This is a genomic window from Chitinophaga sp. CF418 (genome assembly GCF_900142925.1).
In the GTDB taxonomy this organism is placed as follows: domain Bacteria; phylum Bacteroidota; class Bacteroidia; order Chitinophagales; family Chitinophagaceae; genus Chitinophaga.
Map to the genome: position 1 here is coordinate 1 of NZ_FRCN01000016.1, position 57671 is coordinate 57671.

General features: G+C 41.9%; 34 protein-coding genes, 1 tRNA gene and 3 pseudogenes (1 of these 38 running past the window's edge). 25 read left to right on the forward strand and 13 right to left on the reverse strand.

Features of this window, described 5'->3' with window-relative positions; all coding sequences use genetic code 11:
- The first annotated feature begins 109 nt into the window (after positions 1–109).
- From F3I09_RS34500 to F3I09_RS29030, 3 genes are all read left to right on the forward strand, one after another.
- Complete coding sequence (locus tag F3I09_RS34500; protein ID WP_223233128.1) at positions 110–454, forward strand: ribbon-helix-helix domain-containing protein; 345 nt, start codon at positions 110–112, stop codon at positions 452–454.
- Positions 455–585: 131 nt separating this feature from the next.
- Complete coding sequence (locus F3I09_RS29025) at positions 586–2223, forward strand: recombinase family protein (RefSeq protein WP_149698562.1); 1638 nt, start codon at positions 586–588, stop codon at positions 2221–2223.
- Entirely contained in the window at positions 2162–2857 is a 696-nt protein-coding gene (locus tag F3I09_RS29030) for a reverse transcriptase domain-containing protein (RefSeq protein ID WP_149698563.1), read from the forward strand. Before F3I09_RS29025 ends, F3I09_RS29030 begins: the two co-directional genes overlap by 62 nt.
- Before the next feature lie 179 nt (positions 2858–3036).
- Here F3I09_RS29030 and F3I09_RS29035 read toward each other — a convergent pair whose 3' ends face one another.
- Entirely contained in the window at positions 3037–3957 is a 921-nt protein-coding gene (locus F3I09_RS29035; protein ID WP_149698564.1) for a zinc-binding dehydrogenase, read from the reverse strand.
- A 112-nt stretch (positions 3958–4069) separates the two neighbouring features.
- Between F3I09_RS29035 and F3I09_RS29040 the strand changes: the two genes are divergently transcribed.
- The 3 genes from F3I09_RS29040 (at position 4070) to F3I09_RS29050 (ending at position 13442) form a co-directional block, all read left to right on the forward strand.
- Positions 4070–4504: a helix-turn-helix domain-containing protein gene (locus F3I09_RS29040; protein WP_149698565.1), complete on the forward strand. Its 435-nt coding sequence runs from the start codon at positions 4070–4072 to the stop codon at positions 4502–4504.
- 1183 nt (positions 4505–5687) lie between these two features.
- Complete coding sequence (locus tag F3I09_RS29045; RefSeq protein WP_149698566.1) at positions 5688–9008, forward strand: RHS repeat domain-containing protein; 3321 nt, start codon at positions 5688–5690, stop codon at positions 9006–9008.
- Between the two features lie 21 nt (positions 9009–9029).
- Positions 9030–13442: a DUF6443 domain-containing protein gene (locus tag F3I09_RS29050; RefSeq protein WP_149698567.1), complete on the forward strand. Its 4413-nt coding sequence runs from the start codon at positions 9030–9032 to the stop codon at positions 13440–13442.
- An 879-nt stretch (positions 13443–14321) separates the two neighbouring features.
- Here the strand turns inward: F3I09_RS29050 and F3I09_RS29055 are convergent.
- Complete coding sequence (locus F3I09_RS29055) at positions 14322–15203, reverse strand: NmrA family NAD(P)-binding protein (protein ID WP_149698568.1); 882 nt, start codon at positions 15201–15203, stop codon at positions 14322–14324.
- Positions 15204–15747: 544 nt separating this feature from the next.
- On the reverse strand, positions 15748–16629 hold the full coding sequence (locus F3I09_RS29060; protein WP_149698569.1) for a hypothetical protein: 882 nt from the start codon (positions 16627–16629) through the stop codon (positions 15748–15750).
- A 772-nt stretch (positions 16630–17401) separates the two neighbouring features.
- Here F3I09_RS29060 and F3I09_RS34505 point away from each other — a divergent pair.
- From F3I09_RS34505 to F3I09_RS29075, 3 genes and pseudogenes are all read left to right on the forward strand, one after another.
- A pseudogene (locus tag F3I09_RS34505) lies at positions 17402–17620 on the forward strand (hypothetical protein); the annotation flags it as partial.
- Positions 17621–17745: 125 nt separating this feature from the next.
- Positions 17746–17916: pseudogene (locus F3I09_RS29070) on the forward strand (transposase); the annotation flags it as partial.
- Between the two features lie 586 nt (positions 17917–18502).
- Positions 18503–20443 carry an ATP-binding protein gene (locus tag F3I09_RS29075; RefSeq protein WP_149698570.1) on the forward strand — a complete coding sequence of 647 codons (1941 nt, stop codon included), beginning with the start codon at positions 18503–18505 and terminating at the stop codon, positions 20441–20443.
- A 191-nt stretch (positions 20444–20634) separates the two neighbouring features.
- Here the strand turns inward: F3I09_RS29075 and F3I09_RS29080 are convergent, their stop codons facing one another.
- Entirely contained in the window at positions 20635–20982 is a 348-nt protein-coding gene (locus tag F3I09_RS29080) for a hypothetical protein (RefSeq protein ID WP_149698571.1), read from the reverse strand.
- Positions 20983–21266: 284 nt separating this feature from the next.
- The gene (locus tag F3I09_RS29085; RefSeq protein ID WP_149698572.1) at positions 21267–22028 is read right to left on the reverse strand and encodes a hypothetical protein; all 762 of its coding nucleotides are present in this window, start codon (positions 22026–22028) and stop codon (positions 21267–21269) included.
- 727 nt (positions 22029–22755) lie between these two features.
- On the opposite strand from F3I09_RS29085, the gene F3I09_RS29090 reads away from it, so the two are divergent.
- The 4 genes from F3I09_RS29090 to F3I09_RS29105 all read left to right on the forward strand — a co-directional run bounded on the left by F3I09_RS29090 (position 22756) and on the right by F3I09_RS29105 (position 27405).
- Positions 22756–23946, forward strand: coding sequence for an AAA family ATPase (locus F3I09_RS29090; protein ID WP_149698573.1), 1191 nt, complete (start codon positions 22756–22758; stop codon positions 23944–23946).
- Positions 23947–23951: 5 nt separating this feature from the next.
- Positions 23952–25007, forward strand: coding sequence for a DUF4435 domain-containing protein (locus F3I09_RS29095; RefSeq protein WP_149698574.1), 1056 nt, complete (start codon positions 23952–23954; stop codon positions 25005–25007).
- On the forward strand, positions 24994–26871 hold the full coding sequence (locus F3I09_RS29100; protein WP_149698575.1) for a DUF262 domain-containing protein: 1878 nt from the start codon (positions 24994–24996) through the stop codon (positions 26869–26871). Before F3I09_RS29095 ends, F3I09_RS29100 begins: the two co-directional genes overlap by 14 nt.
- A gap of 123 nt (positions 26872–26994) precedes the next feature.
- Positions 26995–27405 (forward strand): transposase, encoded by a 411-nt coding sequence (locus tag F3I09_RS29105; protein WP_223233428.1) that lies wholly within the window; start codon positions 26995–26997, stop codon positions 27403–27405.
- A 58-nt stretch (positions 27406–27463) separates the two neighbouring features.
- Here F3I09_RS29105 and F3I09_RS29110 read toward each other — a convergent pair whose 3' ends face one another.
- The 3 genes from F3I09_RS29110 to F3I09_RS29120 form a co-directional block, all read right to left on the reverse strand.
- Positions 27464–28399: a hypothetical protein gene (locus F3I09_RS29110; RefSeq protein ID WP_149698576.1), complete on the reverse strand. Its 936-nt coding sequence runs from the start codon at positions 28397–28399 to the stop codon at positions 27464–27466.
- Positions 28400–28475: 76 nt separating this feature from the next.
- Positions 28476–33530, reverse strand: coding sequence for an ATP-binding protein (locus tag F3I09_RS29115; protein ID WP_149698577.1), 5055 nt, complete (start codon positions 33528–33530; stop codon positions 28476–28478).
- A gap of 313 nt (positions 33531–33843) precedes the next feature.
- Positions 33844–34251 carry a hypothetical protein gene (locus tag F3I09_RS29120; protein WP_149698578.1) on the reverse strand — a complete coding sequence of 136 codons (408 nt, stop codon included), beginning with the start codon at positions 34249–34251 and terminating at the stop codon, positions 33844–33846.
- Between the two features lie 726 nt (positions 34252–34977).
- Between F3I09_RS29120 and F3I09_RS29125 the strand changes: the two genes are divergently transcribed.
- The 5 genes and pseudogenes from F3I09_RS29125 to F3I09_RS34510 all read left to right on the forward strand — a co-directional run.
- The gene (locus F3I09_RS29125) at positions 34978–35937 is read left to right on the forward strand and encodes a HAMP domain-containing sensor histidine kinase (protein ID WP_188133997.1); all 960 of its coding nucleotides are present in this window, start codon (positions 34978–34980) and stop codon (positions 35935–35937) included.
- A gap of 135 nt (positions 35938–36072) precedes the next feature.
- A complete protein-coding gene (locus F3I09_RS29130) occupies positions 36073–36354 on the forward strand; it encodes a hypothetical protein (protein WP_149698580.1) in 282 nt (93 codons plus the stop codon).
- 249 nt (positions 36355–36603) lie between these two features.
- On the forward strand, positions 36604–37932 hold the full coding sequence (locus F3I09_RS29135) for an McrB family protein (protein WP_149698581.1): 1329 nt from the start codon (positions 36604–36606) through the stop codon (positions 37930–37932).
- Positions 37933–38266: 334 nt separating this feature from the next.
- Positions 38267–38533 carry a hypothetical protein gene (locus F3I09_RS29140; RefSeq protein WP_149698582.1) on the forward strand — a complete coding sequence of 89 codons (267 nt, stop codon included), beginning with the start codon at positions 38267–38269 and terminating at the stop codon, positions 38531–38533.
- Positions 38475–39473, forward strand: a pseudogene (locus tag F3I09_RS34510) (recombinase family protein); the annotation flags it as partial. The gene F3I09_RS29140 and the pseudogene F3I09_RS34510, both read left to right, overlap by 59 nt.
- A 529-nt stretch (positions 39474–40002) precedes the next feature.
- Here the strand turns inward: F3I09_RS34510 and F3I09_RS29150 are convergent.
- The 3 genes from F3I09_RS29150 to treZ all read right to left on the reverse strand — a co-directional run bounded on the left by F3I09_RS29150 (position 40003) and on the right by treZ (position 44736).
- Positions 40003–40086, reverse strand: a tRNA-Leu gene (locus F3I09_RS29150).
- 62 nt (positions 40087–40148) lie between these two features.
- Positions 40149–42785 (reverse strand): malto-oligosyltrehalose synthase, encoded by a 2637-nt coding sequence (gene treY, locus F3I09_RS29155; protein ID WP_188133998.1) that lies wholly within the window; start codon positions 42783–42785, stop codon positions 40149–40151.
- Positions 42772–44736 (reverse strand): malto-oligosyltrehalose trehalohydrolase, encoded by a 1965-nt coding sequence (gene treZ, locus F3I09_RS29160; RefSeq protein ID WP_223233429.1) that lies wholly within the window; start codon positions 44734–44736, stop codon positions 42772–42774. Before treZ ends, treY begins: the two co-directional genes overlap by 14 nt.
- Before the next feature lie 72 nt (positions 44737–44808).
- Here treZ and F3I09_RS29165 point away from each other — a divergent pair, with 72 nt between their 5' ends.
- A complete protein-coding gene (locus F3I09_RS29165) occupies positions 44809–46626 on the forward strand; it encodes an alpha-glucosidase (protein WP_149698584.1) in 1818 nt (605 codons plus the stop codon).
- Between the two features lie 78 nt (positions 46627–46704).
- Positions 46705–48837 (forward strand): glycogen debranching protein GlgX, encoded by a 2133-nt coding sequence (gene glgX / locus F3I09_RS29170; protein WP_149698585.1) that lies wholly within the window; start codon positions 46705–46707, stop codon positions 48835–48837.
- Between the two features lie 8 nt (positions 48838–48845).
- On the opposite strand, the gene F3I09_RS29175 is transcribed toward glgX, so the two are convergent.
- On the reverse strand, positions 48846–49349 hold the full coding sequence (locus F3I09_RS29175) for a GNAT family N-acetyltransferase (RefSeq protein WP_149698586.1): 504 nt from the start codon (positions 49347–49349) through the stop codon (positions 48846–48848).
- Positions 49350–49412: 63 nt separating this feature from the next.
- On the opposite strand from F3I09_RS29175, the gene F3I09_RS29180 reads away from it, so the two are divergent.
- On the forward strand, positions 49413–49919 hold the full coding sequence (locus F3I09_RS29180) for a YdeI/OmpD-associated family protein (RefSeq protein WP_149698587.1): 507 nt from the start codon (positions 49413–49415) through the stop codon (positions 49917–49919).
- Positions 49920–49949: 30 nt separating this feature from the next.
- Positions 49950–50783 (forward strand): S1 RNA-binding domain-containing protein, encoded by an 834-nt coding sequence (locus tag F3I09_RS29185; RefSeq protein WP_149698588.1) that lies wholly within the window; start codon positions 49950–49952, stop codon positions 50781–50783.
- Here F3I09_RS29185 and F3I09_RS34230 read toward each other — a convergent pair.
- Positions 50780–50944 carry a hypothetical protein gene (locus tag F3I09_RS34230; protein WP_188133999.1) on the reverse strand — a complete coding sequence of 55 codons (165 nt, stop codon included), beginning with the start codon at positions 50942–50944 and terminating at the stop codon, positions 50780–50782. The genes F3I09_RS29185 and F3I09_RS34230 overlap by 4 nt on opposite strands.
- Positions 50945–51113: 169 nt before the next feature.
- On the opposite strand from F3I09_RS34230, the gene F3I09_RS34235 reads away from it, so the two are divergent.
- The 3 genes from F3I09_RS34235 to F3I09_RS29205 all read left to right on the forward strand — a co-directional run.
- Positions 51114–54479 (forward strand): glycosyl hydrolase family 18 protein, encoded by a 3366-nt coding sequence (locus F3I09_RS34235; RefSeq protein WP_188134000.1) that lies wholly within the window; start codon positions 51114–51116, stop codon positions 54477–54479.
- Between the two features lie 84 nt (positions 54480–54563).
- Positions 54564–56405 (forward strand): T9SS type A sorting domain-containing protein, encoded by a 1842-nt coding sequence (locus tag F3I09_RS29200; RefSeq protein ID WP_149698589.1) that lies wholly within the window; start codon positions 54564–54566, stop codon positions 56403–56405.
- A gap of 70 nt (positions 56406–56475) precedes the next feature.
- On the forward strand, positions 56476–57671 hold the 5' portion of the coding sequence (locus tag F3I09_RS29205) for a T9SS type A sorting domain-containing protein (RefSeq protein WP_149698590.1). Its footprint extends 226 nt past the window's final position; the window shows 1196 of its 1422 coding nt (coding positions 1–1196); the start codon lies at positions 56476–56478; the stop codon falls past the right edge of the window.

A 57671-nucleotide genomic window follows, 5' to 3' on the forward strand; every position in this document is an offset into this window, starting at 1 on the left:
TTAGCTCCACGTACACACCCACAAACATTGAGTTTTTAAGGAGAATACCTATTAAAAGGGGGAAGTTTTAAGTTTATGTATATCATAAAAAGTATTACATTTATGATAAATGGAAAGATCGCAGAATTCCGAGTTGGTCAAACGCATCAACCAGGCATTTTCTTTGCTTCAGAAGAACAAACCTCAGCCACATATAGTGGAGCTGTTGATGAAGAAATATGGAGTGTCCCAAATTCAGGCATATCGTTATATTCAATTAGCCAGAGAGATCAACGAGAAGATGGCCATACCGGAGAGTTCCGTAGTATTTACGGTCAAATTGCCACCGACACTGATCAGACGAATAAAGAAGCTATCCGAATCCAAAGGTTTGTCGATCAGCAGAGTGGTCCATACTGCGCTGGAAGAATTTTTAGCAAAGAAGGAGCATGTCAAAGAAGGAGAGACAAGTTAAGGAATCATTTAACTATGATCGGTTGTGGGAGCAAAAGCTCTCACAGGTATATCATCTCCTTGTTCCGGCAGGTAGGCCGGTTGTTTTCAGTGAACAAAATCCTGATGAATTAACTGAACAAACTTCAGTATATGAAAACAGCAGCGATTTATACGAGAGTATCGTCCGATCAGCAAAAGGATAAAAAGACGATAGGTAGCCAGGTGGATGAATTATTGCATTTTGCCCAGGAACAGGGCTATCTTGTACCAGAGGAATATATATTTAGAGATGAAGGGTACAGCGGAGCCATATTGGTTCGCCCCGGTCTTGAAAGAGTAAGAGATCTAAGTGCTGAGGGGCAGATACAGGCAGTATTAATATACAGTCCAGACAGATTAAGCCGTAATTATGCATACCAGGTAGTACTCATGGATGAATTTGCGTCATGCGGTACAGAAGTATTATTTATCAACTCACCGAAAGCAGATACCCCAGAGGAAGCCTTATTGTTGCAATTCCAGGGCATGATAGCCGAATACGAACGGGCTATTATTAAAGAGCGATCACGCAGGGGGAAACGATTTAAAGCAAAATCGGGTGTGGTGAGTGTATTGTGCGGAGCGCCGTATGGCTATAATTATATCAAGAAGACAGATGATACATCCGCATACTATGAAATTAATGAGCAGGAAGCTTCGGTTGTAAGAGAAATGTTTCGGATGTATACAGAAGATTTTTGTGGTATAGGTACAGTTGCAAGAAAATTTACTTCGGAGAAAATACCAACAAGGAAGAATATAGGCAAATGGGAACGGTCCGTTATCTGGGCAATGTTACGAAATCCGGCTTACTGTGGAAAGGCATGCTATGGTAAAACAGAACATGCTGAACGGCAGCGGATCACCAAACCATTGAGGGCCCAAGGAGGTTTTGTGGCTCAAAGTGGTTGTAACAGAGAGAAACCGAGGGAAGAATGGATTGAGATAGCTGTCCCTGCGATAATCAGCCAGGAGACGTTTGATATTGCGCAGGAAAGACTAAAGAATAATAAGCTTCATTCCCAGCGGAACACAAAAGTGGAAACATTGCTTCAGGGAATGATGGTGTGCAGCGAATGTGGTTATTCTTTATACAGGACGCATACAACCACATCAGCAAAAAAGAAGATATACTATTATCGGTGCTTTGGTTCAGATGCTTACCGTTTTGAAGGAGTGCGTAAGTGCAATTGCAAACCAATTAGGCAGGATTACCTGGACAATATTGTATGGCAACAACTAGTGGCGTTGCTGGAAGAACCAAAGCTGATCCAAAGAGAAGTGGAAAAACGTGTAGAGGAGACCAAAAAAGCGAGTCCTGTAATAAAACAAAAGGAAATCATAGTGAAGCAGCGTACCAAATTATTGCAGTCGATGGATAAGTTGTTGGATGCCTACCAGGAAGGTCTTATTACAATTGTTCAGCTGCGAAAAAGGATGCCTGATTTACAAAAGCGGATAAATACGATAGATAAGGAGCTGGAGAGCCTAAAAAATCATGAACTGGCATTGGATCAGCGGCTTCAATTGCTGGATGCGGAAAGTTTTACCAGTCAGTTAGGATTGAATGTAAAACAATTGGACATAAAGGAGAAAAAGAAGATTCTAAGACTACTGGTAAAGGAAGTTGTGGTTGGCGATGATATTATAGATATCAAGCACTCCATACCTTTAAAAGAGGCTAAGAATGAGAAGAATAGTAAAAGTTACCAATTGTGTACGAGGAGTAATATCTCCGTTACTAAGTAACATTTACCTGCACTATGTACTGGATACCTGGTTCAAAGATCAAATCCAGCGATTACTGAAGGATGACAGCTTTATGATCCGTTTTGCAGATGACTTTTTGTTGGGATTTACCAACAAGGAAGATGCATTACGAGTGATGGAAGTTTTACCCAAACGATTAAGTAAATACGGGCTGACCCTACATCCGGACAAGACTAGATTAATAGACCTGAACGATGATGGAGAAGGCCATCCCCGAACCACGTTTGACTTCTTAGGTTTTACTCACTATATAAGTAAAAGCCGAAATGGAAAACGTATTCTTAAGCGTAGAACAAGCAGTAAGAAACTGAATGCAGCTTTGAAACGGCTGAGTGACTGGATCAAGTTCTATAGACACAAGCTACCCATAGCTGAACTTGTAGCATCACTAAACCAGAAGCTACGCGGCCACTATGCCTATTATGGTATAACATTCAATATCAGGAAGCTGCATACGTATTATAACCGGACTAAATGCTTGCTCTATAAATGGCTAAACCATCGCGGAGGTAAGCATGTCTGGACATGGGAAAAGATAAGAAAGCTCACGATGGAATGGATACCCCTTGTAAGACCGAAGGTCTATCACAGCTACCGATTAGCGAAACCGTAAATAGAGGAACCGTATGCGGGAAATCCGCTCGTACGGGTCTGTGGGGGAGCGGGGAGGTAACGATCCGCTCTACCCGGAACCAATTCGTTTTGATTGTAAAGGAATTACATCTTCATCAAAAATGATTCACATCGCCTTCACTGGCTTGTACTTAGGATTCACCATCTGAGTCCTTTCTATTAAACCTTCAAAATCACCTTCCCAAATACCGCCCCAGATTCTAATCGTTTGTGAGCCTCCGCGACTTCAGCCAAAGCATAAACTTTATCAATCACTGGCGTAACCTTCTTCTCCATCGCCAACCTGAAAATATCCTCCATAGCTGTCACAATATCTTCTTTACCAATAGAATTCAAACTCAGAAATGAAATCCCTAACGACCGTTGATACCCCTGCAATAAACTCATCCCAAATTCTACTGGTGGAAACCCTCCGGCTATTCCATTTATTACATACCTGCCATTCGCCTTTAACCGTCCAATGAAACCAGCGATGGTTTCCCCCGCCACCGGATCAATAATGCCATCCACCTCTTGCAGATTATTATCAAACTCCAATACGCCGATCTTCGCCAGTTTCCGTCGCTTATCCTCTGATCTGCTCGATGCAATAACTCTAAGACCACTTACCAGGGACAATTGTATCGCCGTCACACCAATGCCACCACCGGCACCCCTTACCAACACAACATCTCCTGGGTTTAAATGCCCCTGCCGCAAAGAAAAATAACCTACCAACGCGTTGATGCCCAATGCTACCGCCTCCTCAGCAGACAATCCTTCTGGTATCTCACAGATATCTTTAACATGAGCCACTATCTGCTCTGCGTAACACCCACCATCATTCGCCTTCACAAACACCCGTTTGCCTATCCAATAAGCCGGCCCGGCTATAACCCTTCCCGCCGCCTCAATCCCCAACAAATGCTCCGCCGGTACCAGCCCCGGATACTGCCCACTTCTAATAATCACATCCACTAATCCTACCCCACATGCCTCCACAGCTACTAACACCTGATCTACTCCGGCTCTCAACTCCGGCCCATCTGCAACTATCAATACCTCCGGTCCTCCAAATCTTTCCATACGAATTGTGCGCATACTTTTTTTATCTGCAAAACTATTCCCTTAAATCCTCCTCAGTACTATCACTTACCTCCAGGAAACTGGTTCCTCACAGGTAACTAATCTAAACAATAACTACCTTTGTAACATGAAGCGGAAAGATAATATCCCACCAATCACAGCGTGCGCGTATAATCACCTTGCCATCAAAGACGCCGTATCCATGCTATCCGGAAAATGGACAATCCACGTTCTCTGTATACTCCTGCAACGTGGCAGCTTATGCTTCCTCGATATCGTACGACATGTACATGGCATTTCCGCCAAAACCCTAACCAAAGAACTTCGTGAAATGGAACTGAATGATCTTATTACGCGCACCGTCCAAAACACCCGCCCTATAACCGTCTTATATACACTGACTGACCATGGCAAGACCCTGGAAAATGTCATCTTCACATTACTCTCATGGGGACTCGACCATCGCAAACACCTAACTGGGAAAAACATTCTGGGCGAAAAGAACATTGTTAGCTACATCTCAGAAATGAAACAGGAATGGCCCGTAAATCAAATAAAATAAAAAGCAAGACTGACATCCAGTCAAAATATTCATATAGATATCATTAAGGACTACAGTGTTACCATTGATAATAAGTAAGTTATATGCAAAATGACGTAGATCCTCCTGTAAAATGTTACCTTTTGATATGTTAAGTAACCAATAATCAGATTATAAGCCTATACAAATGGATTCGTTACCTAAATATTGGAAAGTTGTATGCTCTCTCAGGGTGACTTATTTGATTAGTATATACTATATCCACATGAAGGCTTTTATAATATTTGTATCTTTATTGTTTTTCATTTCATGCAATCAAACCCTGTTTGTGCCGAAAGGGAATATAATACATAATCAGCGGGGATACCTTGTCTTTTATTATTCTAAGAATGAGGCCTTGTTTTTTCCTTCTGCCAGTACCGTTAATGTTGAATTTGTAACCCGTAATCATTTGAACGGGTATAGCTTGGAAATTGGGAAAAGGGTTTTAATTATCTGATGGCAATAGCGGATAGCATAACAGTATTGCAAAGTGTGAAGCGGGACAATGAAACGCCGACTGTGGAAAATGTAGTGAGGTTGTTGCCCGTAAACATTATGTATTATTGGGGAGATAACTACAGATCAAAAAAGCCGGCATCTGATGATGAGAGGATCACCATCAGATATTTTTGGGGTGATAAGAATTTCAAATTGCTTTATCGCCTATATGACAGCCGAACTATTATGTCCATTACACCGGTAAGAAAATAGGAAAGGACAAGTTGACAAAGATGTTCAATTCGATTGATCCTGAGCGATAATATTTTTTTCATGCGGGGTCTCTGAATGCTATTTCATTACGATAGCATTAAAGATCCTGCTTTATTAGTTGCAGCAGCCTGGTCCTTCCGACGTAGATACAATGCGTTTTTAGTTACGTTCTTTGTATGGAAAGTGGGATTAGTAATAGCATAATTGTACAACGAATGTGGTATGTGATTTTTAATGTTGTTTTTTAACCTTTGAAGTAGTTAAAGTTTTATGTTGCCCAATAGCCGTTGTGGTTACCTATACTTTGTTCGTACGAAATTGCAATTCCGGTTTAGATCTTAGCCTTATACATATAGATAGTTGGATTATCATAGCTCTGTTTATGGTAATCGACATAGTCTTGCCAGGGTTAGGAGAAAGAAATTTTTAAGAGTAGATATATTAGTTTGATATGAAGAAGATCCTAATACCGTGTATCCTGACTGCTTTTGTCATGAATTCGTTTGGTCAGGTAAACAATAATCTTAATCCGGGATTTGACAGCCCGGTGCCACCATCTCCCAATGCAGCAGCGCTTACTAAATTTGGCAATGTACCAGTAGGACCGGCAACCGGGATCCCGCAGTTAACGATTCCTATATACCAATATGCAAGCAAGAGCAACGGTTTGTCTTTACCTGTTTCCCTAGATTATCATGCAGGTGGAGTAAGGGTGGAAGAAGTCGCGTCGAATGTCGGTCTTGGGTGGGCGCTCAATGCAGGAGGCGTTGTGTCCAGGGTGGTGAAAGGCACACCTGATGAAGATCAGGACGGGTTTTTAAATACGCCATGGTTTGATGGTGCTACGGGGAATAGTCCGGCAACCGCTCCATCATTTAAACCTTTTGTGAAGGCCTATAACAGGACATTGGATATTGAGGCAGACCTTTTCACCTTTAATTTTAATGGACGGTCCGGAAGGTTTGTTTATGGAAGAAACGGCGATATCTTAATGATAGATGCGCAAAAGGTGAAGATAGAAAAAGAGACAACCACCTATACTGGTGGTGAGATCAGAATTACAAAGTTTACAATCACGGATGAAAATGGTGTGAAATACATTTTCGATGCCACTGAAACAACATCGCTTTCAGGAGTTGGACTCCATGCTCAGTTTAATTCTTCCTGGTATCTGACAGCCATTCAGGCTTCGTCTGGTCAGGATAATATTACCTTGGAGTATGACGATGTTCACATTAACGACTATACAACCTCTGTTACAGAAACAGAGGTTGCCGATCTTTATCCCAGCGGATCCTATTCTGGTCAGACGGTACTGGGCTCGACATCCATTCACCGCCAGCAGGTTTTTGGAAAGAAGCTGAAGAAAATTTCTTTCCCTGATGGGCTTAATATTCAGATGGTTTACAATACCACTCCAAGAACTGACCTGCCAAATGATTATCTGCTTTCACGAATATTAATCCAGGACCCTAATAAGCAGTTGGGAAGAGGGTATATGCTTGAGCAGGATTATTCCCTTGGCAACAGGGCAACTCTTTTAAAGGTAATACCGTTCGCAGGGCTTAATGCGGAAGTACAGGATGCTCCTTATCAATTTTTTTATAAACCCAATTTACCAGCACGATTGGATAATCACCAGGATCATTGGGGCTATCCAACTACCTGGTCGGTTTCGGGCAATGGTAGAATACCACATGAGATTTTTGCGCAAAATGTTGGCGGATTGTTCGAACTACCGGGTGTTAACCGGGATACGGACCCTACTGGTTGCCTGGCAGGTTCTTTATATAAAATTACTTACCCTACGGGCGGCTGGACGGAATTTCAATTAGAGCCTAATGAGGCTTATGACGGTTGGTTAAGTCAAAACTTTTCAGTAGTGGTGGAAGGCCCCGCTTACATTGACAAAGGGCAATCCTATAATTTATATACCAGCAATGGCACGCCTGATTATCAGGACACCTATTTTACTTTTGACGGTGCACCGGATGCCAATGAATTTACTTTAACCCTGCAACCAACCAGCTTTGGACAAAATTGCAGCGGACTCTGTGTGGTAAGAGTCGAGATTTTTCCGCCTACGGGTAGTGCAATGATATCAAGGGATTTTACCTCCCCTTTGACACAATCGTCCCTTACCTTTAACCTGCCGGACCTTGTAAAGGGTACTCAATACCGGACAAGGTTCTACTACAGTATGCTCAGCGTCAGCACTTATAGTGCAATCGCCCAGTTGAAATGGAGAGAGAAGCAGTCGGAAACGTCACATACAGTCACCTATAGCCACGTACAACCATATGTTGGCGGTTTACGGGCAAAGAAAATTGCCGATTACGACGGAATTTCCGCAGTTCCGGCTACAGCAAGAGAGTACGGATATAAGGCGGAAGATGGCTTATCCTCTGGCGCCTTGTTGACATACCCCACCTACACTTACACAACTCGTTACGAGGGATTATTAAATGTGTCGATAGGGAATGGAATTAACTATGAGGGAGGCCAGCCACTGATACGCCTTCGTCAAAGTTCTTCTGCTCATGATATTTTATATACAGCCGGGAGCCCTGTTGCCTACAAGCGCACGGTCGAATATTTAAAGAATAATGGTAAGAGTAATGGTAAAATTGAACGGTTCTTTAGCTCTGCAAGCACAGGTTCAGCTGGAACGTTTCCTTTCGTACCATCTACAAACGCCACCTGGTTCTGGGGAGCTTTAACGAAAGAAGTTGTTTATGATGCGAATGATAATATTGTTAAAACAACAGAAAATGGATATACGAATAAATTGAACCCTGATTACTCCAATGCCGCCGTGTTGCGCAACTTTACTTCTTATTCCATTGCACCGGTGTCATATAACATACCTGATAATTATAATGAAAGATTTACGTCAGTTAAAGTATCCGGTTATCCGGCTGTGTCATTTTTGTATAATGATTATCTGCCTTTGGCCGGAAGAACAGATATTGAAAGTACTGTTGTTACCGAAAGGGACCCTTCAACAGGGCAAACCATTACAACTATCAGCGGTTATGAATATGACCCGAATTACTACTACGTAAAGAAAAAGAAGTTTGTCAACAGTAAGAATCAGGATGTAGCGGAAGTGTATACTTATCCGGTGGATAAAGTAACTGCTGGTCAGACAGATCCTTACCAGGATATGGTGAGCCGTAACATGATTGCTCCTGTTATCGAGACGGAGCAGCAGGTGAACCAGATGAGGCAGAAGAAGTTATCTACGAATTACAAGAAAAACTGGCCGGATAATGCCATTTCCATTTTGCCACAAACGGTTCAGACGCAAACACAAAACAGCCCCGCGGAAATTAGGTTAAGATACTATGCTTATGATAATAAGGGAAATCCTAAAGCTGTGGGTCCTGAGAATGGAATGGTGACATGTTATGTATGGGGCTATAATAAGCAATATCCTATAGCAGAGATCAAAAATGCTGATTACGCTACTGTAGAAAGCATACTTGGAGGGGCAACGACGGTTTCTAACTTCGGCGCCCAGGTGAGTCCTACAGATGCTGCAATAAACAGTTTTCTTGCGCCACTTCGTTCTGATGCGAGACTTAAGAATGCCCTTATCAATACGTATACCTATTCTCCATTGTATGGAGTAACTACTGTTTCTGATCCGAACAGCAGAACAAATACCTATGAGTATGATGGTTTTGGCAGGTTGAAACTGATCAGGGATCAGAATGGCAAGATCGTAAAGCAATATGATTATCAATACCAAAAGCCTATCACCCAGTAGTTAATTCTCTAAACTATGAACATGCAAAAATTTATATCACCTATACTAAAAACAGGCGCAGGTTTGATACTGCTGGGAGGAAGCCAGTTTGTATCTGCACAAAATGCTCCCAATAGCAGTGGCCGTCCTGCAGCTACTGCAACAACGGTACCTTCGTCTTATACTAACACTACGATCAACTACGTTCGTACCTGGGAGCCCAGCATGCCTTCTTCTGATCCTGCAGCGGTAAGTGCATCTACAGATATAAATGCGGTAACGCAAACTACTCAGTATTTTGATGGTTTGGGAAGGCCGTTGCAAACAGTCTCCAAAGGTATTACCCCCGGGGGTAAAGACCTGGTCGCACCAGTTAAATATGATGATTTTGGCCGCGAGCAATATCAGTATTTGCCCTATGTTCCTAAATCAGGCAATACTAATGATGGCAAGTTTAAAGTTGATCCATTCAATGGGCAAAAAGCTTTTTACCAAGATGCTACTCTCGCCCCTGGCGCTACCGGGGAAAGTATTTACTATGGGCAAACGGAATACGAAACGTCGCCTCTGGGTCGTGTATTGAAAACCTATGCGCCGGGCAATAGCTGGGCAAAAGAAGGCGGTAATCGTCCGATAACGATGCAATATGAAGTAAATACAGCTAATGATGGTGTAAGGATATGGGACATCCCCACTTCAGGTACTATTCCTACCAGCGGAACAGGCCGGACATATGCAGCAGGGAGCCTGTATAAGCAAACCATCAAAAGTGAAAGTGGTATGCGGGTAGTTGAGTTCAAGGACAAAGAGGGCCGGGTAGTGTTGAAAAGAGTTGAGTTAACAGCTGGCGCGGCTGATGGGCATACCGGCTGGTTATGTACGTATTACGTATATGATGATTTTGGAAATTTGCGGGCGGTTATACCTCCCAAAGCGGTGGAATTAATTAAAAGCAATTGGACTATTTCCCAGGAAATTGCTGATGAACTGTGTTTTCAGTACCAGTATGACGGTCGCAATCGCATGATGACGAAAAAGATACCAGGAGCCGCTGTCATAGAAATGGTCTACGACGTACGCGATCGTTTGGTATTCAGTCGTGATGGTAATCTGAAAAGCAAAAACCAATGGTTGGTGACTTTCTATGATCCATTGAACCGTACTACCATGACAGCGCTATACAACTCCTCTGCTACCCGCGATGCCTTGCAAATCAGTATGAACAGCGCTACAAGCAATACTCAGGATATCAGCTATACTTTTCCCGGCATAGCAGATCTGGTAATAGCAAATCATGACGGCAGGCCGGAGTATGAAGCAACGAACAGTATTACTTTTCAAGGTGGTTTTGACTCAGGAGCTGGTGAAATGCTGGCGGAGGTTGATCCATCTGCTAATCAGGGTGCCACCAGTATTACTGCGACTAACCCGCTGCCCAGTATCCTTGCCAGTGCATTGACTCCGCTTACATATACATTTTATGATGATTATAGCTTTACAGGTAAGCAGAATGCATTAACAGCAGATTTTACCAAGCCGCAGTATAACGGTAGCTCTTATGCAGAGGTGGTTTCCAGCACCAGCAACGCCACGAAGGGGCTCGTGACCGGTAATAAAATACGGGTACTGGGTACAGACCAGTGGCTGACCAGTACTACCTACTATACAGACAAAGGCCGCACGCTGCAAACGATCTCCGATAATGTGAGTGGTGGAAAAGACATTGTAACCAGTCTATATGACTTTAGCGGAAAACTGCTCAGCACTTATCTGCGACATAATAATCCGCGTAGCAGCGTAACACAACAGACAACGGTCATGACGCAACAGCTTTTTGATGCAGCGCGGAGAGTGAAAGCCGTTCAGAAACAACTCAACGATGCAGGCGCCCTCAAAATTATAACAGATAACAGCTACGATGAGCTTGGGCAACTGAAAACAAAAAGGATCGGGGCTACCGGCGCCAGTACACAGCTGGAAACGTTGAACTATGAATATAACCTTCGTGGCTGGCTGAAGAGCATCAACAAAGGATTTGTAGCCACGGCTGGTAGTACCAGTAACTGGTTCGGTCAGGACCTAAGCTATGATTATGGTTATTCCACGAATCAGTATAATGCCAATATCGCTGGTATAAAATGGAAAAGTAAGGGCAATGGCATCCAGCGTTCTTACGGTTACAATTATGATAATGCCAATCGTTTAATAGTAGCGGATTACACCCAACAGAATAGTGGTAGTACTAACTGGACAAGAGACCAAATGGACTTTTCCGTTAGCAACCTAGCCTATGATGCCAATGGCAACATCAGCGCTATGACCCAGAAAGGGATGGTGGGTACTACTATCACCACTATAGACCAGTTGACCTACGCTTATCAGCCTAATAGTAATAAGCTGGCCTCCGTGGGTGATCTCGGCACTACTACTGCAACCACGGGGTTGGGTGATTTTATCAATGGCAATGCCTCTGGTGATGACTATGTTTACGATGCAAATGGCAGCATGACAAAAGACCTTAACAAGAGCATTGCCAATATCACATACAATCACCTTAGTCTGCCAGAGGTTATAACTGTTACTGGCAAGGGAAGCATCCAATATAAGTATGATGCCAGCGGTAATAAGCTTCAGAAAATAGTGACGGACAATACATCGGCACCTGGAAGAGTAACTAATACTACCTATATCGGAGGTTTTGTTTACCAGAACGATACGCTGCAATTCCTCGCCCATGAGGAGGGTCGTATTCGTGCCGTGTTCGAACCTGGTAATCCCGTTGTTTATGCATACGACTACTTCCTGAAAGACCATCTGGGAAATACCAGAACTGTGCTGACGGATCAGACGGACTTTACAATGTATGCTGCTACTATGGAAACTGAGTCCGCGGCTAAGGAAGTGGCATTATTTAGCAATGTGGAGGATACACGTGCTGAAAAACCGTCCGGTTATCCCGATGATCAGACTGCTGAAAAAAACAAGTTTGTTGCTAAGTTGAATGCAAAGGCAGGAGGGAAGAAGATCGGCCCTTCATTGGTGCTACGTGTAATGGCAGGGGACACAGTGAAGATCGGTGCAAAAGCGTTCTATAAGTCAGAGGGCCCCGCTGATAATAAAGCAAAAGCCCCGGTAGAGGATATAGTCGCTGGATTGGTACAGGCTTTTGGTAGCGTAGGTGAAAATGGTTCACACGCTGCTCAAGTTGTCTCTAACAATACGCCTTTTAATGCGGATTTTTATAATAACAACTATCAACGTTTGAAGGAGAAAAACAAGGACAATGGGCCGGCTGATCGACCAAAGGCATATTTGAACTTTGTTTTATTCGATGATGATTTCAAATTAGTAGAGGGTAATAGTGGCGTAAATCAGGTAAAAGCAAGTCCGGACGAACTGCAGGAACTTGGCGCCGGGAAAATGGCCGTGGAAAAGAGTGGATTTTTGTATGTTTATACAAGCAATGAGAGTCAGCAGGATGTGTTCTTTGATAATGTTACGGTGGCAGCAATTAGTGGGCCGTTGTTAGAGGAGACGCATTATTATCCGTACGGATTGACGATGGCGGGCATCTCTACGAATGCGTTGAAGGGAATGAATTATCCTGAGAATAGGATGAGATACAATGGTAAAGAATTACAGAATAAGGAATTCGGAGATGGAAGTGGTTTGGAATGGTCTGATTATGGAGCGAGGATGTATGATATTCAAATTGGAAAGTGGCAGGTTGTGGATCCCCTTGCTGAAAAAATGAGGCGGCATTCTGTGTATAATTATGCCTTTAATAACCCTATAAGGTTTATCGATCCGGACGGTATGGGGCCTAATGATGTAATACTTAGAGGGACTATGAAAAATAAAGCCTTTAATGAATTGGAAAAGTCTGTGGCAGGGCAATTAAGTCTGTCCATGAGTACAACTGGCAAGGTGACTTACCAAAGGATAGATGGAAAGGTTCCGGATAAAGACGCGGTACAGCTTATGAATGCAATTGATGATCATAGTGTCATAGCTAACGTCAATGCTACGGGAAAAAATAGTACCCCAAACGGAGAAATTGTGGTAGGTGGAGCTTTTCTTGGCACTGATGTGATAACACAAGATGGTATTACTAAGGCGGTGTCGTTTCAACAAGTTAATCCTGATCAATTGGAATCCCAAAGTAATTATTATGGAAAGCCAGGAAAAGATATGCTTCACGAGGTAACGGAGTCTTACATAGCAGGACGGCTCTCACAAACTACTAATGAAGCGTCTTCTCAATCGGGCGCAGCTTTAAGTGTTTATGAGATTGCGCATGCTACTGCAGTACCACAATCAGGTGAGCAGTTTGAAGATGATCAGGATGCAAACGGAAAACATGTAAGTCAGCCGGTGTCAGGAGGTACGATTATTTATTTTAATCAAATGAAGGGTAAGAAGGATAATATACTGTATACATACCCTGTCCCATAACAAATATTGGTCATGAAAAATTTGCTATTTTTTATTTTTGTGTTTCTTGTATGTTTTCAACAAGGATTTTCTCAAACGAGAGTTGATTCGGTTCCGATTTTAGAGGGAAGGTACAGGATTTGTGGTATTGACTCCATTGAATCAGTGTATATCATATACGCCCAAAAGGGTAATCCAATTATTAAGATTGCCTCGCCAAAGGCAAATGTGTGTAATTGTGAGACTGTTGCAATTGGTCGATATTATGACCTACAATTAAAATCACGTCTATCCAATCGGGCAGGAAAGGCTCACACTGCGGGAGTGATGGTTGGTAATGTACTTGTAAGGTTGGAAGGAGATAAAGTGATCTGGGATCTGTTTAGATGTTTGAATATGAAGGGACTATGTTTTCTGCAAACAAGCGACACTTCAGCTGTAGTGGAGGAATGAGTGCTGGAAAATAGTATCTTATTATAAAACAACACCCAGACCGAAAGTGATTGGTGTCTTTTCATGCAGGTGTCTGAATACTATTACAGTAAAATAGCGTTCAGACATCTGCTTTATTAGTTGAGACAGCATGATCCTTGCAACGCAGATACAATGCGTTTTTAGCTAAAATAGCGTTTTACACTTTCGCAGGTGTAAAGAACATTAAACAGACACTATCTCAAAGCCAGCCATTAGTATGGTTTCCCTTTGCCTACAGAAATATTTCAGCTTTGTTTCATCAGCTTTTGTAAAATGTGAGAATCCAGCGTTAGTGCCTATTGTCCCTTTAGGCAAGGACTTGGTCGCCATGATGGTGGTATAGACACGTTTTTTTAGGATATAAAAAATGGCTGGAATTTCTTCCGGCCATGAGTAAAAAAATACTTATCATAATTTTAATGATGATTAATTATCTTTAGAACGTAATTCCTTTATTTTTTTGATTCCTATTTCATCCATCCATTGTTCAAAGCCTGTTAGCTTTGGCATCCAAGATGATATAAATTTGTAGTCGATAGGAGCATAACCTTCTTTGTCGATCATTTCAACCAGCTTCGCAAATGTTTCACTTTGTTGATAAAGTACTTCTAAGGGTACTTGTACGAAATTGATTGGTTGGTTCAACTTCTCCTCCAATAGCTTTAAAACTTGTTTAGGTGTAAAAAGCTCACCTCCAAAATCAACTGTTTTACCATTGAATTCTTTATAATTCTGAAATATTATTCCGGCAAAAGTTCCAATATCACCGGTGGCTACCCAAGGGATCGCTTTTTCTTCAGGTAGGGGATTGATAAACTTGCTCTCTCCCAATCCGAAACTTGGCAAAAGTAGATTTTCCATAAAGGAAGCAGGTCTAATTACTGCTCCTTGTAAATTGCTTTCTAATAAGTGTTTTTCGATTGTAAATTTAAATTTTGGTCTAAATAAATCCTGTTTATCCGATCCAAGAACTGATGAATAAAGAACAAATTTAACGCCTTGTTCCTCTGCAAATTTGATTGCTTGTATTCCAATTTCTGCTTCTTTCTCATCCGTTTCTTTGCTGGAAACCCAGACAGGAGGTAGGACTAAAAAAAGCCCGTCGACTTTTTTAAATATGTCACTTAAACCTTCAATATCTTCTAAATCGCCTTTCACCAAAATTGCTCCTGCTTTTTTTAAATTATCGGCTTTTGAAGATTGAGGATTTCGGGTAAGTGCAAATACCTCAAAATTGTTTTTTAGCAACTCATATACTGCGGCACTACCTTGCTTTCCAGTTGCACCTGTAACTAAGATTCTTTTCATTTTAATATTGTTTACAGCAAAATTACATACATCAACTGGCGGCACTAGACTCCTATGCAAATAAGGACAAGTATTTTGTGCGGGTAGCCCGATTTATGGAGCATTGATTGTAATCAATGCATTATTACGGTGATTGATCCACATGGACCACAGATGATTACAATGGATCTCTGGCCAGAAACAATCTTCCTAAATGCAACAGGGCAACGTATGAGGCGAAGACAGCGTTATCACCATCAGCGTTCAGGGAGTCGTTTAGTTGAGCCTGGAGCAATCGATAGTCGTAGTTACAACTGATCTCATAAAGAAGAGCGTAACTACGACAATGATGGGAATACAAAACTTATAAGTGGTGTAACCTTAAGAAATATTATTATGGTTTTATTACATCGAATACTGTTTTTTCGCCGCTGACCAGACTTAGTTATAAACACATCTCTCGTTATTATTTCGAATCCTTCATTATTAGTTGAAGCAATCGCTGCCCGCTCTCATACTACATACCCGAATGAAAAACGGTAGGAATAAACAAGACCTGAAAGAATTACTGCTTAGCATTCCTATATATAAATATAGCAACGTTGGAATCCTTCGTACCCTCAATGTTAGTAAAATATTCAACCTGCCGAACCGGATATTTTCCCATTGAATCTAACGTATACTTGTATGATTCTATCAGCACGTTTCTGTCATAAAAGTCTTTCCGATAATACGCGGACATCATGTATCTGCTCATTGAAGGAATCAGGTGCGGTGTATTCGTAAGCTCATGCGTAAATACAGGATTGTATCTGGCAATGGCATTCAAAGGGTTCTCTATATTGTTGTACTCGAATATATGGTATTCTATTTTATTATAGTATGGTAGGGGATCATAGTTGGGTATGGGATAGTAATAGTTACTTTGGACGTCTGCATTTCCGGTAAAGGCATTAATTTCCCATGAAAAGTTAATTCTTTGAATTGTATCTGAAGTGTAGTAGTAATTATATACTTTAATTGGCAGCCCACTCGTGTCAAGTTTATATCTGGTCCTGTAATTACTTGGAAAGGCTGTCATTACCAGAGAGTCTTCTTTATAGTAAGTTGCCGTGCTGTGATAATTATTAGGGTAGCTGACCCTGGTAAGTTTACCCTGCTTATCGTAGGCAAAGTTTTTTTTTCCGCTGATGCGCGGAGTATTTTGACTGTAATTAGTATAATAGTATTCAATAAGCCGGTAATTTTCGTCATAAATGAAAGTGTCACGGAGCTCTCCATTAAACCTGGAAATACTTGCAATAATCGGATTGAAAACCATTGTATCCACGGGCGTTATAATCTCAGACGGCGCTGCCGGAATTGTTTTTTCTTTCTTCTGACATGCCGTAAACGCTAAAAGACTAGCAGCAAAGAAGAGTGGCTTACAAATAGGTATAGGTCTCATAGTTTGTATTTTATCCCCGGAGTTTAAGATGCCGCAAAGATAATTAAGATAAATCCATTACTTCAATGAATGTGATAGTATATCAGGACCCAATTGATATAAAACAGAAAATTAGCTCTAGTAGCGGATTTATTAGCATTATATATCTTATTTGAATTAGTTTCTTTTGAAGGATCACCAAAATCAACTAAAATTTCGGGGTGAGATGCGATTTTCCTAGCTAGGGAGTCAAAAACTCTTATGGCCCCTCGGTATATCCCAATGTAATAGGAGCCGTCAAGCTTTCCGGCCACTGCATTCACTTTGTCATTATCAATTATGTCAAAATAAATATCTTCATTAGAGTATAATGAAATCGTTCGCCGACACTCCAAACAAGTTTTTATGCATAAATTCATCATCCTCAACATGTAATCGTATTCCATTTTTGAGGCCAAATATTCTGTTAAATTGATCTTGTTTGTTTGAAATACTCATTTTACGAAATTAATAGTCTTTCTTGGTAAACCCACTCTCAAATTAGGGTTTTAGAATGCTTCCGGTTATCAGATATGAACGCCCACTTCGGATAGGGATGCGAACGATTGTTTTGATAATGGCTATTATCAGGCTAATCCAGGTGATTCCTATTGCAATAGCGATCATTATTATTATTATTATTATTAAGCTGAATAAGAGAGAATTATGGAAATAGTGAATTGTGCTGCCAGGGCTTCGCCGGAATCGAACTGGCTTTATATTGATTAACAAACGGTTGCAGTGTATGTCAGAGGATCTTGATAAGTGGCTGCACTATTACAATACAGAACGCTCCCATAGTGGGCGTTACTGCTTTGGAAAAACACCCATGCAAACCTGGTTAGATAGCAAAGAACTTGCTAATAAAAACAGATTGACCAATTGTATACTACAGCTAAAGCGTCAACCTGAAGTTTTTTTCGATGAAAAATGTATAGTTTTTATAAACGATCTTACGAATCAAATTGATTAATCTGTCAGATCAAGTATTAGCTGTTACAAGTAAGAGATGTAGAATTCTTCTTATTCAGGCTATCTAAAATTTATGCTTAAAAACACAAATCCCCCAAGAATTCAACTTGATCCTTTAAAACGCTTGACAAAACTATTCAACAACATTATTTAGGTATCCTCAACTTCTTTGATAACAGAAGTACCAACGCCGCTGCGGAGTCATTCAATGCCAAAATTAAAGCCTTCCGAAATGCATTACGCGGTGTGAGAGATATTGAATTCTTCCTTTACAGACTAGCCAAAATCTATGCGTAGTATCCGTATCCCCCAAGTTTTCAACTTGATCCCCAAACATCATCCTCGAGCTGATAACAAGGCCCAGAGCGGGCTCAGACGACCATAAAAAGCAAAAGGCCGGAGAATACTCCGACCTTTCCGCTTTTGTGCCCAGTAGCGGAACATTCTCGAACCAAATGATGCTGATCTTTAAAAAGTTAGAGGTGAAGAGGTGATGGATAAGGGCTAATTAAATTAATCTATTTCAGGTTGATGATTCGCAACAGCAATTTAATTGCTCTATAATTGAAGTCCTTTAGTTCTTGCCTTACAGTGTTATTTAATGTCGGTGTCATTTCAGAAATATGCAATAATCTTCAATGACATTTTGTATTTCATATGGATCTGTTATTGTATGCGTCATTAGATCAGTTAAATCGGTTTTATTCTAGACAAGCATCTGAATAATTCATCTTTGAATAGAACTATTTTAAACCCTGGTTTAAAGGTAAATAAAACATTATTCTAATAGCGTCAATTTGGTTGGCGTGTCGCTGTTGATTGTCTTTAAAAAGGGCCTCTTGTTGATTTAATTTTGTATATTATGGTACATAATTTATAATAAATGATATATAAAATAGATCTTTCCCCAAGACCTAAAACCGAAACTGATTCGGTAAAATGGTATGAAGACTATAAAGTCATTCTAGTAGATGAAAATGGGATTTCAAAAAATGAGATTTTAAGCGGTCTTAACAAAGTTAATATTTTTATAGGCCAAAATAATTCGGGAAAGAGTAGGTTTTTGAGAAAACTATATACTCAAGATGTATACAAATATTTTTCAGATTCTAACTTGGAAGAAGTCATTCTTCTGGTGATTGAAAGCTATAAGAAAATTTGCGAACTGTTTGAAGAAAATGATTATAGAAAAAAGATTGGCTTCGATGACATTTTTAATAGATTAGTGGCCGACGCTTCATTAGCGTTCACAAAAGAGGAGGGTAATTATACGCAGATAAAAAGGTTGGGGGATTATGTCAACTATTTGTCAGGATTAAAAGAAATACCAGCAGATAGAAGAAATTCAATTCCTTTAAAAATTGGTATTAAAACCCCTAATGAAATATTGAGTGAGATCAAAGAAAGGGCATCTGATATTAAGATTGTTTTCGATAAAATAAAAGGCTATGATAATTCAAGTTCTAATTCGAGATATAATCGGATATATATACCGATATTAAGAGGCCTACGTCCGTTAGGAACGGAGGATATATATAAGAATAGATTGAAAAAAGAATACTTTAGTGCGCCATCAATTTATCATAAGGCCATCGATAATGTTCATACTGGACATGATATTTATGAAATGGTAAAAAGGTTGCTTCTTGGTTCCAAAGAAGAAAGGGCAAGAGTAAAGAGATTCGAAGAATATATTGGGAGGAAATTTTATGGAGGTCGAGAAATAACCTTGATTCCAAATTATCGAACGGAAGTTCTTCATATTGGAATTGATAAAGATAGAGAGACAGAAATTTATAATTTAGGCGATGGTATTCAGACCCTTATTACACTATTTTATCCCATTTTCTTCGAATCAATAAATCAGGAGACCTTGGTGTTTATAGAAGAGCCAGAAAATTTTTTGCATCCGGGATTTCAGCGTTTATTTCTTGAGGCTTTATTAGATGAAGAATTTAAGCATTGCCAATTTTACTTCACTACTCACTCTAATCATTTTTTAGACATTGCACTAAATGTCGATCAAATATCCGTTTATACCTTCAATAAAATACCATGTGATAATGTGCATCCAACTTTTGAAATTCACCATAGTGTTAAGTCCGATTTAAAATTATTAGATTTGTTAGGTGTCCGTAGTTCTTCTGTATTTATTTCAAATTGTACTATTTGGGTTGAAGGTATAACTGATAGATTGTATATTAAGAAGTTCCTGGATCTATATATGAATGATCTTTTTGAGAAGGAAAATGGTAGGGCTCCTTATTCGGAAGATATTCATTATTCATTTGTAGAATATAGTGGCAATAATATTACGCACTGGAATTTCGATAGTAGTGTCGATACACAACAGATAAAGGCGGCTAGCATATCAAATAAAATATTCTTGATCGCGGATACGGATGGGACGAATTCTGATAAGGCAAGTGCGAAGAAAAAGAGGTTAAGAGATTTAAGGAATATTCTAGGGGTTAATTTCTATCAGTTGCCGTGTCGTGAAATTGAGAATATTCTTAGTCTTGATATTGTTAGAAAAACTGTAGCGAAGTTGGATAATGTAGAGCTTGAGACAATTGTTGTGGATTCAAAACAAGTCAATGAATTGAATTTTGACTATATTGGCATGGGGTCATTTATTGAAGAAAAGTTTAACGCTAGTCGAAAGTTTGCGAGCGATTCCGGTACCATAGCCTGTAAAAAGGATTTTTGTGAAACAGCAGTTGCTTTTATGGATAGTTGGGATACATTAAGTGAGAAGGCAATTGAACTTGTTAATAACATATATAATTTTATTAAAGCTGCAAATGAAATAAGCGAATGTTAGTTTTCCAGTCAACGTCACGCATTTATTAATTAGTGCGGTCAAAGGTATTGTAGGCTTCCCCCAACTTCGGCCAGTGAGTGTTAAGTTAACTGTGTAAATTTATGGCACTCGTTCCAGCTTAAACGGCCCGTTGGCATTTCGCGGAGCATAATAATTTCCGGCCCCGCCCTGCCCCTCGATGGGTTTTCTTATCAGCACTGAAGGTTCCGGTAAAGCTGAAGGGCATCGGGCGGGCCCCACTCAAACTGTATGCTGTTGGCATTGACGTACCCATATACCCGGCTGGAGTGTATGTCTATTCTTAAAGGTCCGCTTATTTTATGATTGGCATCTACTGATGCAATGTGTAGGTCCATGCCTACTTTTACATCATTACCAGGCGTTTCATACCCCGCCCATATACCATAGCCAGAATATGAACCCACTACGAAATCATCGGTTTGCACACAGGCAGTTGTAGTTCCTGATGTTACTTTAAAGCAGGTGTCGAGGTTGGGGTGGGCACCTGCAAAATGGATGGCTGAAAGCGAAAGATTCATGATATCTCCAATTTTCTGAACAAATTCTAAATAGCCAACAAATATTTTTAGCAACTGCTTAGCGGCGGAAGTTGCACCCTCGCTGGCTGCACATTCCTTGAAGTCAATCGTACTATAAACAGTTTTTAGTATTTGTAGTAGTAGCCCTTCAAAATCACCGGGCGAAGTTTCACCGATAACATAGAGATTAGCAAGCCCTTCAAGATGAGCTTTGATGACGCCGGCTGCAACAGCTGGGCAATCAGATTTTACCGCTATCTTAACCAGATCAAGGTAGCGAAAGTTTAATTTTGTACGAGGGCCAATCTGCTCTCAACAAGGTTGTCCAACTTCCGCCCGGAACGGATGTAAATCTGGTATTCTCCATTCTCTTTTAATACATAGGTAACAGAGGGAGGGCCGCCGAATAGGTCTACGGCATCCATAGCAAAATCCTGTGGCGAACTAGAAATAAGTTTGGCCGCCTCAATGGAGAAGGAAGTGATTTTATTTCCATCCTTATAAATACCAACCCAATAGTATGCGGCAACACCGTTATTGGTAAAGACAACGTTATTGCCGGCTTTATGTATAAGAATGGGCTGTTCAAACACACCATCCCTTCTTAAATTGGATGCAGTTACTGCTAACTTAATAAATGCATTCAATAACTCCTTGTTAGTGCTATCCAACAGCTCACGACCACTCATAAGATTCGTCGAAATCTGGCCGACAAGACTGGTAAAGTCTGGAGAGGAAGCTATGTTTTTAATTAAAGAGAGCTTTGCTTGTTCGGTTAAGGTTTGAACAGCAGGCATATTCATTAACAATGCGATAGCTGTTGATTGGGCACTGATATCTCCATTTTCATTGCCAGGATAGTTGTAGCGCATCATTAAGGCCTCGTCATTGGCATTCCGTGGCGACAGGCTATCCATTTTATATTGCCCGTCCATCACCTTGCTGACCTCGTTAACTGATAGTACTGATAAAGACGCGGGGTTAATGGAGCTGCCTGCCGGCAGAATGACTTTGCCACCTGGCCTGTAATGCGAGTGCGTATGCATTAGTTGGTGGTGGGAGCGGGAATCCCAGAGGGTTGTAAAAGAGTAGTCAGAAACGTTGACGAGGTAATTTTAATCCGTTTAGGCCTTACTGGCTTAGGGCGGATTTTTTAATATGCAATCCCTAAAAAGTTAAGTGGATGGGGCAATTCAGATCTATCCTTTAGCAGACAAAAGAGGATTTTTTTTGGGGAAAGAGGTAATGCGCCCAAAAGAAATAGGTGTGGCTATATTTTTTGAGAAGATTAATAAGTAACAGGGGCCGGTTTAATTAGAGGGCACTGAAAAGTTACTCTTTTTAAAGGGATCTTTAAAAATGATCAAGTAAAAGATGTTTTTACTTGGTCGTTTTTTTATTGTCTAATGTGTGATTAGGTCCATTGCTGTAGCTATTGTTGCGATCTGTATTCGGAGTTAAAATGCTAACTATGATATTTGAAATCATTCAGCGAATATGGTGATATTTTAACTCCTCGCTAAGGTTACGTTTTGAAACAAGTGTGTATGTTATGCAGACCATCCTGTTAAAGCTTCTAGAATAGATATGTTGTATCGGAGTTGGAAATCAATCGTTCTATGCGGGATAGTGGCAGTAGGACTGAGCTTAGAAATAGCTAGTATTAGAGATATACAAAATGGATAATTTTTCATAACTTTATAGGTTATATTTGTTTTTGTTCCCAATAGACAGGGTTTGACGAAAATTTAAAGGTTAAATTCACTTATAAATATGAATATTTCTCAATTGGAAATAATTGGCTTATATGGCCGGTATAATACGAAAATCCCGATAAGTGAAAACACATTAATACTCATCGCAAAGAACGGTGCAGGAAAAAGTACTATTCTTAGAATTACGTTCTATTTTTTGACCAAACAATGGGAACGGTTATGTTCTTTTGACTTTCATATAATTCGCTGCGTTATAGATGATCGGGTTTATGAGTTTGAAAAAAGTGCATATCTTAAAAGTAGCAAGGTGTCTAACGGGTTAAGTGAGATAGCTCAACAGTATCCGACGTACCGAAACTTTATTACGAAAATTTTGCCTAATTATGATGCTCTGGATTTGAAGTCTAATGTTGCTTTGCTAGAGAATGTTGCAATTAAACATGATGTCCCTCCCGGGTTTCTTGTTCGAGTGGTAAATTATCTAATCGAAGCTCGGAATCCCACTTCTCATCTGAACTGGGATACCTTTGTTCTCTTTCTACCTACTTATCGCCGAATAGAACATGATATCGAGGAGCTATTTGCGGATATTAATATTAAGTTGAAACAGTATGTAACCGATCTACGGAAGGATTTTTACTCCAAGAATCTCTCCACGGATGTATTTGCGTCGGCTGATGATGATCAGTTTGCCAATGAATTTGGTAACGATGAGCGTATTTTTACTGACTTATGGAGTATAAGAGACCAAGAAAAATGGAACATCAAGGGAAGAAACAAATATCTCGAATTGATTGAATTTGGAATGGATGATATTTATTATAAGGTACGAGATATCGTTAAATCGTCCGCTCTCTCAAATATTGATCCGTTGCCGTCAAAACTTACAGAATACCTCAGGATTTGCAACACATATCTTGAGCCGTATAAAACACTTGTGTACGACTTAAATGTAAATGTTCTAAAACTTCGGTTTAATGAAAGTAATACGTTTACTGATCTAAGAAATTTATCATCAGGTGAGAAACAAATCGTTTCGATATTATTTCATCTTTATGTCGAGGATCATGCTCCGTTTGTAATTATTGATGAACCTGAATTATCACTGTCATTAAGATGGCAGCAAAAAATAATTTCTGATATCCGAAACGCAAAGATTAGTGGCCTGCTAGTTGCTACTCACTCTCCTTATGTAGTGACAGACGAGCTACGTGATTTTGCTCATGGCATTAATGAATTTATTGAATAGTAGCAATGAATTATAAAGACGAGTTTTTTTCCTTTCGGGAGTCTTTTAGCGTAGATACTTCCCTTTTTGAATTATTGCAAGATTATCACCCCAAAAAGAACACGCTTCATTTATTCGTTGAGGATGATGATGACTATCAGTTCTATAGAAGTTTTGCTCTTCGTGTCTATAGTAGTTATCAGATCATACCCCACAAGCAGCGAGGCAAAGGAAATGTTTTGGAGGCATATCAGAAAATAGACTGGAAAAGGTATTCCAAGTGCCGTGTACTTTTTTTTTATGATAAAGATTACGATGATATTTTGGGCATTTCACAGCCAGCAGATCATAATATCTTTTGTACCATGTATTATTCGCTGGAAAATTATTTGGTAAACACTAATGTTGTCAGTATTATTCTAAAGGAAATTTTTGGATATACAGGGGATAAGTTGTTGGTCAAAATAAATACAGAATTAGCTCAAATATATAAACGGTTCGTAAAAAGACTCAGGTTGATATCAAGTTGGATACTAATTTATCGAAAAACTGATGACCACTGTGATCTTGATCGTATAGCATTCGAGGATTTGTTTGTGTTTGACAAAGATGGGCTTCACTATCCTCAATATATTGAGAAAGCCGATTTGGATGTCATAAAGAGGAATAATGCTATTCCAGGGTATGTTAAAGCTCGATATCGTGAAGGGAAATTGCGTGGTCAAATCGAAGTGAAAACGTCCGCGGATCCGAGTAAATTTTGTTCGATACAATACCGTATTAACTATCAACAATTGAAGGGGATTAATGAGGAGAAGTCTTATTTGCGTGGGAAATATAATCTTTGGTTTATCACCCGCATCGTTATGCCCAAATTAAAAATGATAGCCAAAGAATATAACGATAAAGCAGCATTAGCCAATCAGCGTGAGGGAAGAGATGCAGATATTTTAACGCTTATTCCGAATATGGAAATAAATGCCAATAATATTTTTCATGTCTTGCCGGGGAAAATGGATATTCCAGTGGATCTAAACTCGTTTTTAAGTTACAACTACAATATGTGTCATGGAGTCAATTAGAGATATATTTACAAATAAATTTTTTCGGATACCGGATTATCAACGAGGATACTCTTGGGAGATTTCTCATGTCGAGGACTTCTGGCAGGATCTGCTCAACTTGCAGCGTGATAGGATGCATTATACAGGAATGATAAGTGTAGAGGAAATTCTCGATTCCGAATATTGGAAGCTGCACGAAGACGCATGGCTTATTGGTAGGGGGGATAAGCCATTTTTTATTGTAGACGGCCAGCAAAGAATGACAACTGTAGTCATTTTAATTTCTGTTCTTTTGAATTACATGGAAGAAGGCGAGCTTATGTTATTCGAAACAAAGAATGTAATTGCTAATCGGTATCTCTATACATTTAATCCACGTGATAATTTCCAAAGTTTTTTATTTGGATATCATAAAGATAATCCAAGCTATGAATATTTGAAAAGAGAAATCTTTGAGCAAGCTAATAATCAGGAAATCAATGAGCTTGAAAGAACATCATATACGAATAATCTTTTCAATGCTAAGCAGTTTTTCGACATGAGAGTGCAGCTTCTCAGCGCTCAGGAACGTGAAGAAATCTATGAAAAAGTTGTCAAAAACCTTAAGTTTGATTTCAAGATTTTGGAAAAACAGTTGGATATATTCATTGTTTTTGAAACGATGAATAATAGGGGAAAAGCATTATCTAATCTTGAGAAATTAAAGAATCGTTTAATATACTTGTCGACGTTACTGAGTATCGATGTTGTTAATCGTATAGGTCTGAGAGATCGGATTAATGAAACATGGAAAATTGTTTATAGGTATCTCGGCATGACGAAAGATCGTCGAATGGATGATGATGCATTTCTACAAAACCATTGGATCATGTATTCAAGGTATGATAGAAGAGAGCCGGAATTCTATGTGCGAGATATATTTGAAAGAAATTTTTCATCTCAAAGACTTATAGAGGGTAGTATTGATGTTTCCGATCTTGATCATTACATCATAAGCATTGCTGAGGCTATAAAGTGCTGTTTTGTGATGTATAATCCGAATTCTCCATTGGTAACAACGATGGGGTGGTCTTGGAAGGTCTTACGATGGTTGAAGAAACTCAACCGACTCGGCTACAAATCTTTCGGACCGTTGATAATGGCTGCAATGATGAAGGTGGAAGATGAAGATAAGCTTATACGACTTTTATCATCAATAGAAGCCTACATATTCCTGTTGTACAACGTTTCTTTCCGAAGGTCAAATACAGGTACTTACCATTTTAATGCTAAGGCAAGTGAGTTATACAACGATGAAATTGATATTGACGACCTTATCATAGATATTAATTTCTGGATTTATGGTGACAATGAAACCATGGGATATTTTGACTTCGATAATTTTTATTCATTTCTTAATGATGCCTTTCGTACTGAGGAGTCAAACGGCTATTTGGCATGGAAGCATATACGTTATTTCTTATATGAATATGAGGAGTATCTTGGGGGAGATCTTCTTTATCCGCGTTCGTCATGGACGGATTTAACAACGGTTTATCGGGTAATGCCAAGTCGACCAGTTGCCGGATGCTGGCGTAGCCATATTGAATATCTAAATAGAGATCAACAGCAAAAAGTGTGTAGCAGCCTTGGAAATCTGATTCTAATGCCTAAGATTGACGTTCAGGGCGAGGAGTATTGTTTCAAAGACCTTAAGCAAATTATGAATGGGATGTGTGCAAATGCAGATGATGTATTTGATAAATCCGACTGGACTCCGACAAGGATTGAAAGTCGTGGCATTCGTCTCTTGGAGTTTATGGAAGAACGCTGGAATATCCCAATAGGGGACAATGATATGAAACGAAAAATTCTTTTCCTTGACTACTTACCGCCGTTTTAATAATAAGTGAGAGCGAGGACAAAAGCTGTGCATTTACAAGAGGCACTATCTCAAAAACTGTGTAAATATTGAAAATCGGGGTTTTACGACTTCGATTTTTTAATTTTAAATATACACAGTGCTATGAACACAGAAGATTTCTTATCAGACGAGTTTTTAAAGCAATTTAAGACAGCGAAGCTGCTAAATGATTTTTTGGCTCAAATACAGAAGCGAGGGATTGAGAAGATGCTGGAAGGCGAGCTGGATGGTCATTTAGGCTATTGTAAAAATGAGCAAACAGATGGTGATAACGCCCGTAACGGCTATGGAAAGAAGAAAATAAAGACTAGTTACGGCGAATCTGAGATTAAAGTACCTCGTGATCGAGATGCCAGTTTCAATCCTATGATTGTTCCCAAAAGGGAGAACATGGTAGAAGGCATTGAGGAAGTAATTGTATCGCTGTATGCCAAGGGCATGAGCGTATCTGATATTGAGGAGCAGATCAAAGATGTCAACAAATTTGATGTATCCCCATCAACTATTAGCTAAGTTGTAATAGCTATTACACCATAGCAAAAGATCCATGATATCAGTTAAGTTCGACGCTCTACAGAGGATCTTCATCATCATCAATATTCTCGTCAATACCCCAGCCATTCTTGTCTAGTAATGCAAGTGCCTCCAGTCTGTCCTCTTTTAAGGGATGATCTTCGCAGATAGATTCCAGTTCATCCAAGGGAACGCCTGCTTTTGTTATCCTAAACATTGCTTCTACATAAGCAGTTGTCATCGCTGGATCAAAAGGAAGAGGTTTTAGAGTTTTGGCCAATTTCTTCCAAGGAGTCTTGTATTTGTTATTGAGCAGAAAAATAAGCAATTCCTTTTGCAGGATTCGTTCATTTTTAAAAGTGAACTGCTGCTGTAAAAAAATTTTATACGCTTTGCTATCGTAGACTATCTCTTCTGTAAAAATTTGCAATTCTCTAGCCTTGTCTTTAATGATCTCATACAATTCAGAACTAATCTTTTTTATAAGTCGTCCCAATCTGTCTTTAATTCTGTTGTCATTGGCCGTAGCATACAGCAAACGAGTATCAATAGGTTCCTGTAAAAGTTCGCTTAGGAAATTGATAAATGTATCCCTGGCTTTTGTGTGTTCATAGCTCGACGCTATTCCAAACCTTGCATAACGCATAGAATTGTAAAACCTGTCAAGTAAACTGATTAGTTGGTGGCTGTGTGGATTTAACTCAAGTTTTGTCCTTTTATGTATGCGCGCAATAAGTCCTCCAGTAGTATGGGTGATAAGAGATTTCTCAAATGCCGTTTGATCCATGTCTGTATTATGTTCCAGTAAAATGACAGCTACCTTGGCCAGTCGCTCAATGCCTATGGCAAGTTGGTAGAGGCACTCGAACACTTCGTGCTCCTGACAAAAGTGCTCCATTTCGTCAAAAGCTAAAAGGCCATTGTAAATAAAAGTTCCTGCCACTTGTACTTCGGTCCCTAGGCTAAAGTTTTTCCACGAAAATTCAGCTATCATAGCGTTCTTTTTTAGTTGTTGTTGATGGGTTTTAACAAAAATATCGTGTAGCCCATTTGTAATATTGTAGTCATAACTATGCTAACGGTAAGCGGTTCTTTAAAGTAATAACAAACTCCATGATCCAATATGTATCGGTAGATCCTTCTTCGATGAGCTTTTCCAGAAACCAAATATAAGCCTCGAAATCATCTCGGTTTTGTCGTAGGGCATCGAGGTGATGGTTATATAGTCGCCTGGCTAACTTCTCGGCCAACGTATATTGATAAAGAGATATTGGTTTATGGGTTCCCCCGCGTAGTTGTGCGACCAATTCCAGAAAACATCCAGGTAACAACTCCTTATCGCCAATGGTGGCAAGCAAATTGATTACATCTTTATAGAAAAATTTTCCCAGATTAGCTACTTGTTCGCGGTAAAACCCCCCCATGCCCACAAGTGGTGGCCATTCCCTAGCATCATCCTTCCACTCGATATCTAAAAATATTCTGTTACTGAAAATTTTATAAGCTAGAGAATGATTGAGGGTAGCAAGCATACGCCAGAGGTATTGAAATCGCGTCACATGGTTATCAATGTTTGCTTTGTCATTAAAGACAAGGTGATCTGCTCTTAAAATGATTTTTTTTGCTACCTCGTTCCAAAACTCAAAAAGAGGGGGAGGATAAACATCTCTATCTATGTCCAGTGACGAACCTATCTGTGCGATTTTTTGACAAGAGGTAAGTAGTAGCTTACCTCCGCAACCTTGGGGATTGGTTAGCAAGATGGCGGAGAGTTTCTCTTTTAACCTCATGCCCATTATACGATGTGAAGCATCATAGCAGCCATCATCTACGTTTTCTTCTTTCCTTTCATCATAATGGAAATAGAGGTCCAACAAGTGTAAGAGATATTGGGTGGTGATCTCTGGTGGCTCATCATCTGTGATTAGCTCTATGCCTGTTAGCAGACTCCAATTATTATGGCGTTTTAATTTAAGGCTTTCCAGTTCAAAGGTAATCTGTCCGGCAATTGCCTGATCTACATAGTTATCTAGTTTTTCAAACTGGGCTTGTTGGTACTGCTCTTCATCCTGGTAAGGTATTTGCGGCAATGATTTTAGGTGTTGGGAATATTTGACAGCCGCTTTCCAGATCAGCAGGGCTTGGTCAGGATAATACTTCCAAAAGTGATTATGAAAGCCAGATAGAAAATGACGGAGATTAGGATCATTTTCTTCGCGATGTTTAATAGCAAGACGAGCGATAATTTTTATAATTAACGTTTTCTCCTTATCGGTGATTTCGCCGATGTCCAGCAGCCGGGGGATGGCGACTAGCGCTGGCTCAATATCATAAAGCTGGTTCCAGCCGCCGCCGAATGTACCGATTGTCCGTGATTGGCTGTCTGCAATATTAATTAAGGTCGAGATCACCCAAGTTTGCTGTTCTGAATTCAGCTTTGCCGAATGGGCGAGTCCGTGATAAGCCAGTAGTCCAGAAGACTGATAAAGGCCGTTAAGCTCTTCCATTTTACTATAGTGGCCATATATTTCGCTCCACAATTCGAAGTTAAGTACCGTTTTTTTCGTAAAATCCTCTTTAAGCCGTAGCATGTATCTTGAATGAAGGTTGACCTCGTCGATCATCTCCTGGTTTTTTTTGACCATTTCAAATACCTCTGGTTCATACTCTGGAGAGATAAGATGCAAAGTGTGCTGGCCGACCTGCTTCTGTTGTTTTACTTTCCAAGTGCGTCGATCAATATCATCTAGCAGTTGCGCATAGTGTAGATCGTTTTTATCTGCGGTTGCCCTCATTCTGTCAATAATAGCAAAGATTTGTGAGTTGTAAGTCCAGATGTTGATACAAAAGTCAATGATGAAACTGCGTAATCCATTATAATATTTCCTTCTGTGTGGTAGCTCTTTTGACTGGTACCGCTCTTTAACATATACCTGGTCAGCTAGTATCAAAATGGGGTCCCTGTAGTCGTCACGGTATCTCTGGCTGTCCCAGGAATAAAAAATAGGCTGGTCGATAAGTGGCAGAATCATATCTGCGGTTTGGATAGGAAAAGCCTGCACGATGCTAGAAATAACTCCCGTGGTGGCAACCGAGGTGCTACACAAATACAATTTACGTAGGCAGGTGAGTAGCAGCTCTGGATTACTATTTGTCTCGGCAAGTTCGTATAGGTATTTTTCCAATGCCATCATCGCCGATTGCAAAATGTAAGGGGTGACGGTAACGCTTCCCCTGTAAAGCTGCCAAAGGGCATAACTTCCGGTTTGCTTCACTTGGATGCCGTCGGGTAGGGTAAGGGTAACGTGAACAATATCATCTCGATCCTTCATCCTGCTTTTAGCATAGTGTTCAACGGAGCGATTCATCAACTCAGTGAGAAAATCTATAGTGGTGAGGGGATGATATTTTAACAGCCAGTAAACAGGTGTCTGAAAGGCACTGACGGGGTTGTAATCTTCATGGAAATTTTTTCTCATGCCAAATGCCGCATCGATATCCAAATGATAACTCTCGTCACGTATTTCGAGATGTGCCATGATGCTATCAGGGGGATATACAGGTTTGGGTTGGGGGGTATAATACCATCGTTTACGGCAAAGGTCGATAAGCGTGTCAGGTAAATATTGAGCAAGTTTTCGGCAGCTAAGGGCGGACATGGCTTTATTAATAAAAAGATGCCTTTCCTTATAGAGTGTAACAGATACTTTTTTTGCCTGATCTTTACCTGCCGTTATAGCCTTTAGCCAAAGGGCGAGTTCAGTCGTAATCCCACCCGACAATTTATATAGGACTACTATGGCCTCGGAGATCCATTTTTCCCGAAAATACGCCTGTTCTTCTTTAACAATATAATTGTCGAATAAATGCAGCATAAGCACGCCGGCCTCTTTGATGCCATCTGGCAGTGCATCTGTGACATCGGTAGCAGTACTCCATTCATAGATAAGGCTTTTTAGGCCTCCAAAGGTGGTTACAGGAATTTGTTTAATACGGCCGGCTAGGATACGCAGGATAGGTAGCCATCCATGTCCTATCGGTACAAGAATGGTATTGCCCTCAATTTCCACATTTTCTCTGCAGGCGGTGCGCATGATCTGGCAGATTTCAAAAAGTAACTCCCAGTCGTTTGCCAGAAGAATGCTTAAGTGATCGTTTAATAGTTTGTCGCAGTGAGGGGAATTTAGGATGGCCACTACGCATGGTGAACGCCAGTGGTTATTTACACTTTTTTGTGAAAGATTTTTGGAGAAGTAAGCAATTTTTCCCGCATGCTGGTCACTGATGGCATCGGCCACCCATAGTCGGTAAGCGCGACGCATCGCCGGGGCTGTACCCATTTTGTCAAAAAAATCCTGGTCGTTGGTTCGCTGATCGAATAAAGCATCGACATAACGGACCAGAGCCCAATCCTCCAATACGTCGTGAGCTGGACAATACTGTGGGGAAAGCGGTGCTTCTATAATAACGTTTTCAACTAATAATCTAGTAATGGCTGCAGGATCAGCATTTTCAACTGAGGTAAATGCCTGCATTTTTTTTGATCGGTTAACCGCAATCTCGATAAAAGCTTCGCGTCTTTTTTGTGGCATACCATCTTTCGGCGCGCTATACTTATTTTCTACTATAGCCTCCCATAACCGAAATTTCAACTGTTTTTCGTCTAATCTGGAAAAATCCACCAGGCCGGACTTACCGGCTTTATATATATAGTCGAGATATTTAGGAATGCGTACAAATTCAGCGATTTGTGAGTTATCGAGGGCCGGCTTTAATTCTGGCAAGGCGGCTGTGATTTCTTCAAGTTCGCTATCGGACAAATAGGGAACGGTCAGTTGTTCAAACGCGGTATCGGAAAAAAAACGGAAACGGATAGTAGGGAGTTGGCTTTTACGACAACTGATAATCAGTTTGACTTCTGGCATTTGACTTAGCACCTGCAGGAGTTGTATGAAAGCGTCATCCTCACCTTCTAGTAATTTCTCGAAAGCATCAAGGTAAATGACGCTATTGTTTTGCAGAGGGAAGCAGGAAAATATATCGCTTAACGAATGGGTAAAGCCCACTTCATGCAGGCAGTGAGAGAGTTGGCCACTACCTAGTTGATCTGCACCCATTGCGATCACAAACCCAGCTTGATCGCGCTGCAAAAGATGCAGAAGATTTTTTACAATAGCACTCTTGCCGGCGCCCGCATCGCCGGTGACCATCAGGATTTGACAGGACTGCAATTTCTCAATGCCGTTGGCAATCAACTCCTGACGGGAAAGATGTTTGCGGCCAATGTGGTCTGCTACCGCAGATAAAGATTGCATGGCGTCAATGCTTTGCTTACGCAGCAACTGTTGTATCTCCTTTAAATACGAAGGCTGTATTTTATCTTTATAAGCGGTAGCAGAGGTGGCTAGCAGAATACCGCCGCTAGCATTTTTTTGTGCCATTTCGTGGTAAATGCCGTCCCATATACTTTCGGCGGATGGCGCACTCTGTAAACTGGCCAATCGTAAAAGGGTTAATGCATTGGCTTTGGCGGTAGAAGCCTGCTTGTCCAAATCATAGTCTAAAGCCTCAAAACAGCGAAGAAATAGATGGATATCTTCACCTGTAACAGCCGGCTCCAGGTTCCGGATCACAGTAGCAAAATAATCGTAGAATTGCTTTTTGGCGCGCACACGGCTGACCTCGTTCTCAAAATCAGGAGTAAGGTCTTTGCATTTGGCCCATTCCAGAAGCGGTACCAGATGTTTTTTAACCTCAGCCGACCAAAAGGCGCTGACCAGAAAGATTTTATCTGTTGACGGATTAAAGAGCGCAGGGTTACGGAAATCCTTCCATGCTGCTGTCATCACTTTTTGAAATAATGGCGATTGAGGAGAAATGGTGAGCTGGTGTTTTGCTTGCACCAATATCCGACAGGTGATACCACGTCGCTCACAGACCAATAACAGATCATCGGTCTGGTAGCCCAGCGATCCGCTCTGTTGTTTAAATTCAATGATGGTGCCTTGATCCATTCCCGGAATTTGCCCTCCCAGGATAAAGGAAATAAAATAAAGGGTGTGTAACTGCACTTCAAAATTATTGCCGCCACCACCCTGGGAATAAACATTACTTTTGGTACTCATATGTCAATGCCTTTGGGTCTTTGAGGTCCTAATCATAAGGAACAAACTAAAATTATGTATTGAATTTGTGTGGAGCTGCTATAAGCAGATCTCATCTTCAACTGTAACATATAGGGGTAATCTATTTCGACCAACATTAAGTTAAAATGCAAGATATTAATTAAGACGATGTTAATGGAAAGAAGGCTGCATCCATTTTCCTGTATCTCGAACCTTCAGCATATTGAAACAATTGGGGTTCAAATTTCAACAATTCTTTTAAAGTCTACATCATCTGGATGGAGATCCCGATATAAGGAAGTTCTTTGTAAGACTAGCTTTTGGTAGTATATTGCCTCATATCTTCTACATTCTTAAACTTCTTCAGTTTTGAGAGAAGATCATTGCTATTAGAGACCTCTTTTCCTATTTGCTTAAAAAACAATTGTGGGTCAGTTTCAATATATAAGGCAAATCTATAAACCTCTTTAACACCAAAATCTACAGGACTCCTAAACTTGCTTGAGAATCTAGTGTGATTAACCCCCATTTCATCGGCCATGGCCTTTGAAAACAACGGCTCCAACTCGCGTAGTCTGGTTAATTTACCTGTTTCAATGAGTGTTTTGATAGAAAGACGCTTCGATGCAATATCCTGTTTTAACTCCTCAATACTCTTTGTTTTGCGGCCGCGCGCTTTCTTCGAATCATCTGTGGGAGATGTTTTAGTTTTCTTCGCCATTTAAAGAAATATTCAGTTAGGGCAAAAATGGCGAAACACTTTGAATGTCAATATATTAATATACAATAACGATATTATTATATACAGATTGTTTATTTATTTATTTGTAGTGTATATATTTTTTGTTAAATTGCCTACATAATAATCATACTTGTATATAGCTATAGATAATGAGTTGACTTTTTTGTAAGAAATCATTATTTTGCGCTACTTAAGATATGAAGGTAAGCGTTTAACGAATCTCGTCTATCGAATCTGACAGTTTAAAGCACGAGTGTAAGTTAAGGCGCCCAATCCAGATAAAAAGGGTTGGGCCTACTTACGTATTGTGCTTGACTACCGAAAGGTAGTTGGCTTTGTCAGAGCCAGATAGACAATGCGGGTGGGTTCCAGCCCTTATTATTTCCCGTACCATAAATGCTTCCTCTGCTGAGTATTGCATGAAACCTTCTTACTCTATCTGACCTCACTCCTTATTTATAGCGGCATCAATAGGGCAACTCAAATTCCCTGGCACCTCCTTATGCTTGGTCGCCAAGCAATTTGACCACCGTCAATCCAGATTATTTAAAATCTAGTTTGGAGCTCCGTGAATGACTATTGTCGGTAAGATTAATTACTGGTAGAATCATGTATTTGGGGTTATTCGAATGAAACGGCATGTGGAAACTTCTTTCCATAGCCTCTAATTGTCCTATTTATATCAGCTTATATCAATCATCATTTATGAATAACAACAATCAAAAGTTAACTCAAAAAGTCAAATTTCCATTCTGTTTGTCAGATGAAGAAATGGTAAATCCGATGGAGGTATTTTATTCATTCTGCAATAATTCCAATCTGAGAACAGAAACCCATCGACTAGATCGGGTTCTCGAAGCAATGTCCAGATCTGGATACGAAAGCAATCTGCTTTGCTATGAATTAGTGGATACAGAGTATAGAAGACTTATTGAAGCTTCATTCATACTTACTGAGCGTAAAACGATGGAGGAAATATCAGTGGAGAGATTTCTTGGACTATTTGCACATGAAATTAAAACTCAACTAGCGGGTGCTTCAATGGCTATTGAAGCCCTTATTGATAAAACCGATCCTTTCATTTCATGTCAAACGGACTTCGCATACTATTTAACTTCTCTTAAAGCCATTCTTTTCAATAGTACTCAGATATTATCTAATATGATTACAACCGTGCGCTTCAAAGAGGAAGATTTCTCATTGAGACCCGATACTGAGTCATTTAGAGTAGGTGATTTTTTAGATGAATGTGCAGCTCCTTATCATATTATGAATGAAACCTTGGAAAGAAACCTTCTTATCGAACATAATGAATTACAAAGTAAGACCATAGTCTCTGATAAAATAAAACTCAGGCAGATAGTTCAAAATCTTTTAAGCAATGCCTATAAATATAGTAAAGGAAAGGAGATTCAGTTAGTTGTTACTGGCTTCGCCGAGTATATAACTTTCTCAGTTATCAGTTTCGGTCATACAATTCCACCCGAGGAAATCAAGCATATTTTAAAGTTATTTTATAAAGTAAGGCCGGGAGGTGCGGGAGATGGGGTTGGATTGTATTTGTGTCAAGTATATGCCGAAATACTTAGGGGTAGTATAAAGATCACGAGCAATAAAGGGATTACAAGTTTTACGGTAAGCATTCCATGCGAAATAATACAATAATCTGGCATAAGTCAAAGATTTCCACAAGTATTGAACTCTTCCCACTCCTGATTTTATCTGCCATTTTAATCATATTTCTTCTACTACAAAAAAGCTTACAATAATTTATAATTTTTAAATCAAAATTTCCACAAAATGAAAAAATCGAAACCATCAATGGTGGTACCAATTAATCTATTACAGGATGTGCATTCAAGGATGATCAATTTACCAATTTATTTTCGGGAACGTGTATGTGAGGAATGTGCTTGGAGCATCCCTACATTTTATCGCAAGATGCGTAACATTTTAAAGCCCGGTGGCGACAAGATCATGCCAAACTTAAGCAATGCAGAAAAAGAAAAGATCATTGCTGTTCTTGACGAGGTGTACACTAGTTTTTGGGAATATTGCGAGAAGTACAGAAAAAAACGATAAAAATTGAGTAATTCCCAGAGAATCATAATCTATGTCAACGTTATTAATACCTAGCAAATTCCCAAACTGGTCAAAAGTCCACGTCACTAGAAAAAGAAGAGATTACTTACCAACCCGCTGCTTGAATTTGGGTACATGTAACTTTCTATGGCATATTATGATCCCGATTGGGATGCTATATTGAAAATTATTCTTTTTCATAAAGCATTCGTTTAGGTAAAATCATATTTATCACAGACCAACGATACTATGAGAAATATAATATCTAGCAAAACTGCTATAAAAAGTTTAAAGGAACGCAGATATAGGGCTTATAAAACTGAAGATGAGATCTTGGGGCTGGATAAGCAATCCCCAGAAGGAAAGATTGGTGATATTGATGAGAGCATTGCCAGTAACAAGCTCGTTAAAAAAAAGCGCAGCGCAAAAAAGGGGGTGAAGTCTGGTATTACCTTAAGTTCTACATTTCCAAACAATGTTGATTTCAATCATCCATATCGTCAAGCATTGATGGCTATAAAGACAAAGCCCTTCATAGTCATGACGGGGATGTGTGGAACAGGAAAATCTCGGTTTGCAAGAATCTTAGCATATCAGACATGTCCGAAAAAGCTTCAAGAGGCTGGTCGGGCAGGTAATTTCCTAATGCTATCAGTTCAAACAGAATGGCTCGCTAATGACGAAATAATTGGCTGGCTTAGTAATCAAGGGATTTATTATTTTACTACGTTTATAGAGTTTCTAATAAAGGCCTGGAAGCATGTCGATACTCCATTTATATTATGCCTTGATGAAATGAACCTTGCCAAAGTTGAACAATACTTCGCTGACTTTTTATCAATTCTTGAAACACGTCGATGGATTAATGATGAACTAGTATCCGACGCTTTTATCAGTGGAGAAAAACTGAAGTTTTATGCTGAAAGAGATCAGAATATATGGACTAGGTTTGGACTCAAATTGGATGATAGGCTGCGGAATAGATTTCTAACTAATGGTATAACGTTACCTCCTAATTTAATTGTAATCGGAACAGCCAACATGGATGAAAACGGTCATACGTTTAGCATGAAGGTGTTAGATAGAATTTCAGTACTGGAATTGACCGAAATAGATTTTTATAGCGGAATAAAATCCGATGATGCAGATTTTAAGTTTCCAATAAATCCAATATCTCTTGACACAATTATGGGCCGACTATTATATGGTAAGGAGGCGTATGAATTATCTCAGAAAAACGGGGATTTAATTATATCCGAACTTCAAGCCATAGACAAAATGCTTACCAAATCACATTTCAGATTTGGGTATCGCATTCGTGATGCCGCTCTTATCTATTGTGCTTATAATTCTAAATTATATAAGAATCAATATAATGAAGAGATTATTTATAAATGTTTGGATGAAATTCTATTGATGAAAATACTTCCTCGGATTAATGGTAGTGGTGAGGCTGTAATAGAGGTAGTATCCAATTTACTTCATTTGATAAAACATAAATATCCCCGCAGTTTTGAACGATTATCATACATGCTGTACCAAGGTCAAGAGCATTCTTTCATTTCTTTTTGGCAATAATGATCTTTTCAGGTTAGTTTTTAAAATTCCATCGATCAACAAGGCACTATAGAGGTGTAAACCGATTGTTTGTTAACCCCAATTTGTACGCTTTTAATCGGTTCTTGAATGAATTCAAATGGATGTCAAATGGAAATTAAATGTTGCGCAAATAAACCAATTCGGCTTTAAATATGCATCAGCGGGTTTCAGAGTGTTATTTTACAGATAACATCATCCGGAAACATTTAATTCGGACAAACTCTAACCTTTTTGCAACAATTCGGGCATTTCTGTACAAAAGTGGGAAAGTGAATTTTTAGATGTTTCTACATTGCCTTCTTATCATAATCATATGAAGCATGAAGTCCAACATCAGTTGCCCGCCAAACCCTCAACGGAAGAATCAAAGCGAATACTCCAGTCAGATCAATACGGCTATACGGATAAGGAAGTCACCATAATAGTAGACTTCTTGTATCGTTTAGCCGCTATTGATTTGAATATTTATGAAGAATCTACAAGGACAAATACACAAGTCATTCACATTAAAGATTACAATGATGATCACTCAAAGAAAAGCATTCCTATATCCAAGGGTAAGTACAGACGAGCAGGCTGACGGTTATAGCTTAGCCCACCAAGAAGATGTGTTAATACGTTATTGTGAAAAGGAGAATATCCAGGTGGTTGGTATTTACAAGGAGGATCATTCAGCTAAGACATTTGACCGACCGGAGTTCCAAAAGATGCTGAATGTGATCAGCAAGAATAAGGGTATCGTTGATCTGATTCTATTTTCGAAATGGGATCGTTTCTCTAGGAATGTCGCAGCTGCCTATGAAATGATTGGTAAGCTTAAAAAGCTTTCTGTGGAACCTCAGTCCATCGAACAGCCTTTGGATATGGATATACCGGAAAGCAAGATCATGTTAGCTATTTACCTTACTACGCCGGAGGTGGAAAATGATAGAAGAGCCCTAAACACACTTCATGGCATGCGGAGAGCCAAGAAAGAAGGGAGATACCTGGGTATTGCCCCGATTGGTTATAAAAACGGACGTGATGCTCAGAACAAACCATTCCTTATCCCTAATGAAAAGGCGGAAATAGTCCGCTGGGCATTTGAGGAAATATCCAGGGGTATATGGGATATAGACACCCTGCGACGAATGGTTAACAGGAAAGGTTTAAAAGTCGGTCGTAGCCAGTTTTGGAGTCTGGTACGTAACCCTATTTATTGTGGGAAGGTCTTTATAGCTGCTTACAAAAATGAACCAGCTCATTGTGTAAAGGGAATTCATCAGGCTATCATCTCTGAAAGTTTATTTGACGATGTGCAGGACGTGTTGAAAGGCAAGAAACGTAATGTACGGGTGAATTCCTTTACAGAGATTGACGAACATTTACCACTGCGCGGTTTTTTGACCTGTCCGCGCTGTGGAAGGATGTTGAGCGGAAGTGGTTCCAAAGGTAATGGCGGTATTTACTATTATTATCATTGCCAGTCTGTAAAGCAATGTAAAGAGCGCTTCCGGGCGGAAGCAGCGAATGAGGCTTTTGTTAAGCAGCTAAGTGAAATCGCCGTCAATTCCTCTGTAATAGACTACTATTGTCAGCTAATCCGGAACTCATTAAAGAATGGGAATGACGAAAGTGAAAAAGAACAAAAGGATATACAGATAGAGATCGAGAAATTAAGCCAGCGGCTACAGAACGCCCGATCCTTACTACTCGATGGTGATTTTACCGCAGATGAGTTCAAAGAGATTAAAAAAGACCTGCAGGAGAAGATAGAGGGGCTAGAGAAGCGGAAAACGCGGCTAGTATCTGCCAAAGACGATTATCAGGAATACCTTGCTCACGGTGGAGAGATCATGAAAAACATAGCCAATCGTTATATCGCAGCTTCTCCAATCGGCAAAAAACAAATCATTGGTTCGATCTTCGCGGAAAAATTGATTTTTTCAGAAAATAAATATCGAACCACGGAACCTAATGTTATTCTTGAGCTGATAAGCAGGCCCATAGCGGGCTCAGAAGAGGATAAAAAAAGAAAGGTCGGAGATTTCTCCGACCTTTCCACTAGTGTGCCCAGAACTGGATTCGAACCAGCACACCCTTGCGAGCGCTGCGACCTGAACACAGTGCGTCTACCAATTTCGCCATCTGGGCATCTGTTTTCCGTGTCAGGGAGTGCAAATGTAGAAACTTTTTTAAAACCAACAAATTTTTTTTCAAATTTCATTTGTCAGCAGTCCCATTGGGAAAGTTTTAAGCACATCTGCTACTGATATCGTGCCTTTATTATCTAACATTTCACCTGTAAAAATGTTCCGCCATGCCGTGGGAGCGCCCGTTGGTAACAGCACGGAAGCCATTATGTCCGGTTCTCCGGGAAGGGGGGCAATAATGATCACCCATTGTTGCCGGTGTGCCCTGGCATATGCCAGGATCTTCCCGGAACTGCATTGTAAGGGAATATAATCTCCCTCCAAAAACAGGTCGGCATGAGCACGGCGGAAGTTCAGCGCTTTCCAGGTTAGGAATAACTTCTCCAACCCCTGCTGCCGGTGTTCTGAAAGATAGCTGAAGAACCCGGGTGTCTTTTCTTTTGTAATAATTGTTTCAAGACATTGTTTGCGTAGGGTATAATCTATTGGGCGGCGATTATCAGGATCTACATAACTGTAATCCCAAAGTTCGCAACCCTGGTAAATATCCGGGATACCGGGAGCTGTTATTTTGATCAGTACCTGGGCGAGGGAGCTGATATAAGCATAATGATTGACCATGTCAAGAAGACTACGGACATTTTCCAGGAAGCCAGTTTCATCTGTTAATATCTGCTGTATAAAACTAACGCCATTGTTTTCATACGCTTCTTCCGGAGAGGCCCATGACGAGTTTACTTTTGCTTCCCGGATGGCTTTGACAAAGTATTGCTGTAAACGCTCGATGTAGGCTGACGTCACAATCCCATCTGCCGGAAAACCTGCAATGACGGACTGATAAATGAAATATTCATCACCAGGCGTGAGTATATTGACATAAGGACCGTTTAATTCCCTCCATTGCTCAACCTGTTGCTCCCACACATCCGGTATAAGCGATAGCATATTCAGGCGTATGCGGCCGTCTTCTCCACGCTTGGTATCATGTGTAGAGGTGGTGTTCAGGGAACAGGCAGTATGCTGTTGCCTGGCTATCATCCGCTGATGAAAAGCACTGACAGAAAAACCTTCTATCGCCGGACTATCACCTACTTCATTATGTGAAAGCAGGGCGTTATACACATAGAAAGTGGTGTCTTCTACGCCTTTGGCTGTCACAGGACCAGTAAATTGCATTAACCTTTGCAGGAAGAGTAGCCTGTGGTTTGCTTTCTCTGCTTCAGGAATATCTTCCCACAGGGATTCCAGCAACGCCATCTCCGGTTCTGCAATGCGGTTGACAGACCGCATTTTTACAAAAGTGTTCCGTATTACCTCCTGCGCATAGTCATCTAATGGCCATTGGGAAGGGTAGAGGCGATATACCGGCAGACAGGCAATGAACAGGGCCAGTGCTTCTTTCAGGTGCTCTCGGTTAGTGCGTGCATCAGCCAGTTTTAGGGCGTAACAGTAACGAACGAGGTTTTCCCATTCACCGCCCATATATCGCTCAAGGATCAGCCTTTTTTTCTCGTATACTACATCTTTGTAGTTAGCTGTATCAGGAAACAGTTCATAGTAGAACGCATGTAATTGCTGTTCGCCAATGGGATTGGTCAGCAAATGATTCGTCATAGACAGGAACTCGTATCCGCTGGCGCCCTGTAATGCCCAGTCAGAAGGCAGTGTTTCCTGATGTTCCAGGATCTTTTCAGCAATGATATAACAACTGCTTCCAAACAGGAGGCGTAAGCGCTCAATATAGCCTGCAGGATCGCGTAAACCATCTATATGATCAATACGGAGCCCTTGCACCAGTTCTTCTCTATAAAGGCTATGCACGAAAGTATGATATTCATCAAATACAGCAGGCGATTCCATTCTGAGTGTGATCAGCTCATTAACAGTAAAGAAACGGCGGTAATTGATCTGCCTGTCAGCTTCCTGCCAGCTGCATAAATGGTAATACTGTTGTTGCATCAGCGTTGTCAGCAGCTCCCGGTCATTATTAACGCGGGAGGCAACACCCTCCAGTAAGGCCCGGCTGGCCGGTGTATGTAGCTGATGCTTCGCCTGTTGCCAGTCCTTCAGCGTTGCTCCCGAAGTAGCCTGTTGGTAGAGTGCATCCAGTAAAGTTTGTACAGGTACTGCATCACTGTCGGTGAATACAGATAGAAGCGCATCATAGGACGAGATGGATAAAGGGAATACCTGTTCAAAATAGCTGATGATGTACCCTTTATCTGTCAGCACCAGTTTTAGTTCGCCATCTGCTATACATGTCTCCAGATTTTTCCCAAGGAAGGGAGCCATTACTTTACCTGAAAGCTCAGGCGCAGGGTGCTGCCAGTCTATATCGAAATACTCATAATAAGGGGATAAGGGACCTCTTTCCATCACATCATACAAGCGGGTATTGGAAGGATGAAAGGCCATATGATTCGGCACAATATCCTGTAGCCAGTTCATGTCATGTTGCTGCAATGTTTTCTTTATCTCCCGCAATTGCTCAATAGTTCCAATAGCGGGATTGATCTGATGTGGCTCAGTTACATCATAGCCATGCATACTTCCTGGCGTTGCCGTAAATATAGGCGAGGCATACACTGTGGAGATGCCAAGCAGATGGAGATAATCCAGGATCTCTTTTAATGCCTTAAAAGTAAAACCTGCATGTAGTTGCAAACGGTAAGTTGCAGATGGCGGATTATGTGATTTCATATACAATAGCTGAGAATGGTTGTAGCGAAATAGCTGCTGATGATGTTGCCTGATCTGGCGCGTCACTGCCCGGACCATTCCAGACAGCAGCCGCTGAGTCGAATTTCTTTTCCAGTGATCCTTCCCCGTTATGTATGTATTGAACTGAATGTTCACTAAAATTGAAGAGCAATAACAGTTGGTCATCCTTTCCCGAACGCTCTGCTACCAATAAATGTGTTGATGGGGTATACACTTTTACACTTTCGCGGGAGGTATGTTGCATTGCCTGCCTTGTTCTTCTGAAAGCGATCAGAAAACGGTACAGCTCCGTTAACGCAATAGCCGTTTCAGACGTCGCTTCCCAGCTGAGTGTAGAGTTATTGAAGGTTTCATCTGATTGTGGATCAGGTACTTCGCCTTCCCATGCAAAAGATGCAAACTCTTTTCTGCGGCCCTCTGTGACTGCCGCTATCAGGTCTTTATCGCTATGGCTGGTGAAGAACAGGAAAGGCCGTGTTTCTCCATATTCTTCTCCCATGAACAGCATCGGTATATGGGGAGATAGTAGTAGTACAGCTGCTGCCAGCTTTTGTGCCTCAAAAGATATCAGCGTGTTAAGACGATCTCCCAGCATACGGTTGCCAACCTGATCATGGTTTTGCGCAAAAACAACAAATTGGTGATAATCTCTTCCGGCAGGATAAACCCCGAAATTCCTTTTGCGTACTGTTGAGTATTGACCTGTGTATACATACGAGTCGCGGAATGATTTCGCCAAAGGGGCCAGTCCGCCGAAGTCTGCATAATAACCCTTCAGATCTCCTGTTAACAGACTGCGTAAGGCATGATGAAACTCATCTATCCATTGTGCATGCATGCCATAGCCGCCTTCCTGGCGCGGTGTTATATACCGTGGACTATTCAGGTCTATTTCAGCAATCAGCAGTTTCTTTTTATCCAGCGTGGCTTGCAATTCATCCACTTTCTCAGATAACTCGGACGTAAAATGTTTTGCACTACAATCCCGGATTGCATGGACTGCGTCCATTCTTAAACCATCTATATGAAACTCATTCAGCCACATTAATGCGTTCTGTATATAATATCCCCTGACAGCATCGCACCAGGCGTCATCAAAATTAAGTGCCGGGCCCCAGGGAGTTTTATATTTCCCCGTAAACCATGGGCCATATTGAGCGAAGTAGTTGCCTTCCGGTCCCAGGTGATTATACACCACATCAAGTATAACAGCAATGCCATGTTGGTGTGCTGCATTGACAAGTTGCTTTAATCCTTTTACGCCACCATAGGAATGCTGTACAGCGAAAGGATAGACGCCATCATATCCCCAGTTACGGCTACCGGGGAACTGTGCAACAGGCATGATCTCTATCGCTGTAATGCCCAGAGAACGCAGATATTCCAATCGGTCAATGATGCCCTGGAAATCGTGGGTGTGAGAAAAGGTACCCGTATGGAGTTCATAAATGATCAGCTCATGCAGATCCAGTCCTGTCCATGTATGATCTGTCCAATTAAAATGGGTATCTACTACTTCGGATGGACCATGTACTCCCTCCGGTTGGGAACGGGAAGCAGGATCGGGAAGAGGTGGCCCGTCGTCGGGTATATATTTATAACGCGTACCTGCCTGTACACTATCCACCTCCACATGCCAGTAACCATGATCATCACGTACCATGGGATATGACGCCTGCTGAGGTTGTAAAACAGACAATATCATTTGCTTCCTGAAGGGCGCCCAAACACTGAATTTACATATGCCGCCGGGAAGCAAAGCAGCCCCGGCTGAAGTATAGTTACTTGTCAATGTATCCTTTTTGCAGGTGAAGCGAAAATAATATGCCAGTATAGAGAGAGCCGACAGCCCGGATATTGTATAGCTTACAATGTGGAAACGATGCGGCAGTATTTCTACAGTCTGGTGGAAAAAACAGATTTCTTTCAATATTCAGATAGCAGATTTGACCCGTGCAGGGTTTTTGCAGAAGATAAAGACATCAATCCGAAAAGTAGGTTTATGTCGAACAAAGTAGTCAGAGATAAAAACTGGTGGAAAGAATCTATTATTTACCAGATCTATCCGTGGAGCTTTAAAGATAGCAATGGTGATGGTATTGGAGATCTGCAGGGTATCATATCTAAACTGGACTATATAAAAAGTCTGGGTATTGATATGGTCTGGTTAAATCCCATTTATAAATCCCCTAATGATGATAATGGATATGATATCAGTGATTATTACGATATCATGAGGGAGATGGGAACAATGGAAGATTTTGATACACTGGTAAAAGAGTTGCACGACAGGAAGATCCGCCTGATGATGGACATTATTGTAAACCATACTAGTGATGAACATCCATGGTTTGCGGATGCCCGGCAGTCGCGGGAAAATCCTTATTATAGCTACTATCACTGGTGGCCGGCAGAAAAAGGTAAGCCTCCGCGCCGGTACAGCCACTTCGACCCTGCAGGTAACGCATGGTCCTACAACAAGGCTACCGACTCATATTATCTTCATTACTTCTCCGAAAAAATGCCGGACCTCAGCTGGGAAAATCCGGATGTGCGCAAGGCTATTTATGATATTATGCGCTTCTGGTTTAATAAGGGAATAGATGGTTTCAGGATGGATGCCATTTGTTATATCTCTAAAGATACCACCTGGCCGGAAGTAGAGGAAATCGTTAAGGAAAAATACCGTTCGGATTGGTCCGCATATTATGCGCATGGCCCACACCTGCATGAATACCTGCAGGAAATGCATCGTGAGACATTAGACAGACCAGATGTGACTACACTGGCGGAAGCCTCCGGCATTACGAAAGATGAAGCCTTGTTGTTTGTAAAGGAAGATCGCAAAGAGCTGCATATGTTATATCACTTCGAGGGCGTACAGCTGGGCTTCGCAAAAGAAGGATATAAGCGGTTGGAACCCGGAGGGCTGAATCTTCCTGAAATGAAACAGCTATATACTGACTGGAATAATGTATTTGCCGAAGGCGGCTGGGGAACCATCTATCTCGGTACGCATGATCAGCCACGTATGGTAACCCGCTGGGGTAATGATGAAGAGCAATACCGTGAGATTTCTGCAAAGCTGTTGATTACCTTCCTGCTTACTATGAGAGCTACGCCTATTTTCTACTATGGAGATGAACTGGGAATGACAAATATCCGCTTTGAGAAAATAGAAGACTACAAAGATATTGAGACGATCAATATGTACAAGTATGTGAAAAGTCAGGGCGGAGATACAGAACGATTTTTAAAAGATGCGCAGATAACGGGAAGGGACAATGGCAGGACTCCTTTTCAGTGGGATGAGTCTCCCAATGCCGGGTTTACTACCGGAAAGCCCTGGCTGAAGATCAACGATAACTATAAATTCATCAATGCCGCCGCCCAGGATAGGGATGAACGCTCTATCCTCCGGTATTTCCGTCAGCTGGTATTGCTAAGAAAACATAAACCTGTGCTCACATATGGTGCATATGAACTATTGGATCCTGATCATCCGCAGGTGTATACCTATACCCGTACACTGGATGAAGAAAAGCTGCTGATCGTACTCAACTTTTCAAAAGAGGAGGTGTTGTATAAATTACCATTCGTACTGGACATTGATACCGAACCTTTGGTAAATAACATGCTCTCATTCAGGCTTGAGAACAATGAAATAACACTATCACCTTACCAGGCTTTGATCTTTGGTCCGCTGCCAACGGAACTGCAACCCCTGCGTGACGAAGCACAGGCTTTGGTAGAAGAACAGCCTTCAGGGAAAATGAAAGAAAAAAATTCAAGCCTGGAATCCAATGAACTCGCCATCTGAAAATTGATTAAGTAAATAATACTCCTGACATGCTCTTCCTGATAGCGGGAAGAGAAAGAGGGAGGTCAATCATCCATTATGAACCAGACTGTTGTTTATCCTGGAAGCCCTTATCCAATAGGCGCCACCTGGGACGGTAAAGGAGTAAATTTTTCCCTGTATGCAGACAATGCTACGGGGGTGGAATTATGTTTGTTTAATACCACTGAAGATGAGGCAGAAACTGTAAAAGTAAAGATCAGGGAACGTTCTTATCAGGTATGGCATTGTTATCTTCCCGGTGTAAAGCCTGGGCAATTATACGGATATCGTGTGCATGGTCCATATGAACCTCAGAACGGGCATCGTTTCAATCCGAAGAAGTTACTGATAGACCCTTATGCCAAGGCCATTGCCGGTACGATCAACTGGAGTGATGCTTTGTTTGGTTATAAGATGAATGATCCGGAAGAAGACCAGAGTTTCAGTGATGTGGATAGTGTACCATTCATTCCCAAATGTGTTGTAATAGATGACTATTTTGATTGGGAAGGGGATAAGCCGCCCAGGATAGCTTATAATGAGTCTATCATCTACGAAGCACATGTGAAAGGATTTACCCAACAACATCCGGATATACCGGAAGATATAAGAGGCACTTATGCCGGAATGGCTCATCCAGTCACTATTAATTACCTGAAGGAGTTAGGAATTACAGCTCTTGAACTGATGCCAGTTCACCATTTTGTGGCAGACAGGCATCTGGTGGATAAAGGGCTGACTAATTACTGGGGATATAACACCATCGGTTTCTTTGCCCCCGACGCGAGGTATGCCGCAAGCGGCGTATTGGGACAACAGGTGACTGAATTCAAGCAGTTGGTGAAAGTGTTACACCAGGCCGGTATAGAGGTGATCCTGGACGTGGTGTATAATCATACCGGAGAGGGTAATCACCTTGGGCCTACTTTGTCCTTCAGGGGTGTTGACAATGCGTCCTATTACCGGCTTACAGAAGACAGACGTTTCTACATGGATTATACAGGTACCGGCAACACGCTGAATGCTTACCTGCCTAACGTGTTAAGGTTAATGATGGATAGCCTGCGCTACTGGATACTGGATATGCATGTGGATGGCTTCCGCTTTGACCTGGCTTCCACGCTGGCACGTGAGCTGCATGAGGTGAACCGCCTGAGTGCTTTCTTTGATATCGTCTACCAGGACCCGGTCATCTCGCAGGTAAAACTGATAGCTGAACCCTGGGACATTGGTGAAGATGGTTACCAGGTAGGTAAATTCCCGCCGGGATGGGCAGAGTGGAATGGGAAATACAGGGACTGCATCCGTGATTACTGGCGTGGGGCTGACAGTATGCTGGGTGAGTTTGCAGAAAGATTTACCGGCAGCTCTGATCTTTACAAGAATGACTACCGCAGCCCAACCGCCAGTATCAATTTTGTAACGGCTCACGATGGATTTACGTTACGGGATCTGGTTTCTTACAATGATAAGCATAATGAGGCCAACCAGGATAATAATACAGATGGGGAAGACCATAACCGCTCCTGGAATTGCGGGGCAGAAGGGCCAACTGAAGATGAAACAATATTGACCCTGAGACGCCGGCAGCAACGCAATTTCTTTGCTACCCTGTTGTTGTCACAGGGTGTTCCGATGATCGTAGCCGGCGATGAACTGGGCCGTACCCAGCAAGGCAATAATAACGCTTACTGTCAGGACAATGAGTTGTCATGGCTTAGCTGGAAGGAGATTGATAATGATCTGCTGCAGTTTACCCGTCAGCTGATAGCCCTGCGGAAAGCACATCCTGCCTTCTGTCGCAGACGCTGGTTCCAGGGCCAGCCTATTAAAGGGATAGGCCTGGAGGATATTGCCTGGTTCCTGCCGGACGGTTCTGAGATGTCTGATGAACACTGGAGCCATGATTTCGCAAAGTCTCTGGCCGTATTTTTTAACGGAAAAGGGCTGCATGCCTCCGGTCCGAAAGGAGAGCAGATCGTGGATGATAGCTTCTATATTATCTTCAATGCCCATTATGAACCGCTGGACTTCAGATTACCACATGAGAAATATGGTCATAACTGGAAGCAGATGCTGGATACAAAAGATCTGCAGATAACACCCCGGGAAGAAACATATTCCGGCAATGGAGTGATAAAAGTGGAGGCGCGTTCAGTGGTTGTGCTGCAGCATAAACTTATGCACTGACAGATTGATTAATTAATGAAGTACATAAACGCTGTACTACTCCCCGGCAAGTGTACCATCTTTTCGTGATGCAGGCCGATCTTCTTAAGAAGGCTGATAGCATGCTCGTTTTTTTCTGTTGTAATAGCTGCTATACGGGTCAGATGCAGGGTTGTTAAAGCGTAGTCCATAACGGCACTGGCTGCCTCAAAAGCATAGCCTTTGCCGGTATATTCAGGAAGAAAGGCAAACCCTATGTCTACTTCTTCCAATCCGTTCCTTTTGATCAAGCCCGTCATACCTATAGGTGTATGCTCATCTTTCAGTGCTACAAGATATAGTCCGAATCCATATCGGTCATAACTGAGCAATGGTCCGTTTACCAGGTAGTTGCGGGCGTCATTCAACCCCCGGATGTTCCTGTCGCCAATATAGGTGAGCCAGATATCAGTGTTTAATAACCGGAAAATAAAGGGGGCGTCGTCAATGGTAAACTGGCGGACAATTAATCTGGATGTTTCACAGACAAGCATAATGCAATTTCTATAATTGTTAATTATTCAGAGCTATTAAGTAAGTTAGCAAAAAAAAGCAAGATGGTTAAGTATACTACTACCATGTTGAAGTTTGAAAAGCAGGGGGAGAAAACAGGATGGACATATATTGTTGTTCCTGAGGATATTGCTCAGCAGCTGAAGCCAGGGAACAAGAAGTCCTTCCGCGTAAAAGGGAAGCTGGATAAACATGCAATCGAGGCGGTGGCATTGATGCCAATGGGGGATGGCTCATTCATTATGCCGGTGAATGCGGAGATGCGCAAAGCTATCGCCAAAAGGGCAGGGGCCCAGCTGGTAGTTCAGATCGAAGAAGATGATAATCCCGAGCCTGTTTCGTCGCCGGAACTGATGGAATGCCTGGAGGATGAGCCGGAGGCACTGGCATTCTTTAATACCCTTGCAAAAGGGCACAGGAACTATTTTATGAAATGGATCGAAAGCGCTAAAACTGAACCTACAAAAGCTAAACGTATTGCACAGGCAGTAACAGCCCTGGCGCGAAAGCAGGATTACCCCACTATGATGAGAGCGAACAAGGGAAAGTAATTGTACATTTGCTGCTAAATAAGAGATTACATGTATAAAGTCGGTGAATACAACCTGTTACGGGTTAAGAAGGAGAGTGAGTTTGGTTTGTTCCTGGATGGGGGAGAACAGGAGATCCTGATGCCTAAACGCTTCGTGCCGGAAGGGGCAAAAAAAGGAGATGAACTGAGAGTATTCATTTATCATGATTCGGAGAACAGGTTGACGGCTACCAACCAGGAGCCATATGGCATTGTAGGTGATATTGTCAACCTGAAAGCAACGGGTGTGACCGAGCAGGGCGCCTTCCTGGACTGGGGACTGATGAAAGACCTGTTTGTACCTGCATCCAAACAGATCAGCAAAATGCATCCCGGCCAGGATTACCTGGTAAAGATCTACCTGGATGAACTGACCAACAGGGTGGCTGCAACAGAGAAAATAGATCCTTATTTGAGCAATGAGAACCTGACAGTAAAGGAGTTGGATGTTGTGGATATGATCGTATACCGCCGCTCTGAGATAGGTTTCGTTGTGATCATCAATAACCAGCATACGGGTATTCTGCACTATAGTGAAGTATTCGGCCCTGTGGATATTGGAGATAAATTGAAAGGTTTTATCAAAGCTATAAAAGGGGATAAAATAGACGTGGTGACCGGTAAGCCTGGTTATGACAGGGTAGAGAGTGAAGCGGATAAAATACTCCGCTTGCTGAAAGAAAACGATGGCTACCTGCCTTACCACGATAAGTCAGACCCGGAAGAAATCTATAATTTCTTCAGCATGAGTAAGAAGACTTTTAAAATGACCACTGGTGCCTTGTATAAACAACGTAAGATCATCTTCACCCAGACAGGTATTAAACTGATTGATGAAGATTAATAGTTGCTGAGATCATCTATTAATAAAACAGCTCCTCCATTCCTGATTATCATCAGCGCCAGAGGAGCTGTTCCTTTATATATAACACCCCCGTTTTTTACCTTCTCAGACTTTCTGAACGGGATATTCTTTCCCTTCGTGATGCCCGTTGTAACCCTCATATTTTGCTCCAATGATTAGGGGTTGATCATCAGTCAGTTATTATTGTTTGTAAAAAAAAGCAATCGTTTGCGTAGTACCCAATCCTTTCTTGTGCGACACCTATGTTAGCCTGGCTTTACCTAGCCGGTAGCCAAGCCATTTTCTATGTGAAAACCTTAAATACCCTCTATGAAGATCCATTACACGAACCGGTTGTGCGTCATTCCACGAAGTTTGCGTCAACTAAGATTATTCTGTTCACTGCTTTTGCTCGCCCTGTGTCTTGGGGCCGGGCAGGCTTATTCCCAACTGACCCGCCTGCGGGCCGATGGGAAACGTATTGTCAATGCCAGTAACCAGGAAGTGATCCTGAAAGGGATCAACGTCGGTGGTTGGTTATTGCAGGAAGGTTATATGATGAAACCTGGTGGTGGTGGTACCCAGTGGTCTGTTAAAAAGGGCCTGTATGATCAGGGACAGAGCGATGCTGCTGTCGAGGCCTTTTACCAGAGCTGGCGTGATAACTTTATCACCAAAGCTGATGTTGATTACATGGCTTCTCTCGGTTTCAACAGTATCCGTCTGCCATTGCACTACGATCTGTTCCTCACATCTGCGCAGCGTGCAGTCAGAAATGGCGTTGCACGTAACTCATCAACCTACAACAGTTATGTTAATTCACTGACTTCCTGGTACAACGGCAACACCCTGTTCACTGACGCTAACCTGGAAGGTTTCCGTCTGACGGACAGCTTGCTGAAATGGGCTGCTGCCAACAAAATGTATGTTGTATTGGACCTGCACGCCGCTCCTGGCGCTGCCGGTACTGATGCTAACATTGCGGATGCATTTGTGGGCAATGACCTGTGGAATAAGTCTATTTATCAGGACATCACTGTACGTTTATGGCAGCGTATTTCTGCCCGTTATATCAACGATGACAGAATCGCTTTCTATGACCTGATCAATGAGCCTAACCACGTACCTACGAATCAGCAGATCCATGCACTGTTTGAAAGACTGATCAACGCTGTTCGTGCACAAGGTGATACACACCTGCTCATGATCGAAGGTAATGGCTGGGGTAACCAGTATAATTACCTGGAGCCATTTACATTCACCAACAAAAGTAACCTGGTGTATAATGCACACCGTTACGGTACTTCTACATCTCCGACCACCACTGGTGGCGATCCTAACCAGATCAATGAACTGGGTACCATCAACAATTTCCGTAACACCTATAATGTACCTGTAGTAGTAGGTGAAACCGGTGAGAACAGCGCTGACTGGCTGCGTGCTAATATCGCTGCAATGAATACTGCCGGAGTGGGTTGGTTCCACTGGACTTACAAACGCTTCGACGCTGGTGAGAATGCTGCATTGCTGCGTATTCTTCCTCCTTACCTGGTGGATGGCGCCGGTAATATGAGTGCTGTACTGAACAACATCAAATTTGCCAACAACGTAAAGAATCCAAATACTATCGCAGCAGTTGCTCCCGGTAAAAGCTCTGCTAATGCACCTATCGGTAAAACTGTATGGCTACAGGGCTTCAATGGTAAATACGTTACATCCAAGAATGGCGTAGGCGCTATGTGGTGCGATTCCGATGCTCCTCAGGCATGGGAACAGTTCCAGGTAGTAGATGCCGGTGACGGTAAGATTGCACTGAAAGGGAATACCGGTAGCTACGTTTCTTCTGAGAATGGCGAACAGGCTATTACCTGTAACAGGCCAACTATCCAGGGATGGGAGAAATTCGACTGGATGGAAACTGCTGATGGTAAAGTTGCGCTCAGAGGCAGCAATGGTTTATACGTTTCTTCTGAGAATGGTACACAGGCAATGACCTGTACAAGACCAACTGTACAGGGATGGGAAGCCTTTGCTTTCGGCGTTGTGGGTAATAATCCTCCTGTTGAGAACCCTGATACCAGCGTAGAAAATCCATCACCAAACAAATTCAAAGTAGTTGGTTACTGGCCAGGATGGGCCGGAAGCCCAAGCACTGCAGTAGTGCCTTATAATAAGCTGACCCACGTCAACTATGCGTTCATCTTACCTAATAATGACGGTACTTTACAGGCGCTGGATAATCCTGCTGCACTGCAGGCACTGGTATCCCAGTCACATGCTGCCGGAGTGAAAGTATCTATCTCTATCGGCGGATGGAACGGTGGTAATGATAATGGCTTTGAAGCCCTGGCTGCCAATGCAGGCACCCGTACTACATTCGTAAATGCAGTAATTGCATTTGTAAACCAGTATAACCTGGACGGTGCGGATATCGACTGGGAATATCCTGACAATGATGGTGTCTCTTCCAATAACTACCTACTACTGATGACACAACTGTCCACCCAGCTGCATAGCCGTGGTAAACTGCTGACTGCTGCTGTAGTTGGTGAAGGCGGCGCCAGCATTCTCAGCGGCGTATTCCCGGTAGTAGATTACCTGACATTGATGGCTTATGACGAAAATGAATATCAGCACTCTACATACAGCTATGCACAGCGTTCCCTCGCTTACTGGACTGGCCGCGGCTTACCTAAGGAAAAAGCTATCCTGGGTGTGCCTTTCTATGGCAGACCAAGCTGGGAGTCTTATGCCCAGTTGTTGGCAAGAGGCGCAAGTCCTAATGCTGATACTTACCAGGGCGTAGGTTACAACGGTATTCCTACGATCAAGGCTAAAACTAACCTGGCATTTGATCAGGGTGGTGGTATCATGATCTGGGAACTTTCTCAGGATGTAACCGGTGCTAATTCTCTCCTGAATGCGATCAATGAAGTGGTATTACAGAGAGGTGATACCACTACTCCTGATGATCCGGGACAGAACCCTAACCCAGGTACAGCTCCTATCGGAAAAACTATCTGGCTGCAGGGTAACAATGGTGGCTATGTAAGCTCTAAAGGTGGTGTAGGTGCTATGTGGTCGAACGCTACTGTTGTACAGGGCTGGAACCAGTTCCTGGTTACTGATGCCGGTAACGGCAAAATTGCACTGAGCAATAGCGGCCTGTTTGTTTCTTCTGAAAACGGCGAAAAGAGCATCACCTGCAACAGACCTGCTGTACAGGGATGGGAAGTGTTTGACTGGATCGATAATGGTGATGGTACTGTTTCCCTGCGTGGCAACAATAGTATGTATGTTTCTTCTGAGAACGGCGTAGCTGAAATGACCTGTACCAGAGCAACCATCGATGGTTGGGAGAAATTCAACTACGGTATTGTTGGTGCAGCAGCTAAAACAATGGCAGCTGTACAACCCGCAGACAAAACAGACCTGAGTGTTGAAACTAACGGCAGCCTCCTGGTATATCCTAACCCGGTTGCAAAAGGAAGCACACTGGTTGTAAACGTGAAAAAATACAATGCATCTGCTCCGGTAAATGTAGCTGTTGTTGATGTGAACAAGAAAGTGGTGGCTTATAGGAAAGCCAATGCTGCTGTTGTGAACATCCCTACAGCTAATATGGCCAGCGGATTCTATATACTGACAGTAACCAATGGTAAAAATACTTATACCAGCAAAGTACTGATCCAGTAAGCTATTTATGCAAGAAGGGCTACCGTAGAGGTAGTCCTTCTTTTTGTAAGTTATTTCTTTTCCCTCATGATAACCATTAACAGAATGCGAAAATTCTACATGCTGGCGCTAATGGCCGGTAGCCTGGGTCTCACCCCTCAAAGAGCACAGGCACAAACTCCTGCTACCTGGCAGGAGCACTGGTTTGAACACAACCAGGTAGTATCCCGTGTGTTCCTTGACAATGATCTTGCCCTTTACTACGACAATGACGTAAGTCGTTCTGTAACCTGGCCGAATTCTTACCTGTCTCAATTGTGGCGCTACACCAAGAAGATCTATGGTTCATTTGGCACAGAGCCGCAATTGTATGCTATAATGCATACAGGCAAGTATAGTGGTGGTCACCCATCCACTTATTTTGACGCCAGTCACGATTTCAGAAATGTGATCGATGCCGGCCCTGGTTCGTGGACAGGTGCTACACCGGGCGATTACAACCTGCTTACACATGAAGTGTCCCATATCGTGGAAATAGGTGGGAAGAACATGCATGGTTCTCCTGCCTTTGGCGTGTGGGGTGACAGCAAATGGGCGGAGATTTTCCTTTATGATGCCTATAAAGGCATGGGGATGGAAAGCAGGGCTACATCACTCTATAATGAGCTCCTTGCTAACCGCGATAATTTCCCAAGGGCTAATACCGCCTGGTTCAAAGATTGGTTCTATCCTATCTACAATCAGTATGGAGGTGCACAGTTGCTGAACCGCTACTTCATACAGGTGTCACTCTATTTTCAGAGAACCGGTACTGACTATAGTACCATGAATATGGGTGAATTTGTCCACTTCTGGAGCGGTGCTGCTGGTGTGAATCTGAAATCGCTGGCTACGACAGCCTTTGGCTGGACCAGCGAATACGAATCACAGTTTGTACAGGCGCAACAGAAATATCCCTTTACTTATACCCCCTGGGGACCTACAGCTGCCACGCTGTTCCAGGACATCAATTACGGTGGTTATGGTGTATACCTGCAGCCAGGCAGTTACAACCTGGCTAAGTTAAAGGCCTTTGGCGCCCGCAATGACGATGTTTCTTCCATAAAAATCTTGCCGGGGTATAAAGTGACCTTCTATGCCGACGATAACTTTACCGGCGCCAGCAAAACCTTTACAGCTGATGCTACCACAATTGATGCCTCCTGGAACGACGTGGTATCTTCTATTGTCGTGGAACGTTCTACTGATAATCCCGCTCCTATAGGACAGACTATCTGGCTGCAGGGCAATAATGGCGGTTATATGAGCTCCAAAGGCGGTGTAGGCGCTATGTGGACAAATGCAACAGTCGTACAGGGATGGAACAAATTCCTGGTGGCAGATGCAGGTAATGGTAAGGTGGCACTAAACAACGGCGGGCTGTATGTTTCTTCTGAAAACGGTGAGAAAAGTATGACCTGCAACAGGACTTCCATACAAGGTTGGGAAGTTTTTGACTGGATCACCAACAGTGACGGAACTATTTCCCTGCGTGGTAATAATGGTATGTATGTTTCTTCAGAGAACGGAGCTGCTGAGATGACCTGCAAAAGAACTGCAATAGACGGATGGGAGAAGTTCTCCTTTGGTATCACGGCGGCTGCCGCAAGCGCAAGTACCCTCGCTGCGGTAAAAGAAGAAGACCTGGCGCTAACAACAGAAAAAGGCCTGGTAATATTCCCTAACCCGGTACTCAAAGGAAACACGCTTACTGTGAAGCTTGCAGCGTACGATGCTACCGCTCCGCTGAATATTTCTCTGGTGGATGTCAATAGGACCGCAGTGGTTTATAAGAAAGCAAATGCATCCAGCGTTTCTGTTAGTACCAGCAATATTGCCGGCGGTATTTATATACTGACAGTAACAAACGGTAAGAAGTATTACACAAGGAAAATAGTTATACAATAAGTCCTTTTTATTCATATAACGCTGCCGGACAAGTCGTCCGGCAGTTTTTTCTCACATTCAACCCGTTTTTATGCAAAAGTTCTACGCATTGGTACTCCTGGCCAGCCTGGCATTTCCCGTTATCCAGGTAAAGGCACAAACTCCTCCTGCTACCTGGCAGGAACACTGGTTTGAGCACAACCAGATTGTTTCCCGCGTTTTTTACGACAATGACCTGGCCCTTTATTTTGACAGTGACGTGAGTAGCTCAGTCACCTGGCCCCGTCAGTATCTTGTTGACGTATGGCGTTATACCAAGAAAACCTATGGTTCCTTTGGAACAGATCCGCACCTGTTTGCTATTCTGCATACCGGCAAATACAGCGGAGGACATCCAGCAACCTATTTCGATGCCAGCCATGACAACAGGAATGTGATCGATGCCGGCGCTGGTCCGTGGACGAGCGCTACACAGGGCGATTACAACCTGCTTACACATGAAGTAGCCCACATCGTTGAATTAGGAGGGAAGAACATGCATAATTCTCCTGCCTTCGGTATATGGGGCGACAGTAAATGGGCGGAGATCTTTATTTATGATGTTTACAAAGGCTTAGGTCTGGAAAGCCGGGCCACCTCAGCCTACAATGATTTCACCGCTTCCCGCGACGATTTCCCAAGGGCTAACACCGCCTGGTTCCGGGACTGGTTCTATCCCATCTACAGCCAATATGGCGGTGCGCAGGTCCTGAACCGTTATTTTACCCAGCTGTCCCTGTATTTTTCGAGATCCGGCACTGACTACAACAGCATGAACATGGGCGAGTTTGTGCATTTCTGGAGCGCTGCAGCAGGTGTGAACCTGAAGCCGCTGGCTACAACAGCTTTCGGCTGGACAAGCCAATATGAATCACAGTTTGTGCAGGCCCAGCAAACCTATCCTTTCACTTATTCTACACCACCGCCAATAGCCGTGAGCGTTTTCCAGGACTTTAACTATGGCGGTTATGGCGTATACCTGCCTGTGGGTACTTATAACCTGGCCCGGTTAAAGGCATACGGTGCGCGTAATGATGATATTACTGCCCTGAAAGTAGCACCGGGATATAAGATCGTATTGTACGCAGATGACAACTTTTCCGGCGCCAGCACTACTGTTACGTCAGATGTTCCTTTACTGGATGTTGCCACCTGGAATGATAAAGTATCTTCTGTGATCATTTCTGCCCTTTCTCCGGCAGAAGCAGCGGCAAAACATGAAGAAAGTACCGGTATCAGTGTATTCCC

Bases quoted from the DNA above. Each gene is read 5' to 3' on its own strand.
- F3I09_RS34500 (WP_223233128.1), top strand. From the start codon at position 110: ATGGAAAGATCGCAGAATTCCGAGTTGGTCAAACGCATCAACCAGGCA.
- F3I09_RS29025 (WP_149698562.1), top strand. From the start codon at position 586: ATGAAAACAGCAGCGATTTATACGAGAGTATCGTCCGATCAGCAAAAG.
- F3I09_RS29030 (WP_149698563.1), top strand. From the start codon at position 2,162: ATGAGAAGAATAGTAAAAGTTACCAATTGTGTACGAGGAGTAATATCT.
- F3I09_RS29035 (WP_149698564.1), bottom strand. From the start codon at position 3,957: ATGCGCACAATTCGTATGGAAAGATTTGGAGGACCGGAGGTATTGATA.
- F3I09_RS29040 (WP_149698565.1), top strand. From the start codon at position 4,070: ATGAAGCGGAAAGATAATATCCCACCAATCACAGCGTGCGCGTATAAT.
- F3I09_RS29045 (WP_149698566.1), top strand. From the start codon at position 5,688: ATGAAGAAGATCCTAATACCGTGTATCCTGACTGCTTTTGTCATGAAT.
- F3I09_RS29050 (WP_149698567.1), top strand. From the start codon at position 9,030: ATGCAAAAATTTATATCACCTATACTAAAAACAGGCGCAGGTTTGATA.
- F3I09_RS29055 (WP_149698568.1), bottom strand. From the start codon at position 15,203: ATGAAAAGAATCTTAGTTACAGGTGCAACTGGAAAGCAAGGTAGTGCC.
- F3I09_RS29060 (WP_149698569.1), bottom strand. From the start codon at position 16,629: ATGAGACCTATACCTATTTGTAAGCCACTCTTCTTTGCTGCTAGTCTT.
- F3I09_RS29075 (WP_149698570.1), top strand. From the start codon at position 18,503: ATGATATATAAAATAGATCTTTCCCCAAGACCTAAAACCGAAACTGAT.
- F3I09_RS29080 (WP_149698571.1), bottom strand. From the start codon at position 20,982: ATGAATCTTTCGCTTTCAGCCATCCATTTTGCAGGTGCCCACCCCAAC.
- F3I09_RS29085 (WP_149698572.1), bottom strand. From the start codon at position 22,028: ATGCATACGCACTCGCATTACAGGCCAGGTGGCAAAGTCATTCTGCCG.
- F3I09_RS29090 (WP_149698573.1), top strand. From the start codon at position 22,756: ATGAATATTTCTCAATTGGAAATAATTGGCTTATATGGCCGGTATAAT.
- F3I09_RS29095 (WP_149698574.1), top strand. From the start codon at position 23,952: ATGAATTATAAAGACGAGTTTTTTTCCTTTCGGGAGTCTTTTAGCGTA.
- F3I09_RS29100 (WP_149698575.1), top strand. From the start codon at position 24,994: ATGGAGTCAATTAGAGATATATTTACAAATAAATTTTTTCGGATACCG.
- F3I09_RS29105 (WP_223233428.1), top strand. From the start codon at position 26,995: ATGAACACAGAAGATTTCTTATCAGACGAGTTTTTAAAGCAATTTAAG.
- F3I09_RS29110 (WP_149698576.1), bottom strand. From the start codon at position 28,399: ATGATAGCTGAATTTTCGTGGAAAAACTTTAGCCTAGGGACCGAAGTA.
- F3I09_RS29115 (WP_149698577.1), bottom strand. From the start codon at position 33,530: ATGAGTACCAAAAGTAATGTTTATTCCCAGGGTGGTGGCGGCAATAAT.
- F3I09_RS29120 (WP_149698578.1), bottom strand. From the start codon at position 34,251: ATGGCGAAGAAAACTAAAACATCTCCCACAGATGATTCGAAGAAAGCG.
- F3I09_RS29125 (WP_188133997.1), top strand. From the start codon at position 34,978: ATGAATAACAACAATCAAAAGTTAACTCAAAAAGTCAAATTTCCATTC.
- F3I09_RS29130 (WP_149698580.1), top strand. From the start codon at position 36,073: ATGAAAAAATCGAAACCATCAATGGTGGTACCAATTAATCTATTACAG.
- F3I09_RS29135 (WP_149698581.1), top strand. From the start codon at position 36,604: ATGAGAAATATAATATCTAGCAAAACTGCTATAAAAAGTTTAAAGGAA.
- F3I09_RS29140 (WP_149698582.1), top strand. From the start codon at position 38,267: ATGAAGCATGAAGTCCAACATCAGTTGCCCGCCAAACCCTCAACGGAA.
- treY (WP_188133998.1), bottom strand. From the start codon at position 42,785: ATGAAATCACATAATCCGCCATCTGCAACTTACCGTTTGCAACTACAT.
- F3I09_RS29165 (WP_149698584.1), top strand. From the start codon at position 44,809: ATGTCGAACAAAGTAGTCAGAGATAAAAACTGGTGGAAAGAATCTATT.
- glgX (WP_149698585.1), top strand. From the start codon at position 46,705: ATGAACCAGACTGTTGTTTATCCTGGAAGCCCTTATCCAATAGGCGCC.
- F3I09_RS29175 (WP_149698586.1), bottom strand. From the start codon at position 49,349: ATGCTTGTCTGTGAAACATCCAGATTAATTGTCCGCCAGTTTACCATT.
- F3I09_RS29180 (WP_149698587.1), top strand. From the start codon at position 49,413: ATGGTTAAGTATACTACTACCATGTTGAAGTTTGAAAAGCAGGGGGAG.
- F3I09_RS29185 (WP_149698588.1), top strand. From the start codon at position 49,950: ATGTATAAAGTCGGTGAATACAACCTGTTACGGGTTAAGAAGGAGAGT.
- F3I09_RS34230 (WP_188133999.1), bottom strand. From the start codon at position 50,944: ATGAGGGTTACAACGGGCATCACGAAGGGAAAGAATATCCCGTTCAGA.
- F3I09_RS34235 (WP_188134000.1), top strand. From the start codon at position 51,114: ATGAAGATCCATTACACGAACCGGTTGTGCGTCATTCCACGAAGTTTG.
- F3I09_RS29200 (WP_149698589.1), top strand. From the start codon at position 54,564: ATGCGAAAATTCTACATGCTGGCGCTAATGGCCGGTAGCCTGGGTCTC.